Source organism: Paracoccus sp. UBA5162, from assembly GCF_002413585.1.
GTDB lineage: Bacteria > Pseudomonadota > Alphaproteobacteria > Rhodobacterales > Rhodobacteraceae > Paracoccus.
In genome coordinates, this window is sequence record NZ_DHXG01000056.1 from 1 (window position 1) to 52336 (window position 52336).

General features: G+C 65.3%; 49 protein-coding genes and 1 other RNA gene. 37 read left to right on the top strand and 13 right to left on the bottom strand.

All coding sequences use genetic code 11. The features are described 5' to 3' along the window. Positions 1 to 165: 165 nt before the first annotated feature. From B4A72_RS08145 to B4A72_RS08185, 9 genes are all read left to right on the top strand, one after another. Positions 166 to 471 (top strand): RNA-binding S4 domain-containing protein, encoded by a 306-nt coding sequence (locus B4A72_RS08145; RefSeq protein ID WP_292955570.1) that lies wholly within the window; start codon positions 166 to 168, stop codon positions 469 to 471. Between the two features lie 127 nt (positions 472 to 598). Further along, positions 599 to 937, top strand: a complete 339-nt coding sequence (gene fdxA / locus B4A72_RS08150; RefSeq protein ID WP_292955567.1) for a ferredoxin FdxA — start codon at positions 599 to 601, stop codon at positions 935 to 937. A 347-nt stretch (positions 938 to 1284) separates the two neighbouring features. Continuing rightward, on the top strand, positions 1285 to 1794 hold the full coding sequence (locus tag B4A72_RS08155; RefSeq protein ID WP_292955564.1) for a CarD family transcriptional regulator: 510 nt from the start codon (positions 1285 to 1287) through the stop codon (positions 1792 to 1794). Positions 1795 to 2017: 223 nt separating this feature from the next. Then, positions 2018 to 2935, top strand: coding sequence for a manganese-dependent inorganic pyrophosphatase (locus B4A72_RS08160; protein ID WP_292978310.1), 918 nt, complete (start codon positions 2018 to 2020; stop codon positions 2933 to 2935). Next, a complete protein-coding gene (locus B4A72_RS08165) occupies positions 2935 to 3804 on the top strand; it encodes a TIGR01459 family HAD-type hydrolase (RefSeq protein ID WP_292955558.1) in 870 nt (289 codons plus the stop codon). Before B4A72_RS08160 ends, B4A72_RS08165 begins: the two co-directional genes overlap by 1 nt. A gap of 174 nt (positions 3805 to 3978) precedes the next feature. Continuing rightward, positions 3979 to 4422 (top strand): MaoC family dehydratase, encoded by a 444-nt coding sequence (locus B4A72_RS08170; RefSeq protein ID WP_292955626.1) that lies wholly within the window; start codon positions 3979 to 3981, stop codon positions 4420 to 4422. A 32-nt stretch (positions 4423 to 4454) separates the two neighbouring features. Further along, positions 4455 to 5384 (top strand): bifunctional riboflavin kinase/FAD synthetase, encoded by a 930-nt coding sequence (locus B4A72_RS08175; protein WP_292955555.1) that lies wholly within the window; start codon positions 4455 to 4457, stop codon positions 5382 to 5384. Further along, the gene (locus B4A72_RS08180) at positions 5384 to 5824 is read left to right on the top strand and encodes a YcgN family cysteine cluster protein (RefSeq protein WP_292955623.1); all 441 of its coding nucleotides are present in this window, start codon (positions 5384 to 5386) and stop codon (positions 5822 to 5824) included. Before B4A72_RS08175 ends, B4A72_RS08180 begins: the two co-directional genes overlap by 1 nt. Continuing rightward, a complete protein-coding gene (locus B4A72_RS08185) occupies positions 5821 to 6861 on the top strand; it encodes a threonine aldolase family protein (protein WP_292978311.1) in 1041 nt (346 codons plus the stop codon). The genes B4A72_RS08180 and B4A72_RS08185 overlap by 4 nt, the downstream gene beginning before the upstream one ends. A 7-nt stretch (positions 6862 to 6868) precedes the next feature. Here the strand turns inward: B4A72_RS08185 and B4A72_RS08190 are convergent, their stop codons facing one another. The 5 genes from B4A72_RS08190 to B4A72_RS08210 all read right to left on the bottom strand — a co-directional run bounded on the left by B4A72_RS08190 (position 6869) and on the right by B4A72_RS08210 (position 12362). Then, positions 6869 to 7339: a CinA family protein gene (locus B4A72_RS08190; protein ID WP_292955549.1), complete on the bottom strand. Its 471-nt coding sequence runs from the start codon at positions 7337 to 7339 to the stop codon at positions 6869 to 6871. After that, positions 7336 to 7827, bottom strand: coding sequence for a phosphatidylglycerophosphatase A family protein (locus tag B4A72_RS08195; protein WP_292955546.1), 492 nt, complete (start codon positions 7825 to 7827; stop codon positions 7336 to 7338). The genes B4A72_RS08190 and B4A72_RS08195 overlap by 4 nt, the downstream gene beginning before the upstream one ends. Positions 7828 to 7830: 3 nt before the next feature. Further along, positions 7831 to 8979 carry a bifunctional 2-C-methyl-D-erythritol 4-phosphate cytidylyltransferase/2-C-methyl-D-erythritol 2,4-cyclodiphosphate synthase gene (locus B4A72_RS08200; RefSeq protein ID WP_292955543.1) on the bottom strand — a complete coding sequence of 383 codons (1149 nt, stop codon included), beginning with the start codon at positions 8977 to 8979 and terminating at the stop codon, positions 7831 to 7833. Next, positions 8976 to 11156 (bottom strand): phosphoribosylformylglycinamidine synthase subunit PurL, encoded by a 2181-nt coding sequence (gene purL, locus B4A72_RS08205; protein ID WP_292978312.1) that lies wholly within the window; start codon positions 11154 to 11156, stop codon positions 8976 to 8978. The genes B4A72_RS08200 and purL overlap by 4 nt, the downstream gene beginning before the upstream one ends. A 300-nt stretch (positions 11157 to 11456) precedes the next feature. Beyond that, entirely contained in the window at positions 11457 to 12362 is a 906-nt protein-coding gene (locus B4A72_RS08210) for a LysR family transcriptional regulator (RefSeq protein WP_292955537.1), read from the bottom strand. Positions 12363 to 12521: 159 nt separating this feature from the next. Here B4A72_RS08210 and B4A72_RS08215 point away from each other — a divergent pair, with 159 nt between their 5' ends. From B4A72_RS08215 to B4A72_RS08250, 8 genes are all read left to right on the top strand, one after another. Beyond that, positions 12522 to 15911, top strand: a complete 3390-nt coding sequence (locus tag B4A72_RS08215) for an indolepyruvate ferredoxin oxidoreductase family protein (protein ID WP_292978313.1) — start codon at positions 12522 to 12524, stop codon at positions 15909 to 15911. A 64-nt stretch (positions 15912 to 15975) separates the two neighbouring features. Then, entirely contained in the window at positions 15976 to 16788 is an 813-nt protein-coding gene (locus B4A72_RS08220) for a glutamate racemase (RefSeq protein WP_292955531.1), read from the top strand. Positions 16789 to 16798: 10 nt separating this feature from the next. Beyond that, positions 16799 to 17257, top strand: a complete 459-nt coding sequence (gene ccmE, locus B4A72_RS08225; protein ID WP_292955527.1) for a cytochrome c maturation protein CcmE — start codon at positions 16799 to 16801, stop codon at positions 17255 to 17257. A gap of 191 nt (positions 17258 to 17448) precedes the next feature. Next, positions 17449 to 18060, top strand: a complete 612-nt coding sequence (locus B4A72_RS08230; RefSeq protein ID WP_292978314.1) for a holin-associated N-acetylmuramidase — start codon at positions 17449 to 17451, stop codon at positions 18058 to 18060. Then, positions 18051 to 18590 (top strand): holin family protein, encoded by a 540-nt coding sequence (locus B4A72_RS08235; protein ID WP_292955518.1) that lies wholly within the window; start codon positions 18051 to 18053, stop codon positions 18588 to 18590. Before B4A72_RS08230 ends, B4A72_RS08235 begins: the two co-directional genes overlap by 10 nt. Positions 18591 to 18683: 93 nt before the next feature. Beyond that, positions 18684 to 20648: a heme lyase CcmF/NrfE family subunit gene (locus B4A72_RS08240; RefSeq protein ID WP_292955515.1), complete on the top strand. Its 1965-nt coding sequence runs from the start codon at positions 18684 to 18686 to the stop codon at positions 20646 to 20648. Next, the gene (locus B4A72_RS08245; RefSeq protein ID WP_292955512.1) at positions 20645 to 21100 is read left to right on the top strand and encodes a cytochrome c-type biogenesis protein; all 456 of its coding nucleotides are present in this window, start codon (positions 20645 to 20647) and stop codon (positions 21098 to 21100) included. The genes B4A72_RS08240 and B4A72_RS08245 overlap by 4 nt, the downstream gene beginning before the upstream one ends. 68 nt (positions 21101 to 21168) lie before the next feature. Then, complete coding sequence (locus B4A72_RS08250; protein ID WP_292955509.1) at positions 21169 to 21939, top strand: enoyl-CoA hydratase-related protein; 771 nt, start codon at positions 21169 to 21171, stop codon at positions 21937 to 21939. Here the strand turns inward: B4A72_RS08250 and B4A72_RS08255 are convergent. The 3 genes from B4A72_RS08255 to B4A72_RS08265 form a co-directional block, all read right to left on the bottom strand. Continuing rightward, entirely contained in the window at positions 21936 to 22580 is a 645-nt protein-coding gene (locus B4A72_RS08255) for a DNA mismatch repair protein MutT (RefSeq protein ID WP_349675823.1), read from the bottom strand. The genes B4A72_RS08250 and B4A72_RS08255 overlap by 4 nt on opposite strands. Before the next feature lie 44 nt (positions 22581 to 22624). Further along, complete coding sequence (locus B4A72_RS08260; RefSeq protein WP_414692160.1) at positions 22625 to 23047, bottom strand: DUF983 domain-containing protein; 423 nt, start codon at positions 23045 to 23047, stop codon at positions 22625 to 22627. A 99-nt stretch (positions 23048 to 23146) separates the two neighbouring features. After that, a complete protein-coding gene (locus B4A72_RS08265) occupies positions 23147 to 24532 on the bottom strand; it encodes a diguanylate cyclase (protein WP_292955503.1) in 1386 nt (461 codons plus the stop codon). A 117-nt stretch (positions 24533 to 24649) separates the two neighbouring features. Between B4A72_RS08265 and B4A72_RS08270 the strand changes: the two genes are divergently transcribed. From B4A72_RS08270 to B4A72_RS08290, 5 genes are all read left to right on the top strand, one after another. Beyond that, positions 24650 to 24940, top strand: coding sequence for a DUF3572 domain-containing protein (locus tag B4A72_RS08270; protein WP_292955500.1), 291 nt, complete (start codon positions 24650 to 24652; stop codon positions 24938 to 24940). A 62-nt stretch (positions 24941 to 25002) separates the two neighbouring features. Beyond that, positions 25003 to 25572, top strand: a complete 570-nt coding sequence (locus B4A72_RS08275; protein ID WP_292955497.1) for a heme NO-binding domain-containing protein — start codon at positions 25003 to 25005, stop codon at positions 25570 to 25572. Continuing rightward, positions 25572 to 26675, top strand: coding sequence for a GGDEF domain-containing protein (locus tag B4A72_RS08280; RefSeq protein ID WP_292955494.1), 1104 nt, complete (start codon positions 25572 to 25574; stop codon positions 26673 to 26675). The genes B4A72_RS08275 and B4A72_RS08280 overlap by 1 nt, the downstream gene beginning before the upstream one ends. Further along, the gene (locus tag B4A72_RS08285) at positions 26647 to 27258 is read left to right on the top strand and encodes a nicotinate-nucleotide adenylyltransferase (protein WP_292955491.1); all 612 of its coding nucleotides are present in this window, start codon (positions 26647 to 26649) and stop codon (positions 27256 to 27258) included. The genes B4A72_RS08280 and B4A72_RS08285 overlap by 29 nt, the downstream gene beginning before the upstream one ends. After that, positions 27255 to 28667, top strand: coding sequence for a D-alanyl-D-alanine carboxypeptidase (locus B4A72_RS08290; RefSeq protein WP_292955488.1), 1413 nt, complete (start codon positions 27255 to 27257; stop codon positions 28665 to 28667). The genes B4A72_RS08285 and B4A72_RS08290 overlap by 4 nt, the downstream gene beginning before the upstream one ends. 21 nt (positions 28668 to 28688) lie before the next feature. Here B4A72_RS08290 and B4A72_RS08295 read toward each other — a convergent pair whose 3' ends face one another. Further along, positions 28689 to 29111, bottom strand: a complete 423-nt coding sequence (locus B4A72_RS08295; RefSeq protein WP_292955485.1) for a tellurite resistance TerB family protein — start codon at positions 29109 to 29111, stop codon at positions 28689 to 28691. A gap of 89 nt (positions 29112 to 29200) precedes the next feature. On the opposite strand from B4A72_RS08295, the gene B4A72_RS08300 reads away from it, so the two are divergent. The 9 genes from B4A72_RS08300 to B4A72_RS08340 all read left to right on the top strand — a co-directional run bounded on the left by B4A72_RS08300 (position 29201) and on the right by B4A72_RS08340 (position 42598). Further along, positions 29201 to 30784, top strand: coding sequence for a lysine--tRNA ligase (locus tag B4A72_RS08300; protein ID WP_292978315.1), 1584 nt, complete (start codon positions 29201 to 29203; stop codon positions 30782 to 30784). 178 nt (positions 30785 to 30962) lie between these two features. Continuing rightward, entirely contained in the window at positions 30963 to 33257 is a 2295-nt protein-coding gene (locus B4A72_RS08305; protein WP_292978316.1) for a glycosyl hydrolase family 28-related protein, read from the top strand. A gap of 445 nt (positions 33258 to 33702) precedes the next feature. Then, complete coding sequence (acs, locus tag B4A72_RS08310; RefSeq protein ID WP_292978318.1) at positions 33703 to 35658, top strand: acetate--CoA ligase; 1956 nt, start codon at positions 33703 to 33705, stop codon at positions 35656 to 35658. A 133-nt stretch (positions 35659 to 35791) separates the two neighbouring features. Further along, positions 35792 to 36049: a DUF4212 domain-containing protein gene (locus tag B4A72_RS08315; RefSeq protein WP_292955471.1), complete on the top strand. Its 258-nt coding sequence runs from the start codon at positions 35792 to 35794 to the stop codon at positions 36047 to 36049. Between the two features lie 13 nt (positions 36050 to 36062). Next, positions 36063 to 37871, top strand: coding sequence for a sodium:solute symporter family protein (locus B4A72_RS08320; protein WP_292955468.1), 1809 nt, complete (start codon positions 36063 to 36065; stop codon positions 37869 to 37871). A 66-nt stretch (positions 37872 to 37937) separates the two neighbouring features. After that, on the top strand, positions 37938 to 39749 hold the full coding sequence (locus tag B4A72_RS08325) for a DUF294 nucleotidyltransferase-like domain-containing protein (protein ID WP_292955465.1): 1812 nt from the start codon (positions 37938 to 37940) through the stop codon (positions 39747 to 39749). Beyond that, positions 39746 to 40273: a hypothetical protein gene (locus B4A72_RS08330; RefSeq protein ID WP_292955462.1), complete on the top strand. Its 528-nt coding sequence runs from the start codon at positions 39746 to 39748 to the stop codon at positions 40271 to 40273. The genes B4A72_RS08325 and B4A72_RS08330 overlap by 4 nt, the downstream gene beginning before the upstream one ends. Next, positions 40245 to 40616: a response regulator transcription factor gene (locus tag B4A72_RS08335; RefSeq protein ID WP_292955459.1), complete on the top strand. Its 372-nt coding sequence runs from the start codon at positions 40245 to 40247 to the stop codon at positions 40614 to 40616. The genes B4A72_RS08330 and B4A72_RS08335 overlap by 29 nt, the downstream gene beginning before the upstream one ends. Then, positions 40610 to 42598: a 3'-5' exonuclease gene (locus B4A72_RS08340; protein ID WP_292955456.1), complete on the top strand. Its 1989-nt coding sequence runs from the start codon at positions 40610 to 40612 to the stop codon at positions 42596 to 42598. The genes B4A72_RS08335 and B4A72_RS08340 overlap by 7 nt, the downstream gene beginning before the upstream one ends. Here the strand turns inward: B4A72_RS08340 and B4A72_RS08345 are convergent. The 3 genes from B4A72_RS08345 to B4A72_RS08355 form a co-directional block, all read right to left on the bottom strand. Further along, the gene (locus B4A72_RS08345; protein WP_292955453.1) at positions 42538 to 43020 is read right to left on the bottom strand and encodes a hypothetical protein; all 483 of its coding nucleotides are present in this window, start codon (positions 43018 to 43020) and stop codon (positions 42538 to 42540) included. The genes B4A72_RS08340 and B4A72_RS08345 overlap by 61 nt on opposite strands. 130 nt (positions 43021 to 43150) lie before the next feature. After that, positions 43151 to 43247: signal recognition particle sRNA small type (ffs, locus tag B4A72_RS08350), an RNA gene on the bottom strand. Between the two features lie 41 nt (positions 43248 to 43288). Next, the gene (locus B4A72_RS08355; RefSeq protein WP_292978320.1) at positions 43289 to 45172 is read right to left on the bottom strand and encodes a bifunctional 2',3'-cyclic-nucleotide 2'-phosphodiesterase/3'-nucleotidase; all 1884 of its coding nucleotides are present in this window, start codon (positions 45170 to 45172) and stop codon (positions 43289 to 43291) included. A gap of 303 nt (positions 45173 to 45475) precedes the next feature. Here B4A72_RS08355 and B4A72_RS08360 point away from each other — a divergent pair, with 303 nt between their 5' ends. Continuing rightward, positions 45476 to 45925 carry a hypothetical protein gene (locus tag B4A72_RS08360; protein WP_292955448.1) on the top strand — a complete coding sequence of 150 codons (450 nt, stop codon included), beginning with the start codon at positions 45476 to 45478 and terminating at the stop codon, positions 45923 to 45925. Here the strand turns inward: B4A72_RS08360 and B4A72_RS08365 are convergent. After that, positions 45916 to 46782, bottom strand: coding sequence for a prephenate dehydratase (locus tag B4A72_RS08365; protein WP_292955445.1), 867 nt, complete (start codon positions 46780 to 46782; stop codon positions 45916 to 45918). The two genes, B4A72_RS08360 and B4A72_RS08365, sit on opposite strands and share 10 nt — an antisense overlap. Positions 46783 to 46900: 118 nt before the next feature. Between B4A72_RS08365 and B4A72_RS08370 the strand changes: the two genes are divergently transcribed. From B4A72_RS08370 to B4A72_RS08390, 5 genes are all read left to right on the top strand, one after another. Further along, positions 46901 to 47455, top strand: a complete 555-nt coding sequence (locus B4A72_RS08370; RefSeq protein WP_292955442.1) for a c-type cytochrome — start codon at positions 46901 to 46903, stop codon at positions 47453 to 47455. A 289-nt stretch (positions 47456 to 47744) separates the two neighbouring features. Further along, positions 47745 to 49613: an extracellular solute-binding protein gene (locus tag B4A72_RS08375; protein WP_292955439.1), complete on the top strand. Its 1869-nt coding sequence runs from the start codon at positions 47745 to 47747 to the stop codon at positions 49611 to 49613. A gap of 106 nt (positions 49614 to 49719) precedes the next feature. Then, on the top strand, positions 49720 to 50799 hold the full coding sequence (locus B4A72_RS08380) for a microcin C ABC transporter permease YejB (protein WP_292955436.1): 1080 nt from the start codon (positions 49720 to 49722) through the stop codon (positions 50797 to 50799). After that, complete coding sequence (locus B4A72_RS08385; protein WP_292978322.1) at positions 50799 to 51902, top strand: ABC transporter permease; 1104 nt, start codon at positions 50799 to 50801, stop codon at positions 51900 to 51902. The genes B4A72_RS08380 and B4A72_RS08385 overlap by 1 nt, the downstream gene beginning before the upstream one ends. Next, positions 51899 to 52336 (top strand): ATP-binding cassette domain-containing protein (locus B4A72_RS08390; protein ID WP_414692494.1); only part of this gene is annotated, 438 nt, incomplete at its 3' end. The genes B4A72_RS08385 and B4A72_RS08390, both read left to right, overlap by 4 nt.

Sequence of the window (52336 nt, forward strand, 5' to 3'; positions counted from 1 at the left end):
TGACGGTGGCAAGCCCCACCGTGACGGCGGCAAGCCGCAGGGCAAGGGCAAGAAGGGCGGCAAGCCGCATCAGGATCGCGGCCCGCGGACCTTCAGCGCGCGCCCCGAGAAGAAAGCCGATCCCGACAGTCCTTTCGCGGTGCTGGCGGCGCTTAAAGACAAGAAGTGACGGACCACCCCGGCGCGCTGCGACTGGACCGATGGCTGTTTCACGCGCGGCTTTTCAAATCGCGCGGTCTTGCCGCCGAACGGATCGAGGGCGGCGGCATCAGGCTGAATGGTCAGCCCTGCCGCAAGCCCGGCCGGAATGTAAAGCCGGGCGACAGGCTGGTCATTTCGGCCCATGGCAAGCTGCGAAGCGTCGAAATACTGGCGCTTGGGGCCCGCCGCGGTCCTGCCGCCGAGGCTCAGGCGCTCTATGCCGATCTGGACGCGCCGGCAGGCGGCGAGGGACAGGATTTTGACGGATAGCCGGGCCGCTGAACATGCGTTCCGGGCATCCGCACCAGTCGGGAACGGCGGTCTTTTCACCCCACCCGGACTTGAATGATGTCGGGCGCGGGCGTAACTGTCGCGGCGGACGGAAGCGGAGTTTCAGATGACCTATGTCGTGACCGATAATTGCATCATGTGCAAATACACCGATTGCGTCGAGGTCTGCCCCGTCGATTGTTTCTACGAGGGCGAGAATGCGCTGGTCATTCATCCCGATGAATGCATCGATTGCGGCGTCTGCGAACCGGAATGCCCGGCCGACGCGATCCGTCCGGATACCGAACCGGATATGGAAAAATGGGTCGAATTCAACCGGAAATATTCCGAACTCTGGCCCGTCATCACCCAGAAGCGCGAGCCGATGCCGAACGCCGAGGAAATGGACGGGGTCGAGAACAAGCTCGAGACATATTTCTCGGAAGCGCCGGGCGAAGGCGACTGATTTTCGCCAGTTGCGAAACCGAACCGACGGGTGATTCGCCTGCGGGATGAATCGTGCCGTTTCGCCCCGGGCTTGCGAAGTCCTTGACTTCTCGCCCTGAAAATCTGTCCGAACGGACAGATCGGTCTGTTTTCGTGACGCTTTTTTTGCAGTCGAATTTATGCTATGTTCATTTCACATTCGCATCTGACGGGAGTCAGAGGCCCCGAGGATGCGCGCCCATGATGCCAAACCCTGCGCTGCTGCCGGCGTAGGCAATGACAAAAACCAAGATCAGCCGAAGGCGGCAGCCGCCGCTGTCGGCTTTTTGCGCACCGCGTGTCGGGGCGCCACCTAGAGGAAGCCATATGTCCAAGACCAAGAAAAGCGAATTCCGCCCCGACGATTTCGTCGTCTATCCGGCCCATGGCGTGGGTCGCATTGTTTCGATCGAAGAACAAGAGGTCGCGGGACTTCGGCTGGAAATGTTCGTCATCTCGTTCGACAAGGACAAGATGACCCTGCGTGTGCCCACCGCCCGCGCCAGCGAGATCGGAATGCGCAGCCTGTCCAGCCCGGATCTGGTGGAACGCGCGCTGGACACGCTGAAGGGCAAGGCCCGAGTCAAGCGTGCCATGTGGTCGCGCCGTGCCCAGGAATACGAGCAGAAGATCAATTCCGGCGACCTGATGTCGATCGCAGAGGTCGTCCGCGACCTGCATCGCAGCGACGATCAGCGCGAGCAATCCTATTCCGAACGTCAACTCTACGAAGCCGCGCTGGACCGGCTGACCCGCGAGGTCGCGGCCGTCGGCGGATTGGACGAGGGGGCCGCGCAGCAGCGCGTCGATCAGGTTCTGTTGTCGCGAGCGGCCTGAGCCTGCCAGATCCCGGACATCTGAAAAGGCGTCCCGCCGGGGGCGCCTTTTTTGCGACGATCACGGCCCTGTTCGCTGCGCGGACATCGCGCGACAGTCTCTGCTGCCGGGACGCCACAGGGCAATCCTGCACCGCGCTTGTCCTGCGTGCCCTGCCTGCGTGGACATCGCCAGACCGCAGCCCTATAAGGCGCGCGACTTCTGAAATCCGCAAAGGTGCCCCATGATCAAGGTTTTCGGCCATACCTCTCCCGATACGGACTCGACCGGGTCTCCCATCGTCTGGGCCTGGTATCTGAACGAGATCCGGCAGACCCCCGCCAAGCCAGTGCTTCTGGGCGAACCCAATACCGAAGCCGGCTGGATGCTGACGCGCTGGAACCTCGACAAGCCCGAGATCCTGACGGCGCTTGAGCCGGGCGAGAAATGCGTCATCGTGGACACCAACAACCCCGCCGAATTGCCCGACGGCATCAACGACGCCGATGTGATCGAGATCATCGACCATCACATGCTGGCCGGCGGCATCAAGACCCGCACGCCGATCAACATCACCATCCGTCCCTTGGCCTGCACCGCGACCATCCTGCACGATCTGATGGGCGAGGATGCCGACCGCGCGCCCGAAGGCGTCAAGGCCGCGATGCTGACCTGCATCCTGTCGGACACGCTGGAATTCCGCAGCCCGACGACCACCCCCCATGACCGCGCCCTGGCGGAAAGACTGGCCGCGGATCTGGGTATCGACATCGCCGAATACGCGGCCGAGATGTTTGCCGCGAAATCCGATGTCAGCGCTTTTGCCGATGATCAATTGCTGCGCATGGACAGCAAGGAATACAAGCTGGACGGCACGCAACTGCGCGTGTCGGTTCTGGAAACCACGGCGCCGCAGGTCCTGCTGGACCGCAAGGCCGGGCTGATGGCCGCGATGCCGGCCGTGGCGCAGGCCGACGGGGCCGAACAGGTTCTGCTGTTCATCGTCGATATCCTGAAGCAAGAGGCCACGCTGCTTGTTCCCAACGATGCCGTCAGGCGGATCGCCGAGAAAAGTTTTGGCGTGACGGTCACCGGCGACAGCATCGTTTTGCCCGGCGTGATGAGCCGCAAGAAGCAGATCATCCCGGTCCTCGCACTCTGATGACCTGCATCATCGACCGGCTGGCACGGATCGGCCCGCATTACGAGGTGCTGTTCTGCGATCTCTGGGGCTGCCTGCACAACGGCAAGCATCCCTATCCGGCCGCCGTCGCGGCGCTGCAAGGGTTCCGCCGCGGCGGCGGGCGTGTGGTGCTGATGACCAATGCGCCGCGTCCGAACCAGTATGTGATCGCGCAGTTGGACCGCATGGGGGTGCCGCGCGATGCCTGGGACATGGTGATCAGTTCGGGCGATGCGACCCAGGATGCGATGTTTGCGGGCGCGGTCGGACGCAGGGTCTGGCATCTGGGCACGCCGAAGGATGACGGGTTCTTTACCGATATCCCGCCCGAATGGACCGATGCACCGCCAATCACGCGGGTGCCTCTGGACGAGGCCGAGGGTATCATCGCGACCGGCCCCTTTGACGAAAGCACCGAGGCGCCCGAGGATTACCGCGCCCGGTTCCTGCTGGCGCGCGAACGCGGCCTGCGGATGCTGTGCGCCAATCCCGATGTGGTCGTCGACATGGGCGAGACGCGGATTTACTGCGCCGGCGCCTTGGCCGAATTCTACGAGGATCTGGGCGGCGAGGCCTTTTATTTCGGCAAGCCGCATCCGCCGATCTACGACCGCGCGCGCCGGCTGCTGGGGCTGGACAAGAAGGCGCGCGTGCTCGCAGTGGGCGACGGCATCCGCACCGATGTGCTGGGCGCCGCGCAAGAGGGGATCGATTGCCTTTTCGTGACCGGCGGCCTTGCTGCCGAGGCGTTCGGCCCGGATGTCGAAAACCCCGATTCCGAATTGTTGCGCGAATGGCTGGCCGAACATCAGGCCAGCCCCGCCTACAGCATCGGCCGGCTGCGCTGAGCGTTTCCCGCCAGACTGCGGGCAAAGGCCGATAGCGGAGGAGCTTGACGCGCTGGCCGAGAAACAAAACTATCCTTTTATACGGTATTCGTGATACTTTATTGCGCGAAGTCTGTTTTGCTGCTATGCAGCATGACGATGAAGGATTCTGGCTTACATCAGATGGACACCCCGATGCTGGACAATCTTCCCCGCGGCACGATCGTCATCGAGGATCTGGAAATCGGCATGACCCGCCATCTTCAGAAACGGATCACCGATCGCGATATCGAGTTGTTCGCCGAGGTTTCGACAGACCGCAATCCGGTGCATCTGGACGATGCCTATGCGCAGGACACGATCTTCGAGGGGCGGATCGCGCATGGGATGCTGACGGCCGGACTGGTCTCGGCCGTGATCGGCGAACAGCTTCCCGGTCACGGCACCGTCTACCTGGGCCAGACGCTTAAATTCATGGCCCCGGTCAGGCCCGGCGACGTGGTCCGGGCCGAGGTGACGGTCGATGCGATCGACCACGCGAAACGGCGGGTCACGCTTGCAACCCGATGTCTGGTGGGCGATACGCTCGTGCTGAAAGGCGAGGCGGTCGTGCTGGCCCCAAGCCGCAAGTTCGACTGAAGGGGCGGTTGCGCCCCTCGAAGGGGGCGCGTTTGCAAATCCATCACGATTGGGTCGGATTGCCAGCCAATGCGCGCGGCGCGACCGTTGCGATGGGCAATTTCGACGGCATCCATCTGGGCCATCGTGCGGTGATCGACGCGGCCCGCGAGGCGCTTGACGCACCCCTGGGCGTCATCACCTTCGAACCGCATCCCCGCGAATTCTTCGCCCCCGACGCGCCGCCCTTCCGGCTGATGAATTCGGAATCCCGCGCCAATCGGCTGGCCCGGCTGGGGGTCGAGCAGCTTTACGAACTGCCCTTCGGCCCGGTTCTGGCCGGCCTGTCACCCGAGGCTTTCGCGCGCGAGGTTCTGGTGGACGGGCTTGGCGTCGGCCATGTCACCGTGGGCGCCGATTTCTGCTTTGGCAAGAAACGCGCGGGCAATGCCGCAACCCTGGCAGAACTGGGCCGTCATATGGGTTTCGGCGTCACCGCCGTGCCGCTGGTGGGCGTGAAGGGACGCGACTACAGCTCGACCGCGATCCGCACCGCTCTGGCCGAGGGCCGGGTCCGCGAGGCCGAGACGATGCTGGGCCATTGGCATCGGATCGAGGGCGAGGTGGTTCACGGCGACAAGCGCGGGCATGATTTCGGCTGGCCCACGGCGAATATGCAGGTCGAGAATCTGCACCTGCCGCGTCTTGGCGTCTATGCCGTGCTGGTCGATGTGCTGACCGGCCCCGAGCGGCTGTCCTGCCAGGGCGTCGCAAGCCTGGGCGTGCGCCCGATGTTCGGCCGCAACGCCCCCAATCTGGAAGTGCATCTGTTCGATTTCGACGGCGATCTCTACGGCCAGCATTTGTCCGTCGCGCTGGTCGATTTCCTGCGCGACGAGGCAAGGTTCGACAGTGTGGATGCGTTGATCGACCAGATCGCGCGGGACGCCGAAGATGCCCGCGCGATCCTTGCGGGCGCATGATGCGCGATCGGTTCTGGGACATGCCGCTGGAGCGCCTGACCCCCGCCGAATGGGAGGCGCTCTGCGATGGCTGCGGGAAATGCTGCCTCAACAAGATCGAATACGAGGATACCGAGGAACTGGCCTTCACGCGCGTCGCCTGCAAGCTGCTGGACGGTCAGGACTGCCGCTGCATGTCCTATGCCGACCGCCATCGCTATGTGCCGGAATGCGTGGTCCTGACGCCGAAGAAGCTGAAGGACATCGCCTGGTGGCTGCCGGCGACCTGCGCCTATCGCCTGCGCGCCGAGGGCAAGCCGCTCTACGATTGGCATCACCTGATCTCGGGCGATCCTGAATCGGTGCATCGCGCGGGCGTCAGCGTGCGCGGCTGGACCATCAGCGAGACTGAATTGTCCGAGGATGACTGGGAGGAACATATCATCGAGGATCCGTCGTGAACTTTTCGTCCGACAATGCCTGGGGCGCGCATCCCGCGGTCATGGCGGGGCTGGTCGCCTGCAATGACGGTGCGATGATGGCCTATGGCGCGGATGATGTGACGAGGCGGGCCGAGGCCGCGATCCGTGCGGCACTGGATGCCCCGCAGGCGGTGGTGCGCTTCGTGGCGACCGGGACGGCCGCCAATGCGCTGGTCTGCGCCCAGCTTTGCCCTGCGGGTGGGCGCATTTATTGTCATCAGGATGCCCATGTCGAGACCAGCGAATGCGGGGCGCCGGAATTCTTCAGCCATGGCGGCAAGCTGATCGGGCTGCCGGGTGACGCCGGCCGGGTCGCGCCCGCGCCGCTGGCCGAAGCCCTTCGGCGCGGCGCGGGCGGCGGCCTGACCGGCGGGCGCAATGCGATGGTCTCGATCACCGAAGCGACGGAATGGGGCGCGATCTACGGGCCCGGCGAGGTCGCGGCGCTTGCGCGGGTCGCACACGAGGCCGGCGTGCCGCTGCACATGGACGGCGCCCGGTTTGCCAATGCGGTGGCCTCGCTGGGCTGTTCGGCGGCCGATCTGACATGGCGGGCGGGCGTCGATGTGCTGTGTTTCGGCGGCACCAAGAACGGGGCGATGGCGGCCGAGGCGGTGGTGTTTTTCGATCCGGCCCTGGCCGAGGGCTTTGATTATCGACGCAAGCAATCGGGTCATGTCTTTTCCAAGCAGCGGTTTCTGGCCGCGCAGATGCTGGCGCTGGCAGAAGGCGGACTTTGGCTTGATCTGGCCGCGCAGGCGAATGCGCGCGCCGCGCGCCTGTCCGAGGCCGTGCTGGCGGCGGGTGGAGATCTGCTGGCGCCGGTCCAGACCAATGCGGTTTTCGCGACGCTTCCGGCCGAACTGCACAGGCGCGCACGGGCGGCCGGCGCGATCTACCACCTGTGGCCCGACAAATCGGCCGAGGGGCTGGATCCGGTTCCTCTGCGGCTGGTCACGGCCTGGAACACGCCCGAGGCCCAGATCGAGGAATTCGCGGCGCTGATCGCAGGCTGAGACGCGGTTATGCGCGCAGGCGCGCCAGGATCAGGTTCAGCGCGTGATCGACCGTCGCCGCGCGGACCTGTCCGCGCCCGATGGCGCCGAACTCGACCGTCTCGGTCCGGACCCCGAAAGCATCGGCGATGCCGAAACAGACCCGGCCCTCGGGCTTGTGTTCTGACCCGCCGGGGCCGGCGATACCCGTCACCGCGATGGTCAGCGTCGCCTCGGATCGCGACAGCGCGCCCAGAGCCATCTGGGCCGCGACCGCCTCGCTGACCGCGCCCTGGGCTTGCAGCGTATCGGCCCCGACGCCCAGCATCTGCTGCTTGGCGGCGTTGGAATAGGTGACAAAGCCGCGATCCACGACATCCGAGGATCCCGCCACCTCGGTCAGCGCGCCGGCGATCAGCCCGCCGGTGCAGCTTTCGGCGGTGGCGATCCTTGCGCGGCGGGCGCGGGCGGCCGCCAGAACGTCGCCGGCAAGGCTCATATCAGCAACCCATGCGCGATGCCTGCGGCGATGACGATGGCGATGCCGGCGAAAAGCCCCGCCCAGAGATCATCCAGCATCACGCCGCGCACGCCGCCTTCCCGGTCGGCGCGGCCGACCAGCCAGGGCTTCCAGATGTCGAAAAGGCGGAAGAACAGGAACGCCGCCACCCAGCCGGGATAGGGAAAGCTTTCGCGCGGCAGATCGGCGAAGAAAAAGCCCGCCGCCGGAAAGCACAGCGCCAGCCACTGGCCCGCGACCTCGTCGATGACGATCTCGCTGCGGTCCGGATCGGCCATGCCGGCTGTATAGCGCGGCACCGCCCAGAAGCCGAGGGCGGTCGCGGCGATGGTCGCAATGGCCAGCAGCGGAAAATGCCCGATCCGGTAGATCAGAAGGCCAAGGGCGATGGCCACGGCGGAAGCCCATGTGCCGGACGCGGGTCGCAGCAGGCCGACACCGAACCATGTGCAGAAAAGACGCTCCATCATTTATCCTTTCATCAGCGCGGCAGTGGCGATGGCCGCGATCCCCTCGCGCCGCCCGGTAAAGCCCAGCCGTTCCGATGTGGTGGCCTTGACGCTGATCCGTGCCGGGTCGATCCGCATGATCCGCGCCAGCCGGTCCTGCATGGCGGCGGCATGGGGGCCGATCCGGGGCGCCTCGCAGATCAGGGTCACGTCGCAATTGCCGAAGCCATAGCCACGCTCGCGGGCCAGATCGGCCGCGTGGCGCAGGAACACGGCGCTGTCCGCGCCCTTCCATTGAGGGTCCGAGGGGGGGAAATGTCGGCCGATGTCACCCTCGGCCAGCGCGCCATAGATGGCATCGGTCAGGGCATGCATGCCCACATCGGCGTCCGAATGACCGACGAGCCCGGCATCGTGAGGAATGCTGACACCGCATAGCCAGACATGATCGCCCGGCCCGAAGGCGTGGACATCGAAGCCATTGCCAAGGCGAATATCCATTCGGGCCCCCAGGATACGTTCGGCCCGGCTGAAATCTTCGGGCCATGTGATCTTCAGATTGTCCTCGCTGCCGGGCGTGACCGCAACCGTCAGGCCGTTGGCCAAGGCCAGTTCCACATCATCGGCGGCCTCGCCGGCATGGATGCGGTGCGCCGCGGATATCTGGTCCAGGGCAAAACCCTGAGGGGTCTGCGCACGATAAAGCCCGTCGCGGGGGGCTGTGGCGGCGACAAGCCCGTTGGCGCCGCGCCACAGCGCGTCGGTGACGCGCAGGGCCGGGGCAGCGGCCTGAGCGCCCGATTGCAGCGCCTCGATCACGCCCCTGATGACCGCATCGGGGACCAGCGGACGGGCGCCGTCATGGATCAGGACATGGCTGGTGGCGCCGCCTTCCAGGGCCGCCAGGCCCGCGCGAACGCTGGCCGTGCGGGTCTCGCCGCCGGCGACGATGGCGACGGAGCCGGAGAAAGCCCGGATGGCGCGGGCCATGTCGTCGGGGTGGACGACAAGGATCACCCGGTCGAAGCCGGCAAAGGCCGCGATGGCGCGGGCCAGGACCGTTCGGCCCGCAAGCTCGCGCCATTGCTTGGGAATTGCGCCGCCGGCGCGGCTGCCGCGACCCGCCGCCGTGATGATCGCGGCGTAGCCTGCGGGCGCGCGGACATTCATGCGTGATCGGGCCTGTCGCCGCCAATCGCCGAGGCAAAGGCGCTGCGGTAAAGCCTTGACAAGTCGGCCAGATCGCCTGCGTCCTCGCCCATCTGGACGGCCACGCCGCCGAAGCTGCCGACCTGAGCGGCGGGAACGCCCGCTGCTTCGGCCGCCCGCAGCAGCGCCGCCGCGCCCTCCGCGTCGCAGGCGACAAGGTAGCGGGCCTGATCCTCGGCATAGAGCCCGGCGATGTCGTCGGAGTCCAGGCGCAGTCCGATGCCCGCCGCCTCGGCCATCTCGAACGCCGCCAGGCCAAGGCCGCCATCCGACAGGTCGGTGGCCGCGCGCAAATGGGCCCGGTTAGCGCGGATGAATTCGCCGTGCCTGCGTTCGGCAGTCAGATCGACGGGGGGGGCATCGCCCGTTTCAATCCCGAACGCCTCGGCCGCCAGCGCCGATTGGCCAAGATGGCCTTGGGTGGTGCCGATCAGGATGGCAATGTCGCCTTCGGACGGCAGACCCGCGATCAGGTTCGACAGATCGTCGATCAGGCCGACGCCGCCGATGGTGGGCGTGGGCAGGATGCCCGTGCCGTCGGTTTCGTTGTAAAGCGAGACATTGCCCGACACGATAGGGAAATCCAGCGCCCGGCAAGCCTCGCCGATGCCCTTGATGGCCCCGACCAGTTGCCCCATGATTTCCGGCTTTTCGGGATTGCCGAAATTCAGGTTGTCGGTCGTGGCCAGGGGCAGAGCGCCGACCGCGCAAAGATTGCGGAACGCTTCGGCCACCGCCTGCTTGCCGCCTTCGACAGGGTTGGCGCGCACGTAACGAGGGGTCACGTCGGCGGTGAAGGCCAGCGCCTTCCGGGTGCCGTGGACCCGGACAACACCCGCGCCCAGACCGGGTCGCCGGATCGTGTCGGCCCCGACCTGCGTGTCGTATTGCTGCCAGACCCAACCCTTGTGGGCGTAAGAGGGGCTGCCGATCAGCTTGCGCAACGCCTCGACGGGACGGATCGGGGGCAGGGGCGCGCAGGGTCTGGCGGCCGGTGTCTCGATCCAGGGCCGATCGTATTCCGGTGCGCTGGAGGACAGCTTCGACAAGGGCAGGTCGGCCTTCACGTCGTTGCCGTGCAGGATCAGAAAACGATCCTCGGCGATCGTCTCGCCCACGATGGCGAAATCGAGATCCCATTTCTCGAAGATGGCGCGGGCCTCGGCCTCCTTCTCGGGTTTCAGGACCATCAGCATCCGTTCCTGCGATTCCGACAGCATCATCTCGTAGGCGGTCATGTTCGTTTCGCGCTGCGGCACGGCGTCCAGTTGCAGCCGGATGCCCAGCCCGCCCTTGTCGCCCATCTCGACCGCCGAACAGGTCAGCCCGGCCGCGCCCATGTCCTGGATCGAGATGACCGCGCCCGAGGCCATCAGTTCCAGGCAGGCTTCCAGCAGGCATTTCTCGGTGAAGGGATCGCCGACCTGCACGGTGGGGCGCTTGTCCTCGATCGTGTCGTCGAATTCGGCGCTGGCCATGGTCGCGCCGCCGACACCGTCGCGTCCGGTCTTGGCGCCCAGATAGACGACCGGCATCCCCACGCCCGAGGCCGCCGAATAGAAGATCCCGTCGGCATCGGCCAGTCCGGCCGCGAAGGCGTTCACGAGGCAATTGCCATCATAGGACCGATGAAAGCGAACCTCGCCGCCGACATTCGGCACGCCGAACGCGTTGCCATAGGCGCCGATGCCTTCCACCACGCCCTTGACCAGATGCGGCGTCTTGGGGTGTTCGGGCCGTCCGAAAGACAGCGAATCCATCGCGGCGATGGGACGCGCGCCCATGGTGAAGACATCGCGCAGAATCCCGCCAATGCCGGTCGCCGCGCCCTGATGCGGTTCGATATAGCTGGGATGATTGTGGCTTTCCATCTTGAAGACCACGGCCTGCCCGTCGCCGATATCGACCACGCCTGCATTCTCGCCCGGCCCGCAAATCACCTGCGGTCCGTCCGTGGGCAGCGTGCGCAGCCATGTCTTCGAGGACTTGTAGGAACAATGTTCGTTCCACATGGCGCTGAAGATACCCAGTTCCGTGAAACTGGGCGCGCGGCCGATGATCGACAGGATGCGGTCGTATTCGTCGGGCTTCAGCCCGTGCGCGGCGATCAGATCGGCGGTGATCGTCGGTTCCTGCATGTCCGGCCCTTCCTGCGCGTGGAGTCAGGCGCCTTTTATGGCCAGACGCGGGGTATGGAAAGGGCCGCGCGTCACGGCCGGCGGCAGGGCAAAAAAGAAGCCGGGCACAAGGCCCGGCCCAAGTCCAACAGGGAGGTTGAAGGTGATCAGCGATTAGGCTGGTCATCGCCTTCGCAGCACGATCTATGTGCAGTCCGTGAATGGATCAAGTCTTTTCATGCCGCACCCGCAGCATAGCGGACATGCAGTTGCCGAATGGCTACAATCGAAAGTTGTAGAGATCGGTGTGGGTGCGGACGCTCAGGCGCTGAGCGCCTCGCTTTGCCGGCGGCGATAGGCCTGAATCTCCTGCAGCACGAAATCGCGGAAGACCGCGACGCGGCGCGTCTGACGCAGTTCTTCGGGATAGGCCAGAAAGACCGGAACCTCGCCCGATTCGGTATCGGGCAGAACCCGCACGAGACGATCGTGATCAGCGGTCAGGTAATCCGGCAGGACGCCGATGCCGACATTCGCAAGAACACTTTGCAGGACGCCGAAATAGTTGTTCACCGTCAGGGTCGAGGTGATGTTCTGGGCCATGACCGTCTGGATCAGGCGGGCGCCGGCGGCCACCTGGGGCTGATCCGGCTTCTGGCAGATCAGCCGGTGACTGGTCAGATCCTCGATGCTGTCGGGGATACCGGCGTGGTCCAGATATTCCTGCGTGGCATACAGCCTCATGCGAATGTTCAGCAGCCTGCGCCGGATCAGGTCGGACTGGCTTGGCTCTTTCATGCGGATGGCCAGGTCGGCTTCGCGCATGGGCAGATCCAGAACCCGCTCCTCGAGGATCAGGTCGATTTTCAGATCGGGAAAGTTTTCGTAAAGCTTGACCAGGCGCGGGGCCAGCCACAGCGTGCCGAAACCGACCGTGGTGGTGACCTTCAATTCGCCGAAGACATGTTCCTCGCTGTCGCGAATCCGGGCCGAGGCACCGTCCAGCTTGCGCGCCATCGATGACGTCGCCTCGAACAGAAGTTCGCCCTGCTCGGTCAGGATCAGGCCGCGCGCGTGACGGTGGAACAGGGTCGTGCCCAGCGATTCCTCCAGCGCGCGAATCTGGCGGCTGACGGCCGATTGCGACAGATGCAGCGTGTCGCCCGCATGGGTCAGGCTGCCGGCATCGGCCACGGCATGAAATATTCTGAGCTTGTCCCAGTCCATAGGGTCAGTTTCCTGCGTGGCAGCCATGCGTTTTTTGCAGAGATGCGCTTCAACTGCCTGTCCCACACGCCTGCGTCAAGCACGGATTTTTTCCTTCATCGGTCAACAATTCTGACCTATAATGCCGCCCAAAGCCATCACGCACGGAGGAGACGCAGGATGAGCAAGCAGGAATTCTCGCTGGCCGACCGCTTCGATCTGTCGAAGTCCCACGTTTTGTTGAACGGAACCCAAGCCCTGGTTCGGCTGATGCTGATGCAGGCGGCACGCGACAAGGCGGCGGGTCTGGATACGGCGGGCTATGTGACCGGCTATCGCGGCTCGCCCCTGGGCGGTGTGGACCTGCAAATGATGCGCGAGGGCAAGCGCTTGTCGGAAGCCGGCGTGCTGTTTCAGCCGGGATTGAACGAAGATCTTGCCGCCACGGCAATCTGGGGCAGCCAGCAGGCCGAACTGCGCGGCGAGGGCAAGCATGACGGCGTGTTCGCGCTGTGGTACGGCAAGGGGCCGGGCGTGGATCGCAGCGGCGACGTGATGCGGCACGCGAACATGGCGGGTTCGTCGAGACATGGCGGCGTGGTCATGGCGATGGGTGACGACCATACCGGCGAAAGCTCGACCGTGCTGCACCAGTCGGATTGGGCCATGATCGACGCCTATATCCCGGTTCTGTCGCCTGCGGGGGTGCAGGAAATCCTTGATCTTGGGCTTTATGGTTTCGCGCTGTCGCGTTTCGCCGGCGTCTGGACCGGCCTGAAGACGATGAAGGACACGGTCGAGGCCACCGCGGTCGTGAACGGCGATCCGCATCGGCTGAATTTCGTGAGCCCGGATTTCGTCATGCCCGAGGGCGGGCTGAACATCCGCCTGGGCGACACGCCGGTGGCGCAGGAAGCGCGGATGATCGATTACAAGCGTTGGGCGGCCGAGGCGTTTTCCCGTGCCAACCGCATCGACCGCAAGCATTGGGGCAAACCCGGTGCCAAGATCGGCTTTGTCGCCGCCGGCAAGAACTGGCTGGATCTGGTCCATGCGCTGTCGCTGCTGGGTATCGACGAGGCCGAGGCCGAACGGCTGGGCCTGACCACTTACAAGGTCGGGCAGACCTGGCCGCTGGACATGAAGTCCATGCAGGAATGGTCCGAGAACCTGGATCTCATCGTCTGCGTCGAGGAAAAGCGCAAGCTGATCGAGGTGCAGCTGAAAGAGGCCATCTTCGACAACCGCCACGGCCGGCGGGTGCATGGATGGAAGCACGACCGAACCCACGAGGAACTGTTTCCGACACGCTATGCGCTGGATCCGGTGATGATCGCGCAGAAGATCGGCGGAATCCTGATCGAAGAGGGGCGCGGGACCGAACATATCAAGGCCGGACTGGAACGGCTGACCGAGGTGCGCCGCAATGATAACGCACCTGAGATTTCGACCAGAACGCCCTGGTTCTGTTCGGGTTGTCCGCATAATACGTCCACGAAGCTGCCCGAGGGAAGCCGCGCCTATGCCGGGATCGGCTGTCACTACATGGTGCAGTGGATGGGCCGTGAGACGACCGGCTTCACCCATATGGGCGGCGAGGGGGTCAACTGGGTCGGCGAGGCCCCGTTCAGCACGCGCGGCCATGTCTTTCAGAACCTTGGCGACGGAACCTATAATCATTCGGGAATTCTGGCGGTCCGTGCGGCGATCGCCGCGGGCACCAATATCACCTACAAGATCCTCTATAACGACGCCGTCGCGATGACCGGCGGTCAGCCCAACGAGGGCGATCTGACCGCGCCCCAGATCGCGCGGGAACTGGTGGCGATGGGCGTCGATCCGGTCATTGTGGTCTATGACGAAAAGGAAGACGTGGACCGCAAGAGCTTTCCCCAGGGGATGCGCTTTGAGGAACGCGCCGAGATGATGAACGTCCAGCGCCAACTGGAAGATGCCCGCGGCGTCAGTGCGATCCTCTATATCCAGACCTGCGCCGCCGAAAAGCGCCGCCGCCGCAAGAAGGGACAATTCCCCGACCCCGACCGGCGCGTCTGGATCAACCCCGAAGTCTGCGAAGGTTGCGGCGATTGCTCGGTGCAGTCGAACTGTGTCTCGATCGTGCCGCTTGATACCGAACTGGGCCGCAAGCGGCAGATCGACCAGTCCAGTTGCAACAAGGATTACTCCTGTCTCAAGGGGTTCTGCCCCAGCTTCGTTACCGTCAAGGGCGGCAGGCTGCGCAAGCCCAGGGCCGAGGCGTTCGACATGCCGGATCTTCCGGCGCCCGCGCTGCCCGCGATCAGCGGCACCCACAACATCGTCATAACCGGCGTCGGCGGAACCGGCGTCGTGACCATCGGCGCGGTGCTGGCGCAGGCCGCGCAGATCGACGGCAAGGGTGCGGGCATGATGGAAATGGCGGGGCTGGCGCAGAAGGGCGGCGCGGTCCATATCCATCTGCGACTGGCCGACCGCCCCGAGGATATCAGTGCGATCCGCGTGGCGACAGGCGAGGCCGATTGCATCATCGGCGGCGATCTGGTGGTGACGGCGGGGGCCAGGACCATCGGCTTGATGACGCAGGCGCGCACCGGCGCGGTGGTGAACGAACACGAGATCATCACCGGCGATTTCACCCGTTTTCGCGACTTTCAGATCCCAGCGGATCGGCTGAAGCTGGCGCTTCAGGCACGGCTGGGCGATCGGGTTGCCTTTTTCGACGCCAACGATCTGGCGCTGCGGATGCTGGGCGATTCGATCTATTCCAACATGCTGGTTCTGGGCGCGTGCTGGCAGCAGGGCCTGATCCCGCTGAGCCACGAGGCCATTGCCGAGGCGATCCGTCTGAACGGCGCCAAGGTCGATGAAAACCTGCGCGCCTTCGAAATGGGGCGGTGCGCGATGACCTTCCCAGACTTGTTGAAGAAGCCGGCGGATGTATCTGAATTGCCTGTCGATCCCGTGGTCTATCGTGAATCGCGCCTGGTTGCCTATCAGGGCAGACGGCTGGCAAGAAAATTCCGCGAACTGGTCGATGCGGCGCCGCCCGAGCTACGCGAAAGCATCGCAAGGGGTTATTACAAGCTGCTGGCCTACAAGGACGAATACGAGGTCGCCCGGCTGCATCTGACCACTGCCGATCAGGTCGCCTCGCAATGGGAAGGCGACACCAGGCTGTCGTTCCACCTGGCCCCGCCGGCGCTGACCGGCAAGGACGCGGATGGCCGTCCGAAAAAGCGGGAATTCGGGCCGTGGATGCTGAAGGCCTTCCGGATCCTGGCGGCGATGAAAGTGCTGCGCGGCACGCCCTTCGACCCGTTCGGCTACGGCGCCGAGCGCAAGCGCGAACGCGCCATGATCCGCGAGTATGAAACCGACATGCGCGAAGTTCTGGCCGGCACGAATGACGCGACCCTGCCGATCGCGATAGAACTGGCCGAACTGCCGCTGAGCGTTCGCGGCTATGGTCCCGTCAAGGACAGGGCCGCCGACGAGGCGGCCATCCGGCGCAGGGAATTGTTGCAGCAGTTCCGATCGGGCGATGCACCGAGGCGTGAAGCCGCCGAATGATCTGGGTCATTCCCAAACCGCCCGCGGCGTCCTAGAAGGGCGCGCAGGCTATGGGAGTGGCGACATGGCGGTTGGCGTTTTCGATTCGGGTCTGGGCGGGCTGACCATCCATCAGGCCATCGCCGCCCGCCTGCCGGATCTGCCGCTGGTCTATCTGGGCGACAATGCCCATGCCCCCTATGGGGTGCGGACCGCCGACGACATCTTCGATCTGACCTGTGCCGGTGTGTCGCGGCTGTGGGATGAGGGTTGCGATCTTGTGATTCTGGCCTGCAATACAGCCAGCGCGGCCGCGCTGCGGCGCATTCAGGAAACCTGGCTGCCCCAGGACAAGCGCGTGCTTGGGGTCTTCGTTCCGATGATCGAGGCGCTGACCGAACGGCAATGGGGCGACAATTCGCCGCCCCGCGAGGTCTCGGTCAACCAGGTGGCGCTGTTCGCGACACCCGCGACGGTTGCCAGCCGCGCCTTTCAGCGCGAACTGGCCTTTCGCGCGGTCGGCGTCGATGTCGAGGCGCAGCCCTGCGGTGGGGTCGTCGATGCCATTGAAATGGGTGACGAAATTCTGGCTGAGGCGCTGGTCACCAGCCATGTCGAGGCGCTGCTGCGTCGGATGCCGAACCCCGAGGCGGCGATTCTGGGCTGCACCCATTATCCGCTGGTCGAGGCCGCGTTCCAACGCGCGCTCGGGGACAATGTGGCGGTCTATTCGCAGGCGGGGCTGGTCGCGGCAAGCCTTGCGGATTATCTTGATCGTCGGCCCGAGTTTCTGGGCGCGGGCCGGGTGGCGAAATATCTGACGACCGGCGATCCCGTGCGTGTTTCGGGCAAGGCCACGCAATTCCTGCGCCGGCCGATCCGGTTCGAAGCGATCTGAGGAGAACGCGATGGCAGGTCTGAAACCGCTGAAGAAACGCCGCCGCGTTCAGGTTCTGATCGGCGCATCGGTCGCCTTGCTGATCGCCGTCGGGCTGATCGGATACGGGTTCCGGGACGGGATCAACCTGTATCGTTCGCCCACGCAGGTCAGCCAGCGCGCGCCGGCGCCGGACGAATATTTCCAGCTTGGCGGGCTGGTAAAGGACGGCTCGATCGTGAAGCGCGGCGGCGTGGCCTTCGATTTCGTCATCACCGATGGCGCGGCCGAGATCCCCGTGACCTATATCGGCCGCGATCCGCGTCCCGATCTTTTCAAGGAAGGTCAGGGCACCATCGCAAAGGGCTGGTATCGCGACGGTCGCTTCGAGGCGCAAAGCCTTCTGGCCAAGCATGACGAGACCTATATGCCGCGCGAGGTGGTCGATACGCTGAAGGATGCGGGCGTCTACCAGGATCCGAATTCCTGAGACGCGGCGCCGGGCGGGCTGCCTGTTCACCGGGGACGGGTCGCTCGAATCCGCGGCGGCAGGGGCGCGACCATGTGCGATGCCTGAGGATCACGACATGCAACGGGCGTTCGGTTAACAGATGGTTAACCGGAGCCGATCACCTTTCGGGCTTTCCGTCGTTCTGACGGCTGGCTTTCAAGGGGACCGGAATGCCGAGTGTCGAAGAAATCGCGCGAGAGATCGTCGCCCGCGAGGGTGGCTATGTGAATGACCCCGACGATCCCGGTGGCGCGACCAATCATGGCGTGACCATCGGGACGATGCGGCAGTTGGGCATGGATCTGAACCGGGACGGGCGGATCGACGCAGCCGATGTCAAGGCGCTGACCCGCGCCCAGGCCGAACAGATTTTCGTGCTGCATTATTTCCGCAAGCCGCGTCTGTCCGAGTTGCCGGAAAAGGTGCAGCCGAGCGTTTTCGACATGTATGTCAATGCCGGTGCTAATGCGGTGAAGATCCTGCAAAGGCTGGTTTCGCGCATGGGGTTTCCGGCGCAGGCGGACGGCGTGGTGGGGCCGAAGACCATCGCCGCCGTCGCCGACGCTGCCGAGGCTGCGCCCGACCATCTGGCCGACGCCTACGGAATTGCGCGACGGAACTATTATTACGCCCTCGCCGATCAGCGCCCGGCCAGCCGCAAATATGCGCGCACCAAGATCGGTGGAAAAGGCGGCTGGATCACCCGGGCCGAGGAGTTCATGGCCCCGAAATACCGGCTGACCGAGGCCGAACATCGTGAAAGGACCGCAAGATGGGCGTGATCGACCGATTTCTGGGCGTATCGCAAGGTGTCGGCGCGCTTGGCAGTGCCGCCACCGGCATGGCCGAAGTCTTTACCCAGAACGCGACCCGCAAGATGGAGCTTGAGGAACAGGCCTATGCCCGCGCCATCAACCAGTTGGGACAGGAATTCCAGATCGCGCGGCCGGGTTTCTTCGATAGTTTCATCAACGGGTTGAACCGGCTGCCGCGCCCTCTGCTGGCGCTTGGGACGATGGGTCTGTTCGTTTATGCGATGGTCGAGCCGGCCGGTTTCGGGATCCGCATGGAGGGCTTGCAGCAGGTGCCCGAGCCGCTTTGGTGGCTTCTGGGTGCCATCGTCGGATTCTATTTCGGTGCCCGCGAGGCGTATTATTTCCGCAACAAGGGCTGGCCTGCGAAAAAGGGCGCCGCAACCGTCAGCAAGGAGGGGCAAGGCGACGCCGCGGCCTTGACCGGCGCGATCCGCCCCGAGGACGATTTCGCCGACAACGCGGCCCTGCGCGACTGGGTCGCCAGCCTGCGCGGATAGGTCACACGGGAAACCGTGGGCTACGGCCAAAGGGGGGCTTTCCCCCCTTTTTTTGTTGCCATATGCTGCGGTCAGAAAGGGAGGACGACCCAGATGACCGCAGAATTCGGCCACTTCGCCCTGGTCCTGGCCTTCGCCGTGGCGCTGTTTCAGATGATCGTGCCGATGGTCGGCGCGTCAAAAGGCTGGCAGGGCTGGATGGATAGTGCGCGGCCCGCCGCGATCATGCAATTCGTGTTGACCGGTCTGTCCTTCGCGGCTCTGACCGTTGCCTTCGTGACCTCGGATTTCTCGCTGAAGCTGGTCTATGAGAATTCGCATACGGCAAAGCCGATGCTGTACAAGTTTACCGGCGTCTGGGGCAATCACGAGGGGTCGTTGTTGCTGTGGGTGCTGATCCTGGCGCTGTTCGGCGCGGCGGCGGCGGTCTTTGGCGGCAATTTGCCGCCCAGCCTGCGGGCTCGGGTGCTGTCGGTTCAGGCTTCGATCGGGGTGGCTTTCTACGCTTTCATCATCTTCACATCCAACCCGTTCCTGCGGCTGGCCGATCCGCCGTTCAACGGACGCGACCTGAACCCGCTGCTGCAGGATCCCGGCCTCGCGTTCCATCCGCCGTTCCTGTATCTGGGCTATGTCGGGCTGTCGATGGCGTTCAGCTTTGCCATCGCCGCGCTGATCGAAGGGCGGGTCGATGCCGCCTGGGCCCGCTGGGTCCGGCCCTGGACATTGGCTGCATGGATGTTTCTGACGACGGGCATTTCGATCGGATCCTGGTGGGCCTATTACGAACTGGGCTGGGGTGGCTTCTGGTTCTGGGACCCGGTCGAGAATGCCAGCTTCATGCCCTGGCTTCTGGCCGCCGCCCTGATGCATTCCGCCATCGTTGTCGAAAAGCGTGAATCGCTGAAAAGCTGGACGATCCTGCTGGCGATCATGGCCTTCGGTTTCTCGATGATCGGAACGTTCATCGTGCGTTCCGGCGTGCTTACCTCTGTTCACAGTTTTGCCAGCGATCCGGCGCGCGGGATGTTCATCCTTGGAATCCTGACGGTGTTCGTCGGCGGCGGACTGACGCTCTATGCGGTGCGGGCGCCGGCCATGATGGCCAAGGGCGTGTTCCAGCCGACTTCGCGCGAAGGCGCACTGGTCTTGAACAATGTGCTGCTGGCGGTCTCGGCCTTCGTGGTCTTCATCGGTACGATGTGGCCGCTGTTCGCCGAGGCGATGTGGAATCGCAAGCTGTCGGTCGGCCCGCCATTCTTCAACAAGGCATTCACGCCTTTCATGATCGTGCTGGCGCTGGCGCTGCCCTTGGGTGCGATCATGCCGTGGAAGCGGGCGTTCCTGGGGCGGACGATGCGGCTGTTGCGCGGGCCTTTGATGTTTGCCCTGGCGGTGATGCTTCTGGTCTTCGCAGTTTCGACCGGGCGCAGCGCGGTCGCGGTGATCGGCGCGGGTCTGGGAAGCTGGCTGATCGCCGGCTCTGTCGCCGACCTGATCCATCGCACCGGCAATGCCGGTCTGTCGCGGCTGGCGCGGCTGCCGCGCGCCGACTGGGGAAAGGCGATCGCCCATGCCGGGCTGGGTGTGACCTTTGTCGGCGTCGGACTTCTGACCGCCTGGCAGACCGAGGATATCCGCGTTGCCCAAGTCGGCGAAACCTTCGACCTGACGGGCTATCAGATCACGCTGGAAGCGGTGGACAAGGTTCAGGGGCCCAATTACCTCTCGACCATGGCGACGATGGCGGTGGCGCGGGATGGCCGCAGTATCGCCACAACCTATCCGGAAAAGCGGGTCTATCCGGTGCAGGGCATGCCCACGACCGAGGCCGCCATCGTCAACGGCTTCTTCCGTGACATCTATCTGGTCATCGGTGACGAGCAGGCCGGCGGGGGCTGGGCCGTGCGGTCCTATGTCAAACCCTTCGCCAACTGGATCTGGCTGGGCGCGATCATGATGGCGCTTGGCGGTTTGGTCAGCCTGTCGGACCGCCGCTACCGGGTGGCGGCTGGCGCGCGTTCCTCCACGCCGGCCCGCGCGGTTCCGGCGGAATGAGCCGGCTTGCGCTGATCCTGATGCTTCTGCTGGCGCCCTTCGCGGCGCTGGCGGTTCAGCCCGATGAGGTTCTTGACAATCCCGTCCTTGAAAGCCGTGCCCGCGATATTTCGCAAAAGATGCGTTGTCCGGTTTGTCAGGGCGAGTCTATCGACGAATCCAACGCTGGGGTCAGCCGCGATCTGCGCCTCTATATCCGCGAGCGGCTGGTGGCGGGTGACAGTGACGCCGAGGTCGTCGATGCCGTCGTGGACCGTTTCGGCGAGTTCGTGCTGTTCGATCCGCCGATGCGCGGTATCAATCTTCTGCTGTGGTTCGCGGCGCCGGTGGCGGCCCTGCTGGGCCTGATCCTCGCCTTCGTCTTCCTGCGCGGCCGGTCCCGCGCCGCGTCCTCGATCCGCGATCTGAACGAGGCCGAGCGTGCTCGGCTGGACGAAATCATGCACGAGTGACGCGGGGTCGCGCTTTCGCAGGCTGCATTCCGGCGCCATGATCCCCAAGAGACGCGGGGGAACATTGCATGACCCATGAGACCATCCAGTTCGCTGTCGCCGATGGCATCGCCACGCTTGTCCTGAACCGGCCGGAGGTGATGAACGCGCTGAATTCACGGATGCGGGCCGAGATCACCGAGGCATTGACGACCCTTCCCGAAGAGGCGCGCTGCGTTGTTCTGACCGGATCGGGGCGGGCTTTCTGTTCGGGTCAGGATCTTGGCGATGCCGGCGCCGCCGCGGATCTGGAGGCCACGCTGCGCGATGAATACGAACCGATGCTGCGTGCGATCACCGGCTGCCGGGCACCCGTCATCGCGGCCGTGAACGGAGTCGCCGCCGGCGCGGGGGCCAATCTGGCCCTGGCCGCCGACGTCGTGATCGCGGCTGAAGGCGCCAGCTTCATCCAGGCCTTCACGAGGATCGGGCTTGTCCCGGATGCCGGCGGCACCTTCATCATTCCGCGCGCCATCGGCGCTGCGCGCGCGATGGGCATGATGCTTTTCGCCGATGCGATTCCGGCCCGACAAGCGGCGGACTGGGGCCTGATCTGGGATGCTGTCGCCGACGCCGACTTCGCCGAGGAGGTCGCCGCACGCGCCCGGAAGCTGGCTCAGGGGCCGACCGGCGCCTATCTGTCGATCCGCCATGCGCTCGCGGCTGCGTTCTGCAATGACATGGAGACGCAACTGGCGCTGGAAGCCCGGTTGCAGGGCGAGGCCGGTCGCAGCGCCGATTTCCGCGAGGGGGTCGCGGCCTTTCTGGAAAAGCGTCCGGCGCGCTTTATCGGACGCTAGGCAATCTGGACAAAGCGCGGCCTGTGGTCGCGATTATCGAAGAAGGGCACGGTTCCAGGCACCGGCAGAGCCGATCCAGGCGGCAGATTGCGGACAAGCTGGGCCAGTTCGGCCAACACGACCTCGGTGATGAAGGGCAGGTTCAGGGCGCGCGCCTTTGCCAAGGGAACCCAATGCAGGTGTGAAAGCTCGTCGCAGGCGCGGCTGAAATCGTCGGGATCGCCGGCGATTTCAGCCGCATCGGCCACGAAAAAACGTGCATCGAAGCGTCGGGGCCGACCCGGCGGCGTGATCGCGCGGAAGACATAGATCAGGGCCGACGGATCGGGCAACAGCCCCGCCTCGGCATAGCCGGGCCACGGGCAGGCCGCGCCACCCTGCCTGCCGATCAGCAGGCCGGTCTCTTCGGCCAGTTCCCGCAGGGCTGCGGCGGCGAAGGCGTGGACATCGCAGGGCGCGCCCTCGCGCAGTCCAGCCGCCAGGCGGGTTGCATGAGGCGCGGTCAGGGTTCCGGCCAGCGGCGCGGTCGCGTCGCTTGGATCGACCGCGCCACCCGGGAAAACGTATTTCGACGGCATGAAGGCCGCTTTCGCGCCACGCATTCCCATCAGCACCCGGCTGCCGGCCTCGTCGCGGCGCATCAGGATGATCGTCGCCGCGTCGCGGATTGGCGGTTCGGCTTCGGTCACGTCGAGGCAGGCTCGGCGTCGATTCCGAAACCATGCATCCGCTTGGCCCATTGCAGCCCGATCATGGCTCCCTTGATCCGCGGCAGCAGCAGCAGCGACAGGATCACCGCCCCAAGCCCGAAACCGACGATCATGGTTGCGGCCGAGGGACGGAAGGCGACAAAAAACGCCAGAAGAAGCGGCGCACCCAGATGCGAGACCAGCAGAACCGTCATATAGGCCGGTCCGTCATCGGCCCGCTGGTGGTGCAACGCCTCGCCACATTCGGGGCAAAGATCGGTCACGTTCAGATAGCTCCGGAACAGCCTGCCTCGGCCGCAGGCAGGACAGCGCCCGCGCGCGCCAAGCAGCATGGCCCGCCGCGTCGGACGGTCTTCGGCCGGCAGGCTGGCGAGGGATGTCTGGCCTTGGCTGGGCATGGCGGTCTCCGTGGCAAGGGGCGCGGGCGGTGGGTGCCAATCTAAGCCCTTGGCGCCGCTTTCGCCAGTCCGCCTTTACTTTCGCGCCATGGCCGGGACTCATGCGGCACGTTCGGATTGCGCCAGCATGACACGGTTGCGTCCCAGCGACTTGGCGACGATCAGGGCCCGATCGGCCCGTTCCATCGACAATTCGGCCAGAGTTTCGGCCCGCATATCCACGGTGGGCGGGTGGGCAACCGCCGCGCCGACCGAGACGGTGACCCTGACCCGTCCGCCGCCGGACAACTGCGGCAGGACGATGCCGTCTGCCTCGATGCGCCGGCGGATCGTCTCGGCCATGTCGCAGGCTCCTGCCTCGTCGGTCTCGGGCAGCACGATCATAAACTCCTCTCCGCCCAGGCGCGCGGTCATCCCGGCCTCGGGTACCGAGGCGGCGATTCGGGCTGCGACATCGCGAAGAACCGCGTCGCCCGCAGGATGGCCGAAGCGATCGTTGATCGTCTTGAATCGATCCAGATCCAGCGCCAGCACCGCGAAGGGCCGACGCTGCCGGATCGCATCGCCGGCCATCGCCGCCAGCCGGGGCAGGGCGAAGCGCCGGTTGTGCAGGCCGGTCAGCGGATCGGTCATGGCCCAGACCATATTGCGCTGCGTTTCCGCCCGGCGGCGGTCGGCGTCGCGCTTGCGGTGCAACTGGCCCTCGACCGCCAGCGCCGCCATTTCGGGATTGCTGCCGCTGCCCAGATCCATCGGCAGAACCTCGCCCGCGCCCAAATCCAGCGCAATGGCTGACAACTCGCTGCGTTCGGGCAAGGTGGCCACGATAAAGGCCGCATGGCGCGAGCCGTGGCGCGAGCGCAGTTCCGACAGCAGCCGCAAACCGTCACCGCGCCCCTCGATATCGGCGGCGATCAGATACAGATCGGCACCTTCGCCGGTCACGGCAAGGCTCAGCGCCTCTTCGGGATTGTTTATGCGGAACTGGCAATGCAGCCGCGATTGCAGGCCATGGCGCCAGCGCAGGGCGCGGCCGGGGTTGTCGGCAACCAGCGTGACGCGATCTTCGCGGGCATGGCGGAACGGTGCGGCGGCCTCGCGCATCGCGCCGACCTGTTCGGCTACATCTTCGGCATCGCGCAGCAGACCGCGAATGCGCGCCAGCAGGATCTGTTCGTCCGCGGCGGGATCCAGGACAGCCGCCGCACCTGCCCGTAAAGCCTCGATTCGCACCTGCGCATCGGCTATCGCAAGGATCGTCACTTCGGGATATTCGACGTGGATCAGTCCGCACAGATCGACCAGCGCGCAATCGGGAAAACCCGAGGCCAGAAGCACCAGGTCGGGCTTGCCCTCGCGAAGGTGCTGCAAAAGCTGGGCGCTGCTTGCCGCGGTCAGCACGCCATGGCACGCCGACCCCAACCGCACCTTCATCATGATGCGCGTCGTGGCCGTTCCGTCAGCAACGATGATGCGAGCCGTCATCAGCCTTCAGACCCCTTCCTGCCCGTTTCGGCGAAGAATCACAGGATTTCCTTAACAAAGTGTTTCCGCTATTCGGAGCCGGCGGAAATCCGCGCAAAACTCACGCAGGGGTGACCCATGGCCTATTCGCCCGAACAGGCACGCGAGCTGGCGTTGTCGGCGCTGATCTGGATGACGGAAGATCCTGACCTGATTCAGGGCTTTCTCGGCGCGACGGGGCTGAGGCCCGAGGATCTTCGCGCCATGGCCAGCGACGCGGATTTGGCGGTCCATGTTCTTGATTTTGTGCTGCAGGCGGATGAACGCGTGCTGCGGGTGGCGCAGGCGCTTCAGATCAAGCCGGAAGAGGTGATGACCGCCCGCACCATCCTGGCCGGCCCCGGCAGTCACGGCTGGAGCATCGATTAGCCCCGGTCTTACCGGTTTCTTCACTTTTCGGCGCTAGGCTTACGCCAAAAGGAAGGTGAGAGATGCAGACATTGCTCGATCGCGCCATCGGCGAATTCATGCGTGAGGTCTATGGGATCGAGCGTTGGCAGGACATTCTGGATCAGATGTCGCAGGGGCTGATCGATACCGGACCTGATGGCGCCGGCTATGCCGGCGCGATGCGCGAGGCCGCCCGCAGGCTGGCCAAGCCCGAAGCGGACCTGTTCGAGGATCTGGGCGCATGGCTGGCGCGGCACGAACCGATCCGCCGATTGCTCCGCTTTTCGGGCAGCAACTTCCGCGATTTCGTGATGCGGCTGGACGAATTGCCGGACCGCGCCCATATGGTCGTGCCGGAACTGCGAATGCCGTCGATCCTGATCCGGCAAGACGATTCCAATACGGTGACGATCGAACTGACCGAGGCTCAGGCGGGCTGGCCACCAGTGCTGGGCGGTATCCTGCGCGGGATGGCGGATGATTATGGCGCGCTTGGGCTGATTCTGGTCGAGGGCGATGTCATCACGGTCCGCATCTCGGACGAATCCTTTTCGGAAGATCGCGGCTTTCAACTCGGCGATCCCTATCACGCCGCGACGGCGTCCCGCTGATGCGGATCCCCGAACCGCAGATCAGCTTCTCGACGCCGACGCTTCAGCGGCTCTTGCCGATGCATCTGCTGATGGCACCGGATGGCGAAATCCTGGGGACCGGGCCGACCCTGCGCAAGGTTCTGGGCCGGAAATGCCGGAAGATCGGCGAGGTTCTGACCCAGGCGCGCGCAACGACCGGGCAGTCGCTGATCGACGAAATCGCGACGGCCGCCACGCGGGGCGAACGGCTTTTCCTGCGTCTGACCGAGCCGCCGCACCTGACCCTCAGGGGTCATGCAGTAGCCGCGGCGGGGTCCGAAACCGCGATTTTGATCAATCTGGGCTTCGGTATCGGACTGACCGACGCGGTCAGCCATGCCGGATTGACGGATCAGGATTTCGCGCCGGCGGAACTGGCGATGGAGCTGCTGTTCCTGCACGAGGCCAACCGCGCCGCCCTGAGCGAGTTGTCGAACTTCAATCAGCAATTGCAGGCCGCGCGCGAGGCGGCCGAGTTGCAGGCGCATACCGATCCACTGACCGGACTGACCAACCGCCGGGGCGTGGAACTGGTCCTGTCAGCCGCGCTGAAGACATTCCGCGATGGCAAGGGCGCAGGATTCGCGCTGGCGCAGCTTGATCTTGACCGGTTCAAGGACGTGAACGACCGGTTGGGCCACGCGGCGGGCGACCGGGTCCTGTGCGACGTTGCCGATATCCTGAAGGAAGCGATCCGCAGCAACGATACCGCCGCGCGGGTCGGCGGCGACGAATTCCTGCTGATCCTGCGCGACCTGAACGATGCCGCGACGCTGGACCGGCTTGCCTGCCGGATTATCCGGCGCATCGAAGAACGGATCCCCGAAAAACTGCCGGGCTGCACCGTTTCCGCAAGCGTCGGGATCGTTCTTTCCGAACACTACCGAAACCTGACGGAAGACCGGATCCTGCATGATGCCGACGTGGCGCTGTACCGGTCGAAATACGGCGGTCGCGGCAGGGTGACGATCCTGTCCGAGGTTCTTCCGGTGGAACCTGCCTTGCCGGCAGGAACGGTTGCGCAAGACGATGCCGATCGACTAGATCGAACGGATGATGACGGGATTTCCCATCGCGCATGAAGGGATGCGCATCGGTCTGCTGGGAGGCTCGTTCGATCCGCCCCACGCGGGACATGTCAACATCACCCAGGCCGCCTTTCGCCGATTCCGTCTGGATCGTGTCTGGTGGCTGGTTTCACCGGGGAATCCGCTGAAGACGCGCGGGCCCGCGCCGCTGGGGCAAAGGATGCAGGCGGCGCAGACGCTGGTGCAGGATCCCCGCGTCGTGATCAGTGATCTGGAGGCGCGGATGAACACGCGGATCAGCGCGGACACGATCGCCGCCATGCGTCGTCGCTGGCCGGGCGTACGTTTCATCTGGCTTATGGGCTCGGACAATCTGGTCCAGTTTCACCTCTGGGAGCGCTGGCAAGAAGTCGCGGCGGCGGTGCCGATCGGAGTTCTGGCGCGGCCGGGAACACGAACTGCCGCCCGTCACTCGGTCGCGGCGAAAAAACTGCAACGCTGGCGGCTGCCGCTTGCCGCGGCGGCCGGCCTGGCCGATCGCAGACCGCCCGCCTGGGTGCTGGTCAATCTGCCGATGTCGGCCCATTCCTCGACCGCGCTTCGCCTCGTGCGGCCGGACCTGAGGGATCCGCCGTGACGGGCTGTTCCAGCCGCCGCGGCCTGTTGGCCGGAATCGCCGCCCTCTGCCTTGCCCGGACCGCGCGGGCAGAGACGCCGCAGGCCGCGCGTCCGCCGGCAAGGCCGCTGCCGGATGCGGCGCAGCTGATCCGGGCATCCGGTCTGGCGGGCACGACAGGCTATGCCCTGGTCGATCCGTTGCAGGGTCGGATAATGGCGGAAGGGGGCGCCGCGATGCCGTTTTCGCCCGCCAGCACGATGAAGGCGATCACCGCACTTTACGCGCTGGATCGGCTGGGGCAGACCCACCGTTTCCGGACGCGTGTGCTGCGGGCGGACGATATGCTGATCCTTGCAGGCGGCGGCGATCCGGTCCTGTCGTCGGATGACCTTGATCGGCTGGCCGCCGATCTGGTTGCCGCCGGTGCGGCCACTCCGGCGCGCTTTGCCGTCTGGGGCGGTGCATTGCCGCAAATCGAGGAAATTGCGCCCCCGCAGGCCGATTGGCTGGCCTATAACCCGGCCTTGTCGGGGATGATCCTCAATTTCAACCGGGTGTATCTGAACTGGCGTCGCGCCGATGGACGGATGCAGATGTCGCTGAAGGCGCGGGCAGAGCGGCATTCGCCCCGCGCCTACACGATCACTGTCGCGCCCGGCGATCAGCCCGATCTGTTCTCTTATCGCAGCGAGGACGGGATCGAGGCCTGGACCGTCTCGCGCGCCGCCATCGCCCAGCCGGGCAGCCGCTGGCTGCCGGTGCGCAAGCCAGAGCTTTACGCGGGCGACGTGTTCCAGACGTTGTGCCGCGCGCGCGGCCTGGTGCTGCCCCGGCCCGACACGATCCGGATGCTGCCCGTGGCCGAAGAGGTCGCAGCCTTGGACAGCCCGCCATTGATCACGATCCTGCGCGACATGTTGTATTATTCGACCAACCTGACCGCCGAAGTCGTCGGGTTGCAGGCCAGCGGTGCCCCCGATACCGCCAGTTCGGCCCGTGCCATGCAGGATTGGCTGGCGACGAAGGGGCAGGGCGCGGGGTTCCAGCTTCGCGACCATTCCGGCCTGTCGGACGACAGTCGCGTGACGGCGAGGGGCATGGCCCTGATGCTGGCCGGTCCGGGGCTCGCGGCAGGGCTGCCCGAACTGCTGAAGACGGATCCGCTGGCCGAGGATCTGGGCCTGGACCCGGACAGATCTGCACAGGTCGCGGCCAAGACGGGAACGCTGAATTTCGTCTCGAACCTCGCGGGTTACGTGACCGGCGCAGACGGAAACCGACGCTGTTTCGCGATCCTGTCCGTCGATCCGGCGCGCCACGAGGCGACCAGCGGACAGGAACAGCCGGCCGGGGTCCGTGCCTGGACGCGCGACGCCAAGCGCTTGCAGCGGCAAATGCTGCAGGCCTGGGCCGGTTCAGGTGGCTGACGAAGCGGTCGGAACCGGGGTTCAGATCACGCGGTGGCGAACCTGTGCCGAAAGCTCGATCGCGGCGGCGTGCAGGCGCGCGATGTTGAGCTGGTCGCGGATTTCGGCCAGCAGCGCGATCTCGCCCTCGTAAAGCCTGCCATCGGCGGCGGCCACATCGCAGGCCAGCGCATAGGCGGTTTCATACAGCTTTTCGGGCAGCGCATCGCGGATCAGCCCGAACAGCGCGTCCAGGCCGTCCTCTTCCTCGAACAGCGTCATCACCGTCTGGCTGGCGGCGCGGATGCGATCCTCGTCGTAATCGGCGAAAACCGGGGCGTGATCGACCATGCGCTGGATCGCCACAAGTTCCGAGGTTCGCATCTGCGCATCCGATGCCGAGACGGCCACCATGACCGCAACCAGCGCGTCGCAGGGCGAAAGTGAGGGCAGGTCGGTGGTCATGGTCGGTTCTCCATCGGTTCGCAGGCAAATTATTGACGATTGCGCCCGCGTTCAATAAGGCGTCGAAGCTTGCAACCGGGAGAAAAGCGATGACCACCCTGCGCGATGCCGCGATGCGTTCGAAGGCCTGGCCGTTCGAAGAGGCGCGCCGGGTGCTGAAACGCTACGATAAGGCGGATCCCGAAAAGGGTTTCGTGCTGTTCGAGACGGGCTACGGCCCCTCGGGCCTGCCGCATATCGGCACCTTCGGTGAGGTTGCCCGCACCACGATGATCCGCCGCGCCTTCGAGATGATCAGCGACATCCCGACCAAGCTGATCTGCTTTTCGGACGACATGGACGGCATGCGCAAGGTGCCCGACAACGTTCCGCAGCAGGACATGCTGCGCCAGCACCTGCAATTGCCGCTGACTTCCGTGCCCGATCCCTTCGGCACCCATGCCAGCTTCGGCGATCACAACAACGCCATGCTGCGGCGCTTTCTGGACACGTTCGGCTTCGACTACGAATTCATCAGCGCCACCGAATTCTACAGATCGGGCCGCTTCGATGCGACCCTGCTGGACGCGGCCGCGCGTTACGACGCGATCATGGAGGTGATGCTGGCCAGCCTGCGCGAGGAACGCCAGCAGACCTATTCCTGTTTCCTGCCCATCAGTCCGACCACGGGGCGGGTGCTGTATGTGCCGATCAAGCATGTCGATGCGGCCAACGGCACGATCACCTTCGATGAGGACGGCGAGGAATTGACGCTGCCGGTCACGGGCGGGCGGGTAAAGCTGCAATGGAAGCCGGATTTCGGCGCACGCTGGGCCGCACTGGATGTCGATTTCGAGATGTATGGCAAGGATCACAGCACCAACACGCCGATCTATGATGGCATCTGCGAGATTCTGGGCGGCAGAAAGCCCGAGCATTTCACCTATGAACTGTTTCTGGATCAGCATGGCCAGAAGATCAGCAAATCCAAGGGCAACGGGCTGTCGATCGACGAATGGCTGACCTATGCGGCGACCGAAAGCCTTTCCTATTTCATGTATCAGAAGCCGAAAACGGCCAAGCGGATGCATTTCGACGTGATCCCCAAGGCTGTTGACGAATATCACCAGCAGTTGCGCGCCTATCCCGAGCAGGCGCCGGAGCAGCAGCTGGCGAACCCGGTCTGGCATATCCATGGCGGCGAGGTGCCGGCCTCGGACATGGTGGTGCCGTTCCAGATGCTGCTGAACCTGGCCTCGGTCGCGGGGGCCACCGACAAGGAGGGGCTTTGGGGCTTCATCCGTCGCTATGCGCCCGAGGCCAGCCCCCAGACGCATCCCGGTCTGGATCGGGCCGCGGGCTTTGCCGTGCGATACTTCACCGATTTCGTCGCCCCGACGCGGCGGTTCCGCGCCCCGACCGAGGTCGAGCGCCGGGCGATGGAGGATCTGGCCTCGCGGCTGGCCGCATGGGATCAGCCCGCCGATCCCGAGGCGTTGCAAAGCATGGTCTTCGCGATTGGCAAGGATCACGGGTTCGAACCGCTGCGCGACTGGTTCAGCGCACTCTACCAGGTTCTTCTGGGGGCCGATCAGGGACCGCGTTTCGGGGGGTTCATCGCGCTCTACGGCATCGACGAGACGCGCCTGCTGATCGAACGGGCGCTGGCCGGGGAACTGGCCGCAAGTCACTGACGCGCAGGGCTGGAACAGTTCGGACGAAGGCCGCTCTGCTGTCCTGGTCACCATCGCGCGTTGCGTCCCGACCCGGTGCAGCGCGCGCGCGTGCAAGGTTTCGTTAACCGGTCATAAACTATTCCTTCACTCCTTCGTCGGGGCCACGGCCCCTTCCGCAGCGGATGGGGAGACAGGAATGAACATCGCAATCACCAACGGCCTCATGCTGATGCCGCCGGCCTTCCGCGCGGGGCTGAACGCCTGGTCGCGGACCGACGGCACCTCGTCCAGTCCGACCTGGGCCAGCGCCGACAACGCCGGAATCGTCCCGGCCGATCAGGATTTCGGCGCCTGTCTGGAGATCTACAAGCAGCAGACGACGACCCAGATCCGTTTCATGGGCGAGACGCCGATGATCCCCGGCGTCTACCTGCGCATCTCGGCCCGCGTGAAGGCAGTGGCCGGCGCGCTGTGCGGCGTGCGCATCGCGGGCTGGGCAGGTGATGGCGCGCGCAATCATGTGACCGGCCTGGTCGAGGTCGGCCCGACCGTGCCGCTGACAACCTATGGCGAGGTGGTCGAGGTCAGCGCCATCGTCGGCGTCGGCGCGCGCGCGGGTGTCGACATGGGCTGGGGCACGGTGCCGGTCTTCGGCCATTTCGGCCTGGATCTGGTTGGCGCCAATGGTGGTGCGATCCGCATCGAATCGATCCGCATCGACGACATCACAGCGGCCTTCATCCCGTCGCTGATCGACTGGGTGGACGTGCGGGATTTCGGCGCCAGGGGCGACAATGCCACCAATGACCGGGCCGCCTTCATCGCCGCCGACCAGGCCGCCAATGGCGGTTGGGTGCTGGTTCCCGAAGGCACGTTCTATATCAGCGGCGACCTTGGGATAAACAGCCCGATCCGCTTCAAGGGCAGGATCCGCACACCCGATTCCACCCGTGTCTCGTTCCTGCAAAGCTTTGATTTCCCGACCTATGCCGACGCCTTCGGGAACGAGACGCTGGGCATGAAAAAGGCATTGCAGGCGCTGTTCGGCTATACCGATCATGTCACGCTGGATCTGTGCGGGCGTCGGGTCGATCTGGATGAACCGCTGGTCATTCAGGATCTGGCCCCCGATCTGAACGGGTTTTCCAATCGCCGGGTCATCGCCAATGGCAGCATCCAGGCCAAGCCCGGCACCGCCTGGGACACCGGCCGCTGGACCAGCCGCGCCAGCTACGACCCCGCGACGCCCGACCGGCTGACAAATGTCGCCAATGTCGCGGCGATCGAGATCGGCAGCCGCGTGTCCGGCAACGGCGTCGGCCGCGAGGTCTATGTCAACGGCAAGAACGTGGCCGAGGGCTGGCTTTCGCTGTCGCAACCGCTCTACGGCGGGGCGGCGACGCGCAGCTACACCTTCGAGCGCTACCGCTACCTGTTCGACTTTTCGGGGATCAAGCAGCTGAGCCGGCTGAATTTCGTCAATCTCGACCTCAGCTGCGAATCCATCGCGAGCGGCATCATGCTGGCCCCCGAAGGCGAGATGATCTCCGTGCGCGACTGCTATGTCACCAAGCCCAGGGATCGCGGCATCACCTCGATCGGGCGGGGCTGCCAGGACATGCTGATCGACCGTTGCCAATTCCTGTCCAGCGAGATCGATCTGCCCGCGCAGCAGCGCAGCTCGATCGCGATCAATGTCAATGCCAACGACACCAAGATCCGCGACAACCGCTTCGTGCGTTTCGCGCATTTCATGGTCGCCAATGGCGGCGGGCATATCATCAGCGGCAATCACTGGTTCCAGGGCGACGGCTCGGGCGAGGGGCTGCGCTATGCCGGGCTGGTGCTGACGCTGACCAACGTGCAGACCACGATCACCGGAAACTACATCGACAACGCCTCCATCGAATGGACCAACGAACACAGCGCGCGGCCCGATTTCAGCGGCAGCCAGTTCAGCTTCGGTGGCCTGACCATCACCGGCAATACCTGCCTGTGTTCCAATACCGCGGCCTGGTTCACCTGGCTGACGGTCAAGCCCTATGGCAGCGGCCATTTCATCCACGGCCTGACCGTATCGGGCAACGTGTTCAAGGCGCTTTACGGCAATGTGGACCGGATCGACAGGGTCGATACCTCGATCGCGGATCTGGATTACAACAACATGCGGAACGTCCAGTTCGAGGGCAATACCTTCAACGGCGTAAACAACTATGTCTCGAACCCGCTGCTGGTCCAGCACGAGCAGAACAGCACCTCGCGGACATGGAATCTGCCGGTGATCGAGGGGCTGCCGTTCCAGGCCTGGGCAAAATCCGTGCAGTCGGTGGTCGCCGAAGGGCCGATCACGGACGGCTCGAACAACCGCATCGACGCGGCGCCGTGGGTGCAGGCCGAGATCGGCAGCACGAGGCGACAGATCCGGCTGAACTGGGCCACTCCGGTCAAGGGCAAGATTTCGGTCTATGCGCGCATGGACCGGCCGCAGTAAAATCCCATCCGACCGTCCTCGGATACGCCGCCGCGAGCCATCGCGGCGGCTTTTTCATACGCCGGGATCCGCGGGCGTCAGCCCTAGGCCGCGCCGAAACCGACATTCGGCAGGGCGCGCTCGCGCATCATCTGCCAGAAGGAGAAATCCGGCAAGTCGACGAAGGCCGCGGCGTGCCGATGGGCATTCAACCAGTGATCGCGCAGGGCCGCATCGGATCGCGGGTCATGGCAGAGTCCCGAAGCCCACTCCGGCGAATGTGAACAATTTACATTTTACATCTGAAATCCGTCAATAACTTTACAAATTTCTCGTTATATAAAAAATGCTTAACTTGAAGTGCCGTATATGATTAACATCTGCCACGGGGGTGCTTTCAGCGCCGCCGGCCGGTGGGGACCGGCAACCGGACAAGGGACGGAAATGGCTGTAAGGAGGGCATGTCGTGAGCACCGAAACCATTGAAAAGCATCGAATTCCGCCCGGGTTCGAAAACGCGCACGTCAAGCCCGCCGATTACGACCGTCTCTATGCCGAATCGATTCGTGATCCGGAAGCCTTCTGGGCCCGCGAGGGCAAGAGGCTGGACTGGATCGAGCCCTATACCAAGGTCAAGAACACCGATTTCACCTTCGGCAAGGTCAACATCAAGTGGTACGAGGACGGCGTTCTGAATGTCAGCGTGAATTGCGTCGACCGGCATCTGGACAAGCGCGGCGAGCAGACCGCGATCATCTTCGAGCCCGACGATCCGAAGGACGACGCCCGGCACATCACCTACAGGCAATTGTCCGAAAACGTGAACCGGATGGCGAACGTGCTGCTGAGCCAGGGCGTCATGCGGGGCGACCGGGTCGTGATCTATCTGCCGATGATCCCCGAGGCCGCCTATGCGATGCTGGCCTGCGCGCGGATCGGGGCCATCCATTCCATCGTTTTCGCCGGTTTCTCGCCCGATGCGCTGGCCAACCGCATCAATGACAGCGGCGCCAAGGTGGTCATCACCGCCGATACCGCGCCGCGCGGCGGGCGCAAGACCAACCTCAAGGCCAATGCCGACGCGGCCCTGCTGCATTGTTCGGACAAGGTTCGCTGCCTCGTCGTCAAGCATACCGGCGATCAGACCACCTGGGTCGAGGATCGCGACGTGGACGTGAAGGCGATGATGCAGGAGGCCAGCCCCGATTGCCCGCCGCGCCCGATGAATGCCGAGGATCCGCTGTTCATCCTCTACACGTCAGGCTCGACCGGCAAGCCGAAGGGCGTGGTGCACACGACCGGCGGCTATCTGGTCTTTGCCGCCATGACCCATGAATATACCTTCGACTACCATGACGGCGACATCTTCTGGTGCACCGCCGATGTCGGCTGGGTTACCGGGCACAGCTATATCGTCTATGGCCCGCTGGCCAACGGTGCCACGACGGTGATGTTCGAGGGCGTGCCGACCTGGCCCGATGCGGGACGGTTCTGGGAAGTCTGCGCCAAGCACAAGGTGAACCAGTTCTACACCGCGCCGACCGCGATCCGGGCGCTGATGGGGAAGGGGCCGGAATTCGTCGAAAAGCACGACCTGTCCAGCCTGCGCCTTTTGGGCACGGTGGGCGAGCCGATCAACCCCGAAGCATGGAACTGGTATGACGAGCATGTCGGCAAGGGGCGGTGCCCCATTGTCGATACCTGGTGGCAGACCGAAACCGGCGGCCACCTGATCACGCCGCTGCCGGGCGCGACCGAGACCAAGCCCGGCTCGGCCACGGTTCCGTTCTTCGGCATCAGGCCGGCCATTCTCGATGCCGAATCGGCCAGGGTGCAAGAGGGCAATCCGGCCGAGGGCGTGCTGTGCATCGCCGATAGCTGGCCGGGCCAGATGCGGACCGTCTGGGGCGATCACAAGCGTTTCGAGGAAACCTATTTCCAGCAATATCCGGGCTATTACTTTACCGGCGACGGCTGCCGCCGGGACGAGGACGGCTATTACTGGATCACCGGCCGGGTCGATGACGTGATCAATGTCAGCGGCCATCGCATGGGCACGGCCGAGGTCGAATCGGCATTGGTCGCACATGAGAAAGTCGCCGAGGCAGCGGTCGTGGGCTATCCGCACCCGGTCAAGGGACAGGGGATCTATGCCTATGTCACCCTGATGAGCGGGGTCGAGCCGACCGAGGAATTGCGCGCCGAGCTGGAAAAGTGGGTCCGCAGCGAGATCGGCCCGATCGCCAAGCCGGACCTGATCCAGTGGGCGCCCGGGATGCCCAAGACGCGATCGGGCAAGATCATGCGCCGCATCCTGCGCAAGATCGCCGAGAATGACTATGGCAGCCTGGGCGACACCTCGACCCTGGCCGAACCCGAGGTGGTGGAAGACCTGATCGAGAACCGGATGAACCGCGGCTGAGCGGCGCCGGGAGAATACGGGGCCGCCCGCCGGCCCCGAATCGCGTCACGCGCAGCCCTGACGGGGCGCGACCGGGATGCAGGACGGCAAGGCGGGACGAGGGACATGTCTGAACAGGGAGGACCGCAAGGACATGAGTGACAGAACATCATCGAACGCCTACTGGCAGGCGAATCTGCGGATCATCTGGATCTGCCTCGCCATCTGGGCACTGGTATCCTACGGCTTCGCGATCATCCTGCGACCGCTGCTTTCGGGCATCAGGATCGGCGGCACGGATCTGGGCTTCTGGTTCGCGCAGCAAGGCGCGATCCTGGTGTTCATCGTGCTGATCTTCTTTTACGCGGCGCGGATGAACAAGCTCGACCGCGACCACGGCGTGGACGAGTGAGCGGGGATCCAACATGAGCCAGTTTACCCTCAACCTGATCTTCATCGGCCTCAGCTTCGCGGTGTATATCGGCATCGCGATCTATGCGCGGGCCGGATCGACGGCCGAATTCTACGCCGCCAATCGCGGCGTCCACCCGGTCATGAACGGCATGGCCACGGCGGCCGACTGGATGTCGGCGGCCAGCTTCATCTCGATGGCGGGGCTGATCGCCTTTACCGGATACGACAACTCGACCTATCTGATGGGCTGGACCGGTGGCTATGTGCTGCTGGCGATGCTGCTGGCGCCGTATCTGCGCAAGTTCGGCAAGTTCACCGTACCGGAATTCATCGGCGACCGCTTCTATTCGGGCACCGCGCGGATCATCGGCGTGATCTGCCTGCTGATCATCTCGATCACCTATGTGATCGGCCAGATGACCGGGGTGGGCGTCACCTTCTCGCGCTATCTGGAGGTGTCGAATTCGACCGGGTTGTGGATCGGCGCCGCGATCGTGTTCGTCTATGCCGTTCTTGGCGGCATGAAGGGCATCACCTATACGCAGGTCGCGCAGTATATCGTGCTGATCATCGCCTACACGATCCCGGCGGTCTTCATCGCGTTGCAACTGACCGGCAATGTGCTGCCGCAGACCGGTCTGTTCGGCTCTCTGAACAATGGCAGCGGCAAGTTCCTGGCGACGCTGGACAAGGTGGTCACGGATCTGGGCTTTAATTCCTATACCGGGCATCACAAGTCCACGCTGGACATGGTGCTGTTCACGCTGGCGCTGATGATCGGCACGGCGGGACTGCCGCATGTGATCATCCGTTTCTTCACCGTGCCCAAGGTTTCGGATGCACGGTTGTCGGCGGGCTGGGCGCTGGTCTTCATCGCGCTTCTCTATACCGTCGCGCCGGCCGTCGGCTCGATGTCGCGGTTCAACCTGACCACGACGATGTGGCCGGGCGCCGCGACCGGCGAGACATTCAGTCAGCCGGCCGTGTCGCTGGACCAGATCCAGAATGATCCCGACAAGGCCTGGATGCGCAACTGGCAGGTCACCGGCCTGCTGAACTGGGAAGACAAGAACGGCGACGGGCTGATCCAGTATTACAACGACACCGCCACGACCGGCCCGGCGGCCGAGATGGCTGCCTCGCAGAACCTTCAGGGCAATGAACTGACCACGGTGAACAACGACATCATGGTTCTGGCCAATCCCGAGATCGCGAACCTGCCGGGCTGGGTCATCGCCATTGTCGCCGCCGGCGGTCTGGCCGCGGCCCTGTCCACGGCGGCGGGGCTGTTGCTGGCAATTTCGGGCGCGGTCAGCCACGACCTGATCAAGGGTGCGATCAACCCGGCCATCAGCGAGAAGGGCGAGCTTCTCGCGGCCCGCATCTCGATGGGGGTCTCGATCCTGGTGGCGACGCTGCTGGGTCTGAACCCGCCGGGCTTCGCGGCGCAGACCGTGGCCCTGGCTTTCGGTCTGGCGGCAAGCTCGATCTTCCCGGTGCTGATGATGGGCATCTTCTCCAAGCGCGTGAACAAGCAGGGCGCGATCTGGGGGATGCTGGCAGGGATCCTGTCCACGCTGCTCTACATCTTCACCTACAAGGGCTGGTTCTTCATCTCGGGCACCAACATGCTGGAGGATACGGCCGCGAACTGGCTGTTCGGCATCTCGCCCGCCTCCTTCGGCACGATCGGGGCGCTGATCAATTTCGGCGTCGCCTATCTGGTGTCGAACGCGACCGAGGAACCGCCGATCGAGGTGCAGGAACTGGTCGAATCGATCCGCGTGCCGCGCGGCGCGGGCGACGCCGTCGCGCATTGAACCGAATCCGGCCGCGCCCCCTCATCAGGGGGGGGCGCGGCCAGCCATGTCACGGGAAGGCCAGGGATGTCCGACAGCGTCGATTTCATCGCCACCGTGCACCCCTATGACAGATTGAAATCAGAGGATCTGGCGCGCGTCGCCGGAACCTTCACGCACCGGCATTATCCGGCCGGAACCGGGATCTATCAGGTCGGCGACAGGCTGCCCGGCCTCTATCTGATCCGGACCGGCCGCGTCCGCGTCACCGACCGCAACGGCGATTCGGTGTCGGAACTTGGGCCGCGCAATTCGTTTGGCGAACGCGGTCTGCTGCGCGACGGCGTGGCCGTGACCTCGGCCACGGCCATCGAGGATTGCGAGATCCTGATGCTGCCCGCCGCCGATCTGAGGGCGCTGATCCGCGACCATCGCGCGGTGGCGCGGTTCTTCGAACGGGGCCGTGGCCCCGAGGGGCGCGGCGCCCGGATCGCGACGCTGAAGGTTGGCGATCTGCTGGGTCGCCGCGCGCCCGTCGCCTGCGGTCCCGACACCCCGATCATCGAGGCCGCCCGCCGGATGCGCGAGGCCGGCGTCGGCAGCATCGGCATCACCGAAGACGAAAGGCTGGTGGGCCTTCTCACCATCCGCGACATGTCGAACCGCGTCGTGGCCGAAGGGCGCGACGCCGGCGGTCCGGTGCGGGGCGTGATGACCCCCGATCCGATCACCCTGCCGCCCTCGGCGCTTGGCTATGATGTGCTCAACATCATGCTGGAACGCCGCATCGGCCATCTGCCGGTCGTCGAGGACGGCCGCTTCGTCGGCATGATCAGCCAGACCGACCTGACCCGCGTGCAGGCGATCAGCGCCTCCGGCCTGATCCGCGACGTGGCGCAGGCCGGCAGCGTGGCCGAGATGGCCCGCATGACCGCGCGCATCCCCGATCTGCTGCTGAACCTCAGCCGCGCGCATCAGCGTCACGAAGTCATCACCCGCATGATCACCGATGTGGCCGATGCCGTGACGCGGCGGCTTCTGGACATGGCCCGGGCGCAGCTCGGGGCGCCGCCGGCGCCATTCCTGTGGGCGGCCTGCGGATCTCAGGGGCGCCAGGAACAGACCGGCGTCAGCGATCAGGACAATTGCCTGATCCTGGACGATGCCGCCGATCCGGACGATCCCTATTTCGGCGAACTCGCACGCTTGGTCAGCGACGGGCTGAATGCCTGCGGCTATGTCTATTGCCCCGGCAACATGATGGCTACCAATCCGCGCTGGCGTCAGCCCCGCACCGTGTGGCGGGCCTATTTCCGCGACTGGATCGCCCGTCCCAGCCCCGAGGCGCAGATGCTGGCCAGCGTCATGTTCGACCTGCGCGCCATCGGCGGCGAGGCGGGCCTGCTGGCCGATCTGCAACAGGATACGTTGCAGGCGGCCTCGAAGAATTCGATCTTCGTGGCGCACATGACCGCGAATGCGCTGAAGCACCGCCCGCCGCTGGGCCTGATCGGCGGTTTCGCCACGATCCGCACGGGCGAGCATCGCCACCATATCGACATGAAGCACAACGGCGTCGTGCCGGTCACCGACATGGCCCGCATCCATGCGTTGCAGGGCCGGCTGACGCCGGTCAGCACGCGGGCACGCCTTCAGGATGCCGAGGCCAAGGGCGTCCTGTCGGGCAGCGGCGCGCGCGATCTGATCGCGGCCTATGACCTGATCCAGACCATGCGGCTGGACAACCAGGCCGATCTGATCCGCGCGGGCCGAAGGCCCGACAATTACCTGTCGCCCGGCGATCTGGCGGATTTTCAGCGCAGCCATCTGCGTGACGCCTTTGTCGTGGTCAGGGGAATGCAATCTGCCCTGGGGCAGGGAAAGGGAATGCTGGCATGACGGGCGTGGGCGTCGAGGTTCTGGGCGTGATCGCGGTCGGCGTCGGCACCGCCGCGTTCCTGTTTGCCATGCTGCACGCGCTGCGCAAGGCGGGGCTGGCACTGCCGCGCTGGCTGCTGCCGGCGGGGATCGGGCTGGCGATGATTGGCTATTCGGTCTGGAACGACTACGCTTGGTATGACCGCGCGGTGGCGCGTCTGCCCGATGGCGCGCGGGTGCTGATGGTGGGCACCGGCAGCGTGGCCTGGGCGCCCTGGACCTATCTCGCGCCGCTGACGCTGCGTTTCGCGGCGCTCGATCCGGCGACGATCACCGACCGGGACGGGATCCGGCGCGCCGAAATCCTGCTGGTCGAGCGACGCGGCCAGACCCTTGTCGTGCCCCAGGATTTCGACTGCGCGGCCGGGCGGATCAAACCCGCGCGCGGCGATTGGGTCAGCGCGGCGCCCGACGATCCGGTCTGGGCCGTCGTCTGTCAGCAAGGAGGAGGGAAGGATGGCCCGGATCCTGGTGATCGAGGATGAGGACAACATCGCCACCGCGCTGGATTTCCTGCTGACGCGCGAGGGGCACAGCCACGTCCGCATGGCCTCGGGGCAGGGTGCGGTGCAGCGCATCCGCGAGACCCGTCCCGATCTGGTCCTGCTGGACGTGATGTTGCCCGATGTCTCAGGCTACCAGATCGTGCAGGATCTGCGTGCCGACCCGGCCCTGTCGGGGATCCGCGTGCTGATGATGACGGCCCGCGGCTCTGTCGTCGAGCGGCGCAAGGGGATGGCGCTTGGCGCCGACGGATTTATCGCCAAACCTTTCGAACTGGACGAATTGCGCGCCGAGATGACCCGCATTCTGGCGGAACCGTGCTGACCCGCCTGTCCCTGCGCCTGCGGATCTTCCTGATCTTCGCCGGCCTGGCGGCGGGGATCGTGGCGGCGATCGGTCTGGGCCTTGCGGTGGCCGGCCGCAGCCTTGCCGAGCTTGACGCGCTGATCGAATTCGGGCTGGACCTTCTGATCCAGGCCGGGATGGTCGCGGGCCTTGCCGCCGTGGCGCTGGTCACCGCCATCTGGTATCTGTTCGACCGCCACATCGCCCGCCCGATCGAGGTTCTGGCGGGCGGGCTGCGCACCGGGCAGGCGCCCGAGCCGGACGAGGCGCGCTATCTGGCCGATCTGGGCCCGGCCGTGCGCGACGCGGCGGCGGCGCGGGCGCGGACGGATCAGGCACTGACCGCCGCCCTTCACGATCACGCCGCCCATCTGACGCGGGAAAAGGCGGCGCTGGAATCCATCCTCGCCGATTTCGGCGCCGGCGCGCTGATGACCGATCCGCACGGGCGGGTGGTGTTCTACAATGCTTCGGCCGCGCGGCTGCTGCCGGGGCTTGCGCTGGACCGCCCGCTGCATCGCCATATCGCGCCCGGCGCGCTGGAGGCCGCCGCCGCGCGGTTGCAGGCGGGCGCCGAGGCGACCGACCTGGTCTGCCTGACCGCGCAAGGGACACGATTGTCCGGCCGGATGCGGCGGCTGGATGAAGGCACGCTGCTGATTTTGCATGAGACGGCCCCGCCCCGGCCCGCGCCCCGCGACGCGCTGGAGGCGCTGCGCCGACACGCCGCGACACTGGTGCCGATGCTGAACGCGCTGGACGGACCGATCCCGCCTGCGCTGGCGGCCGCGATCCGGGCCGAGGGGCAGGGCCTGGCCCGCGCCACCCGCCGCCTGTCCGAGGTCATGACCGACGCGCCGCCCACCGCCCGCGCCGGGCTGAACGAACTGGCCGCGGGACTGGATCGCGCGACCGATCTGCCGCCGCTGTCGCTGCTGGCCGAGGCGGATGCGATCGGCGCGCTGCTGCGTCTTTTGCAGGATCGGCTGCGGGCGATGGGCCAGGCGCCCGCGCTGCGTGTCGCGGCGGATGATCCGGGCGAGGCGCATCTGCTGCTGGAATGGGACGGCCCGCCACTGCCGATGGACCGGCTGGAGGACTGGCTGCGACAGGCGCCGGATCCGGCGCAGCCCGACCGCAGCGGGGCCGACATCCTGGCCGCGCATGGCACCGGCATCTGGCCCGAAGCCGACGATTCGCGTGCCCGGCTGGTCCTGCCCCTGCGACGGGCCCCGGACCGCATTGGCGGTGCCGGGCTGACCTATGATTTCGCGCTGCCCTCGCGCGCGGCGGCCTCGTCGCGGCTGGCGGATCTGACCTGCGTGGTCTTCGATACCGAGACGACCGGACTGGATCCGGCCCGGGACCGGATCGTGCAGATCGCGGGGATCCGTATCGCGGGCGGCCGCCTGACCGGCGAGCGGTTCGAGACGCTGGTCGATCCGGGACGCCGAATCCCCGCGCGCGCCAGCGCCATTCATGGCATCACCGACCAGATGGTCGCCGGCGCGCCCGACATGAGGACCGCGCTGATGGCGTTTCACCATTTCGCCGAGGATGCCGTGCTGGTCTGCCACAACGCGCCCTTCGACATGGGCCTGCTGCGCGCCGCCACACCCGAATCGGGGGCGCAGTTCGACAACCGGGTGCTGGACACCGTTTTGCTGTCAGCGATGGTCTGGGGTGGCACGGTCGCGCACACGCTGGACGCGCTGGCCGAAAGGCTGGGGATCGCGATTCCGCCCGATCAGCGCCACAGCGCCATGGGCGATGCGATCGCCACCGCGCAGGCATTTCTGCGGCTGATTCCCGCGCTGGAAGCCAAGGGCATCGCGCGCTTTGAGGATACGCTGGCCGAGGCCCGCCGGCATCGCCGCCTGATCGGCAATGCCAATCCCGATCACAATTCGATCTCGGGGGCGTCCGGGTCGCGCGGCACCGAAGGCCCGTCCGGAGACTGATCGGGGGATTGATCGGCGCCCGGCGCATCCGGATCCGGGAAATCGCGAAGATTCTCGCCGATGGGCGGCGGCGGCGGGGCGCCCGGTTTGCGGCGGATCACGATATCGCCGTTCTCCAGCCGCCGGGGCGTCTCGTAATTGCCGAGATCATCGACCAGCACGGCCAGATCCTTCAGCACCGGCGCCATCCGCGACAGCGCGCCCGACATGTCCTCGCCCAGCCGGTTCAGATCGGGGCCGACATCGTTCCACAGATCCTGAAACAACATTCCCAATCCGCGCCCGATCAGATCGGTCGGATCCTCGGCATCCTGCGACCGACGCGGCGCATCGGCCGGCGGCGGCTGGTAGGGCGCCTGCGCCGGGGCGGGCAGGGGCAGCAGCAGCAACAGGGTGGCCAGGGCGAAGGGGCGCGTCTCCATGCCGCAATGATGGGCGCGACACCGCCACGACGCAAGACGGAATGGATACGGAACGGATCGTCAATGCGCCTTGCGGCCATGATCGCGGTTGCGCGATGGCATCGCGGCCGGTTCCGATCCGTGGTTTGAGGGTGAGAGGCTGGACAACGACCCAGGCGGGGCTCGTTACGGCTGCTTCCTTCCGGACCTGACCGGATTGGCGAGATGCCTGCCCGCGCCAACCTCTCGGCGCGACAGATAATCGGCGGGCAGAGCCGATGCAACCCCGTCAGAGGAAAAGTCTGAACCGCACGAAGCCATCGCCGGAGGCGCCGGTATGGTCGAGGCGGCCGGGCAGATGGCGTTCCAGTTCGGCCAGATGGTCCAGGCTGCCGGGGCCGGTCTCGAACAGCACGCTGGTGCCGGGCATGGGGGCGAAGCGCCAATGCGCGCGGTGGCGGACCCGGATCCGGCGGCGCCGGCGAATGTAGTGGCGCAGCACATCGCGGGTCAGCGCCCCATCCTTCAGCGCCACCTCGTTGCCCGCGACCAGCGGGCTGAACAATCCGCAAGAGGCGAGGCGATAGGAATTGGTCGCCAGCACGAAGACATCGCGGTCCTGCAACGGCCGTCCCTGCCAGCACAGATCGCGAATCCGGCAGGCGGCCGCGTCGGCAAGCCGGCCATCGGGGCCGAAGCGTGCGGGCTGCGACAGATCGACCTGCCACGTCACCCCATCCACGACGTCGAAATTGTAGCAGGGAAAATCCTCGGCCAGCAGCGGCTGATCGTGACCGCCCGGCGTGATCCGTCTGAACATCCCGGCCGCACGTTCCAGCCAGTCGCGCAACTGCGCGCCATCCAGGCGGATCGCGCAGATGCGGTTCGGGAAGGAATAGAGATCCGACAGGCTGCGCAGGCTGAGCCGCCCGCCGGGGACGTCGGTGTAATGGCCCGGACCGCCCCTTCCGCCGGCCCGGAACGGGGCCGATGCCGACAGCACCGGCAGATCCTGCCAGCAGGTGCCACGCAGCCCGGCCCGGACGTGCCAGCGTTGCGCCATGTTGACCAGCCGCAGCCCCGGATCGACGCCGATCAGCGCGAAGTAGCTGGTCAGGGCCGCGTCCGACCGGCCGACACGCCGGCGCAGCTGGCGCAGCGTGTCGCGATGATCGGCCATGACGGGGCGGGCGATCTCGGGCGCGGCGGGCAAATCGGCGGGCACGGTTTCGGCCCGGCAGTCGAACGCGGCGACCTGCCAGCCGCCGGCGCCGTCGCGGCGCAGCCGCAGGTCGATGACGCCCAGATGCGATCCGCCGAATCCCGCCATCACCGCAGGCTTGCCGGCCAGCGTGCCGCGCTGCGGGTCGATGCCCGGAATGGCGCGGAAATCGCGACCCGGAAAGACCTGATGGGTGTGGCCCGCAATCACCGCGTCGATCCCCGGCGTCGCGGCCAGGGCGGTGGCGGCGTTCTCCATCCCCGGTCGCGCGGCCGGATCGCCGATTCCGGTATGGGCCAGGGCGATGACGATCTGCGCCCCCGCGCGGCGCATCTGCGGCACGATCCTGCCCGCGGTTGCCACGATGTCGTCGCAGATCAGGTCCGAAGACAGGTCGCGGTCCCATTCGGCGGTCTGGGGAGGCAGGAAACCGACCAGCCCGATGCGCATCGGCACCTGCCGCCCGGCCACGTCGCGCAGGCTGCGATCGACGATCGCATAGGGGGCAAAGCCGCGCCCGCGCCGGACATGAAGATTGGCCGCCAGAACGGGAAACCGCGCCCGATCGGTGGCACCGCGCAGGAATGCCAGCCCGAAGCTGAAATCGTGGTTGCCAAGCGCGGCGGCGTCATAGGCCAGCGCGTTCATCGCGGCGATGGCGGGATGGGGACGGTCCATACCGGCGGTCCTGCGCGCCGCGAAATCGCCCAGAGGCGTGCCTTCGAGGAAATCGCCGTTGTCCAGCAGCAGGCAATTGTCCACCTCGGCCCGCCGCCGCGCGATCAGCGACGCCGTGCGCGCCAGACCGCCCCGTCCGCTGGGCCGATCGGCAAGGTAATCATAGGGCAGCACATTCATGTGCACGTCCGTGGTTGCCAGGATGCGAAGCGCCACGATGTCGCCGGATGGGGCCGAAGCCCCCTTTGTCGCCTCCCCGGAACCGTCGGGCATTCATCACTCCATACTGCCAGACGATCTGGTGTCCGGGCGCTCAGCGGCGCGGTGCCCAAGCTATTCGGAACAGTCGCTAAAAACAACTTGAGATTGAAGAAAAAATCTTTGCTCCCGTCAAGAAACGGCGGATCCTGACCAAAAGGACAGATTTGAGCAGGGCGTGGCTGGACGTAAAGTCCGATTTGTTCACCAGTGCTTTTTTAACGAGTTCCGTCTTCATTGCCCGTTTCGGTTGAACTGTCTTCGTTGTTGGGCTTAGCTGCGCCCCAGTGACGGCTTTGACGACGGAATATTGCAGGCATGAAGTTTTCGACCCGAATCGATACCGATTCCGCTGCCTCGGATCTGTTTGACACGGTTGGAAATTTCGATCGCATCGAACGGATGCTGACCCGCCGCGGCGCGGTCATCACCCGGATCGATCCGGCGCAAGAGCCCGGAACGGGCGTGGGCTGGATGATCGGCTTCGACTGGCGGGGACAGCCGCGTCAGCTTCGTCTGGAGGTCACGCGCTATGATCGGCCAGAACGGATGTCCATGGTCGGGCAATCCGATTCCTTCGATGTCGCGATCGACGCGACCGTGGTGGCCCTGGGCCGCGCGCGGTCGCGTCTTATCTTCGAGACCGGCCTGCGGCCGCGCAGCATGCGCGCCCGGCTGATGGTGCAGACCGCGAAGCTGGGCAAGGGCCAGCTTGATCAGCGCTATGCCCGGCGGATCAATGACTTTCTGACCGATCTTCAGGTCTGATCCCCGGGCCCGCTCCGCGATTGCGCCTCGCGCAGCGGATCGGCCGGATAGGTGCCGAGGATGGTCAGCATCGAGGTGAAAAAGCCCAATTCGTCCAGCGCGCGCCGCAGGGCGGGATCGTCGGGATGGCCCTCGACATCGGCATAGAACTGGGTCGCCGAGAAGACGCCGTCGACCATGTAGCTTTCCAGCTTGGTCATGTTGACGCCGTTGGTCGCGAAACCGCCCATCGCCTTGTAGAGCGCGGCGGGAATGTTGCGGACGCGGAAGACGAAGCTGGTCAGCATCCTGTCCGCCCGGCGGCTGTCGTCGGGTTGCCGCGCCATGATCAGGAAGCGGGTGGTGTTGTTGGCGTGATCCTCGATCTGGTCGGCCAGCCGGTCGAGACCGTAGATCTCGCCCGCCAGCGGCGCCGCCAGCGCGGCCAGCGACGGATTGCCGCGGGCGGCGACCTCCCTGGCCGATCCGGCGGTATCGGCGCCCGTCATCGGGCGGATACCGTGGCGGCGCAGAAAGCCCCGGCACTGACCCAGAAGGACCGTGTGGCTCATCGCCTCGCGGATCGCGGTCAGCGGCGATCCGGGCACGGCCAGAAGGCTGATATGGACCCGGACGAAGGCCTCGTCGATGATGTGCAGACCGGATTCGGGCAGCAGGTGATGGATATCGGCCACCCGGCCATAGGTCGAATTCTCGACCGGCAGCATGGCCAGATCGGCCTCGCCCGTGCGGACCGCCTCGATCACGTCCTCGAAGGTGCGGCAGGGCAGGGGTTCCATCTGCGGGCGGGCCTTGACGCAGGCCTCGTGGCTGTAGGCGCCGGGTTCGCCCTGAAAGGCGATGCGGTTGATGTTCATCCGTCCTGGTCCGCTGTCCGAAATTTGACCCTGCGCGGGTAACTATACCTTGAACCCCGAAAGCGAAAGCGGATAGATACGGTGCGAATTGAAGAGGCTACCAGCGGGGACCGCACGCATGTTCAACACCATGACCCTGACCAAGGCTGCCGGCGCGCTGATCGGCGCGCTTCTGTTCCTGCTGCTGGCCAACTGGTTCGCAGGCGGGTTGTATCAGGTCGGCGCCGGCGAGGAAGGCGGGGCCGAGGGCGAGGAACAGGCACAGGCCTATTCGATCCCGGTGCCCGAAGCCGGCGCCGCCAGCGACAGCGCCGGCAGCGCGGCGCAAGAGCCGCAGATCGATTTCGCCGCGCTGATGGCAAAGGCCGATCCCGCCGCCGGCGAGAAGGTTTTCGGAAAGTGCAAGACCTGCCACAAGCTGACCGGCTCGAACGCCGTCGGTCCCTACCTGAACGGTGTTGTCGGGCGGGCCGTGGCCTCGGTTCCGGATTACAGCTACAGCGATGCGATGACCGCCCACGCCTCGGAAGTCGCCGAATGGACGCCCGAGGCGTTGCAGGAATTCCTGGCCGACCCCAAGGGCGTGGTCAAGGGCACCAAGATGTCGTTCGCCGGGCTGAAGAAGCCCGAGGATCGCGCCGATGTCATCGCCTATCTGGAATCCCAGAAATAGTCGCTTTCTTGCGTTTTCGAACTGGCGGAGCGGAACAGAGGGCGTGGCGGGGCCACGCCCTTTTTCGCCGCGATCGGGGCCAATCATCGGCCTGCCGCGCCGGTGCGGACGCATGGGCGTGAAAGCGGGGCTTCCCCGCCTGCCTGCAAGTTGGCTGTCCGCGGCGCGGCGTCTGCCCGGCGCGGCCCGCGGCCCCGCGATCGCCCCGACCGCTCACGAAATCGCGGCTTGATCCGGCCCCGCGCGCTGTCCTAGCGTCGTGCGAACCTCGTCCAGCCGGAGCCGCGACATGCGCCATCTCGTCCTGATCCTCGCCCTCGCCACCGGGACCGCCGCCGGTCCCGCCCTGTCGCAGGAAAGAGGATCGGAGGATGACGACAAGATCATCAAGTCCTACGGCATCGGCGTCTTCGACGAGCTGAAGCTGCCCGCCGATTACACGCAGCTTGCCTATGTCAATCCCGACGCGCCCAAGGGCGGCGAGATTTCCGAAGCAATCCCGAATTCGACCGGTTTCGACAATTTCAATCCCTTCACCTTTCGCGGCCGGGCTGCGGTCCTGTCCTCGGTCATGCTGGAATCGATCCTGGTCGGCACCGCGGACGAGGTCGGCGCGGCCTATTGCCTGCTGTGCGAAAGCCTGGAATATCCCGAAAGCCGCGATTGGGTGATCTTCAATCTGCGGCCCGAGGCGCGCTTCAGCGACGGCACGCCGCTGACCGCCTATGACGTGCTGTTCAGCTACGAGACGATGCGCGACAAGGGGCTGTCATCGTTCCGGCTGGTGATCGGCCAGCAGGTCGCCAAGGCCGAGGTGATCGACGCCAACACGATCAAGTTCATCTTCACCCCCGATTATCCGCGCCGCGACGTGATCCAGTCGGTCGGCGGCCTGCCGATCTTCAGCCGCAAGGATTTCGCCGACAATCAGCGCGATCTGGAACAGCCGATGGACAAGCCCTTCATCGGTTCGGGCCCCTACGTCTTTGACAGCGCCGACATCAACCGCAAGGTCATCTACAGGCGCAATCCCGATTACTGGGGCGCGGATCTGCCGATCAACAAGGGCCGCAACAATTTCGACCGCATCCGGTTCGAATATTTCTCGGACTACGATGCCGCCTTCGAGGCGTTCAAGGCCGGCGAATACACCTTTCGGCGCGAGGTCAGCAGCATCATCTGGGCGACGCGCTATGACTTTCCGGCGCTGAGCCGGGGATGGGTCAAGAAGGAAAAGCTGCCCGACGGCAGCATCGCATCGGGGCAGGCCTGGGTCATGAACCTGCGCCGACCGACCCTGCAGGACATCCGCGTGCGCGAGGCGATCGGGCTGATGTTCAACTTCGAATGGTCCAACGCATCGCTGTTCTACGGCCTCTACGAGCGGGTCAACAGTTTCTGGGACAACAGCGACCTGGCCGCGACCGGCACGCCATCCGACGCCGAAAGGGCGCTGCTGGAGCCGGTGGCCAAGGACCTGCCCAAGGGCGTCCTGACCGGCGAGGCGGTGATGGCGCCGACCAGCGGCGAACGCCAGCTTGACCGGCGCAATGTTCGCAAGGCGGCGGCGCTGCTGGATGAGGCGGGCTGGACCGTCGGCGATGACGGGATGCGGCGCAATTCCGAGGGTCGGCCGCTGACGCTGGAGATTCTGAATGACAGCCAGACCTTTGACCGGGTGATCAATCCCTGGGTGCAGAACCTGCGCGCTTTGGGCATCGACGCGCGCAACGTGCGCGTGGACAATGCCGAATACGAAAACCGCGCCCGCAGCCACGATTTCGACATCATCAGCGATCAACTGGGACAGGACGCGATTCCCGGCGCCGGTTTGCAGCAATATTTCGGCAGCGCCAATGTCGGCGATGTGTTCAACTCGATGGGGCTGGCCAATCCGGCCATCGACGCCCTGATCAGCCGGGTCGAGGCCGCCGACAGCAACGAGAGGCTGCAAACCGCGACGCGGGCGCTGGATCGCGCCCTTCGCAGCCTGAAATTCTGGGTGCCGCAATGGTATAACGGCTATAATCTGGTCGCCTATTACGACCAGTATGGCCGTCCCGATACCCTGCCGCCCTATTCGCTGGGGGAACTGGATTTCTGGTGGTATGACAAGGAAAAGGCCGACAAGCTGCGTCAGGCCGGCGCATTGCGCTGAGCCCGGGACGCTTGATTTCCGGCGTGGAATTGCCCAGAAGGCTTGACAACGAAACAGGGCCGTCAAGGCCCGCGAGACCCCGACGGGTGGGCGGAAGGGCAGGCAGATGGGTGCCTATATCCTGCGGCGTTTGCTGCTGATCATCCCGACCTTGATCGGCATCATGCTGGTCAACTTTACCCTGACGCAATTCGTCCCCGGCGGCCCGATCGAACAGATCGCCGCGCAGATTCAGGGCGAGGGCGACGTGTTCCGCAACATCTCGGGCGGGGGCGCCGAGGCCGGAGGCGGCGGGGTCGAGGAAAACTATCAGGGCGCGCGCGGCCTGCCGCCCGAATTCATCGCCCAGCTTGAACGGGAATTCGGTTTCGACAAGCCGCCGGTCGAGCGCTTTCTGTCCATGCTGGGCAATTATCTGCGGTTCGATTTCGGAACCTCCTGGTTCCGCTCGATCAGCGTGGTGGATCTGGTGATCGAGAAGATGCCGGTCTCGATCACGCTGGGGCTGTGGTCCACGTTGCTGGCCTATATCATCTCGATCCCGCTGGGAATCCGCAAGGCGGTGCGCGACGGGTCGCGCTTTGACACCTGGACCTCGGGCGTGATCATCATGGGCTACGCGATCCCGGCCTTTCTGTTCGCGGTGCTGCTGATGGTGCTGTTCGCGGGCGGATCCTACTGGAAGATCTTTCCCCTGCGCGGCCTCGTCAGCGACAATTTCGCCGATCTGTCCACCTGGGGGAAGGTCAAGGACTATGCCTGGCACATCACGCTGCCGGTCGTGGCCTCGACCATTTCCAGCTTTGCCACGCTGACCCTGCTGACCAAGAACAGCTTTCTCGACGAGGTGAACAAGCAATATGTCATGACCGCCCGCGCCAAGGGGCTGACCGAACGCGGCGTGCTTTATGGCCACGTCTTCCGCAACGCCATGCTGATCGTGATCGCGGGCTTTCCGTCGATGTTCCTGGGCGTGTTCTTCGGTGCAAGCATCCTGATCGAGACGATTTTTTCGCTGGACGGTCTGGGCAGGCTGGGCTTCGAGGCCGCCGTGCAGCGTGATTATCCGGTGATCTTCGGCACGCTCTACGTCTTCGGCCTGATGAGCCTGGTCGTCGGCATCCTGTCGGATCTGATGTATGTCTTCGTCGATCCGCGCATCGACTTCGAATCGAGGGGCGGCTGATGGCGCTGTCGGAACTGAACCGCCGCCGCTGGCGCAATTTCCGCCGCAACGGCCGCGCCTTCTGGTCGCTGGTGATCTTTTCGGTGCTGTTCGTGCTGGCGATGTTCGCGGAAGTGGTCGCAAACGACAAGCCCATCGTCGCCAGCTACCGGGGCGAGCTGTATTTTCCGGCCTACCGCTTCTATCCCGAAACCGCCTTCGGCGGCGATTTCGGGACCGAGGCGATCTATCGCGATCCGGCCGTGCAATGCCTGATCGTGACCGGCGGGCGCGAAGCGTGCTGGGATGAACCCGAGGCGATGATCGCCGCGGTCGGAAACGGCACCAGCGACGTGCCCAAGGATGAACAGGGCTGGATGATCTGGCCGCCCATTCCCTATCATTTCAAGACGATCAACAATGTCGGCACGGCGCCAAGCCCGCCGGATGCGGATCACTGGCTGGGCACCGACGACACCGCGCGCGACGTGCTGGCGCGGGTGATCTATGGGTTTCGCATCTCGATCCTGTTCACGCTGATCGTGACGGTGATCGCCTCGACCATCGGCATCGCGGCGGGGGCGATCCAGGGCTATTTCGGCGGCAAGACCGACCTGATCTTCCAGCGCCTGCTGGAAATCTGGGCCTCGACCCCCGGTCTTTACGTCATCATCATCCTGTTCGCGATCCTTGGCCGCAGCTTCTGGCTGCTGGTCTTCGTCACGATCCTGTTCGGCTGGCCCGCGCTGGTCGGCGTGGTCCGGGCCGAATTCCTGCGGGCGCGGAACTTCGAATATGTCCGGGCGGCCCGCGCGCTTGGCGTGGGCGACCGCACGATCATGTTCCGCCACATCCTGCCCAATGCGATGGTGGCCACGCTGACCATGCTGCCCTTCGTCGTCACCGGCACGATCAGCGGTCTGGCGGCGCTGGATTATCTGGGCTACGGGCTGCCGGCATCGGCGCCCTCGCTGGGCGAGCTGGCCTTGCAGGCCAAGCAGAACCTGCAGGCGCCCTGGCTGGCCTTTACCGCCTTCTTCACCTTCGCCATCATGCTGTCGCTTCTGGTCTTCATCTTCGAAGGCGTGCGCGATGCCTTCGACCCGCGGAAGACCTTTTCATGAGCGACGAAGACGAGGCCGAACTGCGCCCGACCCGCCCCGGCATCGCCAGCGCCGCCGCCGTGGCCGAGAACCACGACCCCGCGCGCGGGATGCCCGGCGGGGAACGCGCGCGGCGGGTGCCGGCGCCGCCCTCGGATGCGGTTCTGGCGGTGCGCGACCTGCGCATCAGCTTCGCGCAAGAGGGCCAGATCCTCCCGGCCGTCAGGGGCGTCAGCTTTCACGTGGGCCGCGGCGAGACGGTGGCGCTGGTGGGCGAATCCGGGTCCGGCAAATCGGTGACGGCACTGTCCACCGTGCGGCTTCTGGGTGATTCCGCGCTGGTCGAGGGGTCGGTGCAATATGAGGGCCGCGAGATGATCGGCGCACCCGACCGGGTCCTGCGCGACATTCGCGGCAACGACATCAGCTTCATCTTCCAGGAGCCGATGACCTCG

Coding starts and splice junctions, on each gene's coding strand:
- fdxA (WP_292955567.1), top strand. CDS start 599: ATGACCTATGTCGTGACCGATAATTGCATCATGTGCAAATACACCGAT.
- B4A72_RS08155 (WP_292955564.1), top strand. CDS start 1,285: ATGTCCAAGACCAAGAAAAGCGAATTCCGCCCCGACGATTTCGTCGTC.
- B4A72_RS08160 (WP_292978310.1), top strand. CDS start 2,018: ATGATCAAGGTTTTCGGCCATACCTCTCCCGATACGGACTCGACCGGG.
- B4A72_RS08165 (WP_292955558.1), top strand. CDS start 2,935: ATGACCTGCATCATCGACCGGCTGGCACGGATCGGCCCGCATTACGAG.
- B4A72_RS08170 (WP_292955626.1), top strand. CDS start 3,979: ATGCTGGACAATCTTCCCCGCGGCACGATCGTCATCGAGGATCTGGAA.
- B4A72_RS08180 (WP_292955623.1), top strand. CDS start 5,384: ATGCGCGATCGGTTCTGGGACATGCCGCTGGAGCGCCTGACCCCCGCC.
- B4A72_RS08190 (WP_292955549.1), bottom strand. CDS start 7,339: ATGAGCCTTGCCGGCGACGTTCTGGCGGCCGCCCGCGCCCGCCGCGCA.
- B4A72_RS08195 (WP_292955546.1), bottom strand. CDS start 7,827: ATGGAGCGTCTTTTCTGCACATGGTTCGGTGTCGGCCTGCTGCGACCC.
- B4A72_RS08200 (WP_292955543.1), bottom strand. CDS start 8,979: ATGAATGTCCGCGCGCCCGCAGGCTACGCCGCGATCATCACGGCGGCG.
- purL (WP_292978312.1), bottom strand. CDS start 11,156: ATGCAGGAACCGACGATCACCGCCGATCTGATCGCCGCGCACGGGCTG.
- B4A72_RS08210 (WP_292955537.1), bottom strand. CDS start 12,362: ATGGACTGGGACAAGCTCAGAATATTTCATGCCGTGGCCGATGCCGGC.
- B4A72_RS08215 (WP_292978313.1), top strand. CDS start 12,522: ATGAGCAAGCAGGAATTCTCGCTGGCCGACCGCTTCGATCTGTCGAAG.
- B4A72_RS08220 (WP_292955531.1), top strand. CDS start 15,976: ATGGCGGTTGGCGTTTTCGATTCGGGTCTGGGCGGGCTGACCATCCAT.
- ccmE (WP_292955527.1), top strand. CDS start 16,799: ATGGCAGGTCTGAAACCGCTGAAGAAACGCCGCCGCGTTCAGGTTCTG.
- B4A72_RS08230 (WP_292978314.1), top strand. CDS start 17,449: ATGCCGAGTGTCGAAGAAATCGCGCGAGAGATCGTCGCCCGCGAGGGT.
- B4A72_RS08235 (WP_292955518.1), top strand. CDS start 18,051: ATGGGCGTGATCGACCGATTTCTGGGCGTATCGCAAGGTGTCGGCGCG.
- B4A72_RS08240 (WP_292955515.1), top strand. CDS start 18,684: ATGACCGCAGAATTCGGCCACTTCGCCCTGGTCCTGGCCTTCGCCGTG.
- B4A72_RS08245 (WP_292955512.1), top strand. CDS start 20,645: ATGAGCCGGCTTGCGCTGATCCTGATGCTTCTGCTGGCGCCCTTCGCG.
- B4A72_RS08250 (WP_292955509.1), top strand. CDS start 21,169: ATGACCCATGAGACCATCCAGTTCGCTGTCGCCGATGGCATCGCCACG.
- B4A72_RS08255 (WP_349675823.1), bottom strand. CDS start 22,580: ATGCGCCGCGACGAGGCCGGCAGCCGGGTGCTGATGGGAATGCGTGGC.
- B4A72_RS08260 (WP_414692160.1), bottom strand. CDS start 23,047: ATGCCCAGCCAAGGCCAGACATCCCTCGCCAGCCTGCCGGCCGAAGAC.
- B4A72_RS08265 (WP_292955503.1), bottom strand. CDS start 24,532: ATGACGGCTCGCATCATCGTTGCTGACGGAACGGCCACGACGCGCATC.
- B4A72_RS08270 (WP_292955500.1), top strand. CDS start 24,650: ATGGCCTATTCGCCCGAACAGGCACGCGAGCTGGCGTTGTCGGCGCTG.
- B4A72_RS08275 (WP_292955497.1), top strand. CDS start 25,003: ATGCAGACATTGCTCGATCGCGCCATCGGCGAATTCATGCGTGAGGTC.
- B4A72_RS08280 (WP_292955494.1), top strand. CDS start 25,572: ATGCGGATCCCCGAACCGCAGATCAGCTTCTCGACGCCGACGCTTCAG.
- B4A72_RS08285 (WP_292955491.1), top strand. CDS start 26,647: ATGATGACGGGATTTCCCATCGCGCATGAAGGGATGCGCATCGGTCTG.
- B4A72_RS08295 (WP_292955485.1), bottom strand. CDS start 29,111: ATGACCACCGACCTGCCCTCACTTTCGCCCTGCGACGCGCTGGTTGCG.
- B4A72_RS08300 (WP_292978315.1), top strand. CDS start 29,201: ATGACCACCCTGCGCGATGCCGCGATGCGTTCGAAGGCCTGGCCGTTC.
- B4A72_RS08305 (WP_292978316.1), top strand. CDS start 30,963: ATGAACATCGCAATCACCAACGGCCTCATGCTGATGCCGCCGGCCTTC.
- B4A72_RS08315 (WP_292955471.1), top strand. CDS start 35,792: ATGAGTGACAGAACATCATCGAACGCCTACTGGCAGGCGAATCTGCGG.
- B4A72_RS08320 (WP_292955468.1), top strand. CDS start 36,063: ATGAGCCAGTTTACCCTCAACCTGATCTTCATCGGCCTCAGCTTCGCG.
- B4A72_RS08325 (WP_292955465.1), top strand. CDS start 37,938: ATGTCCGACAGCGTCGATTTCATCGCCACCGTGCACCCCTATGACAGA.
- B4A72_RS08330 (WP_292955462.1), top strand. CDS start 39,746: ATGACGGGCGTGGGCGTCGAGGTTCTGGGCGTGATCGCGGTCGGCGTC.
- B4A72_RS08335 (WP_292955459.1), top strand. CDS start 40,245: ATGGCCCGGATCCTGGTGATCGAGGATGAGGACAACATCGCCACCGCG.
- B4A72_RS08345 (WP_292955453.1), bottom strand. CDS start 43,020: ATGGAGACGCGCCCCTTCGCCCTGGCCACCCTGTTGCTGCTGCTGCCC.
- B4A72_RS08355 (WP_292978320.1), bottom strand. CDS start 45,172: ATGCCCGACGGTTCCGGGGAGGCGACAAAGGGGGCTTCGGCCCCATCC.
- B4A72_RS08360 (WP_292955448.1), top strand. CDS start 45,476: ATGAAGTTTTCGACCCGAATCGATACCGATTCCGCTGCCTCGGATCTG.
- B4A72_RS08365 (WP_292955445.1), bottom strand. CDS start 46,782: ATGAACATCAACCGCATCGCCTTTCAGGGCGAACCCGGCGCCTACAGC.
- B4A72_RS08370 (WP_292955442.1), top strand. CDS start 46,901: ATGTTCAACACCATGACCCTGACCAAGGCTGCCGGCGCGCTGATCGGC.
- B4A72_RS08375 (WP_292955439.1), top strand. CDS start 47,745: ATGCGCCATCTCGTCCTGATCCTCGCCCTCGCCACCGGGACCGCCGCC.
- B4A72_RS08380 (WP_292955436.1), top strand. CDS start 49,720: ATGGGTGCCTATATCCTGCGGCGTTTGCTGCTGATCATCCCGACCTTG.
- B4A72_RS08385 (WP_292978322.1), top strand. CDS start 50,799: ATGGCGCTGTCGGAACTGAACCGCCGCCGCTGGCGCAATTTCCGCCGC.